At 71.4% G+C, this 56,153-nt stretch carries 54 protein-coding genes, 1 pseudogene and 1 riboswitch (1 of these 56 cut by a window edge); of the genes and pseudogenes, 13 read left to right on the forward strand and 42 right to left on the reverse strand.

The window, feature by feature from the left end; genetic code table 11:
• The 6 genes in view from ACZ44S_RS13940 to ACZ44S_RS13965 are tightly spaced (at most 49 nt apart) and all read right to left on the reverse strand, a layout consistent with a single transcriptional unit that may run on beyond the window.
• Positions 1-488, reverse strand: partial view of an NAD(P)/FAD-dependent oxidoreductase gene (locus tag ACZ44S_RS13940; RefSeq protein ID WP_466928264.1) — the 5' end (the start) only. 931 nt of this gene lie to the left of the window's left edge; only the first 488 of its 1,419 coding nucleotides appear in the window; it begins with the start codon at positions 486-488; the stop codon falls past the left edge of the window.
• Positions 489-524: 36 nt separating this feature from the next.
• Positions 525-1,352: an ABC transporter permease gene (locus ACZ44S_RS13945; protein WP_466928266.1), complete on the reverse strand. Its 828-nt coding sequence runs from the start codon at positions 1,350-1,352 to the stop codon at positions 525-527.
• Positions 1,353-2,285, reverse strand: a complete 933-nt coding sequence (locus ACZ44S_RS13950; protein ID WP_466928268.1) for an ABC transporter permease — start codon at positions 2,283-2,285, stop codon at positions 1,353-1,355.
• The gene (locus ACZ44S_RS13955; protein ID WP_466928270.1) at positions 2,285-3,457 is read right to left on the reverse strand and encodes an ABC transporter ATP-binding protein; all 1,173 of its coding nucleotides are present in this window, start codon (positions 3,455-3,457) and stop codon (positions 2,285-2,287) included. Before ACZ44S_RS13955 ends, ACZ44S_RS13950 begins: the two co-directional genes overlap by 1 nt.
• Before the next feature lie 4 nt (positions 3,458-3,461).
• Complete coding sequence (locus tag ACZ44S_RS13960; protein WP_466928273.1) at positions 3,462-4,709, reverse strand: polyamine ABC transporter substrate-binding protein; 1,248 nt, start codon at positions 4,707-4,709, stop codon at positions 3,462-3,464.
• A 49-nt stretch (positions 4,710-4,758) separates the two neighbouring features.
• Positions 4,759-6,294 (reverse strand): gamma-aminobutyraldehyde dehydrogenase, encoded by a 1,536-nt coding sequence (locus tag ACZ44S_RS13965; RefSeq protein ID WP_466928275.1) that lies wholly within the window; start codon positions 6,292-6,294, stop codon positions 4,759-4,761.
• A 198-nt stretch (positions 6,295-6,492) separates the two neighbouring features.
• Between ACZ44S_RS13965 and ACZ44S_RS13970 the strand changes: the two genes are divergently transcribed.
• A complete protein-coding gene (locus ACZ44S_RS13970) occupies positions 6,493-7,095 on the forward strand; it encodes an NADAR family protein (RefSeq protein ID WP_466928277.1) in 603 nt (200 codons plus the stop codon).
• Here ACZ44S_RS13970 and ACZ44S_RS13975 read toward each other — a convergent pair.
• Positions 7,088-8,020 (reverse strand): DUF4190 domain-containing protein, encoded by a 933-nt coding sequence (locus ACZ44S_RS13975; RefSeq protein WP_466928279.1) that lies wholly within the window; start codon positions 8,018-8,020, stop codon positions 7,088-7,090. The two genes, ACZ44S_RS13970 and ACZ44S_RS13975, sit on opposite strands and share 8 nt — an antisense overlap.
• A 119-nt stretch (positions 8,021-8,139) precedes the next feature.
• Between ACZ44S_RS13975 and ACZ44S_RS13980 the strand changes: the two genes are divergently transcribed.
• Together ACZ44S_RS13980 and ACZ44S_RS13985 are read left to right on the forward strand one after the other, a co-directional pair.
• Positions 8,140-9,207: an adenosine deaminase gene (locus tag ACZ44S_RS13980; protein WP_466928281.1), complete on the forward strand. Its 1,068-nt coding sequence runs from the start codon at positions 8,140-8,142 to the stop codon at positions 9,205-9,207.
• Between the two features lie 20 nt (positions 9,208-9,227).
• On the forward strand, positions 9,228-9,947 hold the full coding sequence (locus ACZ44S_RS13985) for a glycerophosphodiester phosphodiesterase (RefSeq protein ID WP_466928283.1): 720 nt from the start codon (positions 9,228-9,230) through the stop codon (positions 9,945-9,947).
• 96 nt (positions 9,948-10,043) lie between these two features.
• Here the strand turns inward: ACZ44S_RS13985 and ACZ44S_RS13990 are convergent, their stop codons facing one another.
• Positions 10,044-10,934 carry an alpha/beta fold hydrolase gene (locus ACZ44S_RS13990; protein WP_466928286.1) on the reverse strand — a complete coding sequence of 297 codons (891 nt, stop codon included), beginning with the start codon at positions 10,932-10,934 and terminating at the stop codon, positions 10,044-10,046.
• Between the two features lie 136 nt (positions 10,935-11,070).
• Here ACZ44S_RS13990 and ACZ44S_RS13995 point away from each other — a divergent pair, with 136 nt between their 5' ends.
• Positions 11,071-13,059, forward strand: a complete 1,989-nt coding sequence (locus ACZ44S_RS13995; protein ID WP_466928289.1) for an AfsR/SARP family transcriptional regulator — start codon at positions 11,071-11,073, stop codon at positions 13,057-13,059.
• Here the strand turns inward: ACZ44S_RS13995 and ACZ44S_RS14000 are convergent.
• Both ACZ44S_RS14000 and ACZ44S_RS14005 read right to left on the reverse strand, forming a co-directional pair.
• On the reverse strand, positions 13,016-13,546 hold the full coding sequence (locus tag ACZ44S_RS14000; RefSeq protein ID WP_466928291.1) for a hypothetical protein: 531 nt from the start codon (positions 13,544-13,546) through the stop codon (positions 13,016-13,018). The two genes, ACZ44S_RS13995 and ACZ44S_RS14000, sit on opposite strands and share 44 nt — an antisense overlap.
• A 150-nt stretch (positions 13,547-13,696) precedes the next feature.
• Entirely contained in the window at positions 13,697-15,136 is a 1,440-nt protein-coding gene (locus ACZ44S_RS14005; RefSeq protein ID WP_466928293.1) for a gamma-aminobutyraldehyde dehydrogenase, read from the reverse strand.
• Between the two features lie 203 nt (positions 15,137-15,339).
• Here ACZ44S_RS14005 and ACZ44S_RS14010 point away from each other — a divergent pair, with 203 nt between their 5' ends.
• The 7 genes from ACZ44S_RS14010 (at position 15,340) to ACZ44S_RS14040 (ending at position 22,029) form a co-directional block, all read left to right on the forward strand.
• A complete protein-coding gene (locus ACZ44S_RS14010) occupies positions 15,340-15,858 on the forward strand; it encodes an Lrp/AsnC family transcriptional regulator (RefSeq protein ID WP_466928295.1) in 519 nt (172 codons plus the stop codon).
• 2 nt (positions 15,859-15,860) lie between these two features.
• Positions 15,861-17,234 carry an aspartate aminotransferase family protein gene (locus ACZ44S_RS14015; RefSeq protein ID WP_466928297.1) on the forward strand — a complete coding sequence of 458 codons (1,374 nt, stop codon included), beginning with the start codon at positions 15,861-15,863 and terminating at the stop codon, positions 17,232-17,234.
• Positions 17,235-17,460: 226 nt separating this feature from the next.
• Positions 17,461-18,210: an ABC transporter ATP-binding protein gene (locus ACZ44S_RS14020; protein WP_466928299.1), complete on the forward strand. Its 750-nt coding sequence runs from the start codon at positions 17,461-17,463 to the stop codon at positions 18,208-18,210.
• Positions 18,192-19,520 (forward strand): hypothetical protein, encoded by a 1,329-nt coding sequence (locus ACZ44S_RS14025; RefSeq protein ID WP_466928301.1) that lies wholly within the window; start codon positions 18,192-18,194, stop codon positions 19,518-19,520. Before ACZ44S_RS14020 ends, ACZ44S_RS14025 begins: the two co-directional genes overlap by 19 nt.
• 109 nt (positions 19,521-19,629) lie before the next feature.
• On the forward strand, positions 19,630-20,037 hold the full coding sequence (locus ACZ44S_RS14030; protein ID WP_466928303.1) for a VOC family protein: 408 nt from the start codon (positions 19,630-19,632) through the stop codon (positions 20,035-20,037).
• Positions 20,038-20,060: 23 nt separating this feature from the next.
• A complete protein-coding gene (locus tag ACZ44S_RS14035; protein ID WP_466928305.1) occupies positions 20,061-21,182 on the forward strand; it encodes an LOG family protein in 1,122 nt (373 codons plus the stop codon).
• 148 nt (positions 21,183-21,330) lie between these two features.
• Positions 21,331-22,029, forward strand: a complete 699-nt coding sequence (locus tag ACZ44S_RS14040) for an LAETG motif-containing sortase-dependent surface protein (RefSeq protein ID WP_466928308.1) — start codon at positions 21,331-21,333, stop codon at positions 22,027-22,029.
• A 65-nt stretch (positions 22,030-22,094) separates the two neighbouring features.
• Here the strand turns inward: ACZ44S_RS14040 and ACZ44S_RS14045 are convergent, their stop codons facing one another.
• The 10 genes from ACZ44S_RS14045 to rpsB all read right to left on the reverse strand — a co-directional run bounded on the left by ACZ44S_RS14045 (position 22,095) and on the right by rpsB (position 32,799).
• Positions 22,095-22,892, reverse strand: a complete 798-nt coding sequence (locus ACZ44S_RS14045; protein WP_466928311.1) for a maleylpyruvate isomerase family mycothiol-dependent enzyme — start codon at positions 22,890-22,892, stop codon at positions 22,095-22,097.
• Positions 22,893-22,916: 24 nt separating this feature from the next.
• Positions 22,917-23,936 (reverse strand): ABC transporter ATP-binding protein, encoded by a 1,020-nt coding sequence (locus tag ACZ44S_RS14050; RefSeq protein WP_466928313.1) that lies wholly within the window; start codon positions 23,934-23,936, stop codon positions 22,917-22,919.
• On the reverse strand, positions 23,937-25,538 hold the full coding sequence (locus ACZ44S_RS14055; RefSeq protein WP_466928536.1) for an ABC transporter permease: 1,602 nt from the start codon (positions 25,536-25,538) through the stop codon (positions 23,937-23,939).
• A 47-nt stretch (positions 25,539-25,585) separates the two neighbouring features.
• Entirely contained in the window at positions 25,586-26,671 is a 1,086-nt protein-coding gene (locus ACZ44S_RS14060; protein WP_466928315.1) for a thiamine ABC transporter substrate-binding protein, read from the reverse strand.
• 81 nt (positions 26,672-26,752) lie between these two features.
• Positions 26,753-26,858: riboswitch (TPP riboswitch) on the reverse strand.
• Positions 26,859-26,893: 35 nt separating this feature from the next.
• Positions 26,894-28,000, reverse strand: a complete 1,107-nt coding sequence (gene rlmN, locus ACZ44S_RS14065) for a dual-specificity RNA methyltransferase RlmN (RefSeq protein ID WP_466928318.1) — start codon at positions 27,998-28,000, stop codon at positions 26,894-26,896.
• A gap of 171 nt (positions 28,001-28,171) precedes the next feature.
• Positions 28,172-29,296: a phosphatidate cytidylyltransferase gene (locus ACZ44S_RS14070; RefSeq protein ID WP_466928321.1), complete on the reverse strand. Its 1,125-nt coding sequence runs from the start codon at positions 29,294-29,296 to the stop codon at positions 28,172-28,174.
• Complete coding sequence (gene frr, locus ACZ44S_RS14075; protein ID WP_190165539.1) at positions 29,296-29,853, reverse strand: ribosome recycling factor; 558 nt, start codon at positions 29,851-29,853, stop codon at positions 29,296-29,298. The genes ACZ44S_RS14070 and frr overlap by 1 nt, the downstream gene beginning before the upstream one ends.
• A gap of 120 nt (positions 29,854-29,973) precedes the next feature.
• Positions 29,974-30,732, reverse strand: a complete 759-nt coding sequence (gene pyrH, locus ACZ44S_RS14080) for a UMP kinase (protein WP_190165540.1) — start codon at positions 30,730-30,732, stop codon at positions 29,974-29,976.
• Between the two features lie 190 nt (positions 30,733-30,922).
• Positions 30,923-31,759 carry a translation elongation factor Ts gene (tsf, locus tag ACZ44S_RS14085; RefSeq protein WP_466928324.1) on the reverse strand — a complete coding sequence of 279 codons (837 nt, stop codon included), beginning with the start codon at positions 31,757-31,759 and terminating at the stop codon, positions 30,923-30,925.
• A gap of 155 nt (positions 31,760-31,914) precedes the next feature.
• Positions 31,915-32,799: a 30S ribosomal protein S2 gene (gene rpsB / locus ACZ44S_RS14090; RefSeq protein WP_466928327.1), complete on the reverse strand. Its 885-nt coding sequence runs from the start codon at positions 32,797-32,799 to the stop codon at positions 31,915-31,917.
• 290 nt (positions 32,800-33,089) lie between these two features.
• On the opposite strand from rpsB, the gene ACZ44S_RS14095 reads away from it, so the two are divergent.
• Complete coding sequence (locus ACZ44S_RS14095) at positions 33,090-33,683, forward strand: murein hydrolase activator EnvC family protein (protein ID WP_466928539.1); 594 nt, start codon at positions 33,090-33,092, stop codon at positions 33,681-33,683.
• 178 nt (positions 33,684-33,861) lie between these two features.
• Here the strand turns inward: ACZ44S_RS14095 and ACZ44S_RS14100 are convergent, their stop codons facing one another.
• The 17 genes and pseudogenes from ACZ44S_RS14100 to ACZ44S_RS14180 all read right to left on the reverse strand — a co-directional run bounded on the left by ACZ44S_RS14100 (position 33,862) and on the right by ACZ44S_RS14180 (position 46,885).
• The gene (locus tag ACZ44S_RS14100) at positions 33,862-34,419 is read right to left on the reverse strand and encodes a TetR/AcrR family transcriptional regulator (RefSeq protein WP_190165690.1); all 558 of its coding nucleotides are present in this window, start codon (positions 34,417-34,419) and stop codon (positions 33,862-33,864) included.
• A 91-nt stretch (positions 34,420-34,510) separates the two neighbouring features.
• Positions 34,511-35,353: an RNA polymerase sigma factor WhiG gene (gene whiG / locus ACZ44S_RS14105; protein ID WP_190165543.1), complete on the reverse strand. Its 843-nt coding sequence runs from the start codon at positions 35,351-35,353 to the stop codon at positions 34,511-34,513.
• 273 nt (positions 35,354-35,626) lie between these two features.
• Positions 35,627-36,787, reverse strand: a complete 1,161-nt coding sequence (gene dprA, locus ACZ44S_RS14110) for a DNA-processing protein DprA (RefSeq protein ID WP_466928330.1) — start codon at positions 36,785-36,787, stop codon at positions 35,627-35,629.
• Positions 36,784-38,409 (reverse strand): YifB family Mg chelatase-like AAA ATPase, encoded by a 1,626-nt coding sequence (locus ACZ44S_RS14115; RefSeq protein ID WP_466928333.1) that lies wholly within the window; start codon positions 38,407-38,409, stop codon positions 36,784-36,786. Before ACZ44S_RS14115 ends, dprA begins: the two co-directional genes overlap by 4 nt.
• A 1-nt stretch (position 38,410) precedes the next feature.
• Positions 38,411-38,782: a YraN family protein gene (locus ACZ44S_RS14120; RefSeq protein ID WP_466928336.1), complete on the reverse strand. Its 372-nt coding sequence runs from the start codon at positions 38,780-38,782 to the stop codon at positions 38,411-38,413.
• 110 nt (positions 38,783-38,892) lie between these two features.
• Positions 38,893-39,201, reverse strand: coding sequence for a DUF2469 domain-containing protein (locus ACZ44S_RS14125; protein ID WP_003993268.1), 309 nt, complete (start codon positions 39,199-39,201; stop codon positions 38,893-38,895).
• A gap of 53 nt (positions 39,202-39,254) precedes the next feature.
• The gene (locus ACZ44S_RS14130; RefSeq protein ID WP_466928339.1) at positions 39,255-39,782 is read right to left on the reverse strand and encodes an NUDIX hydrolase; all 528 of its coding nucleotides are present in this window, start codon (positions 39,780-39,782) and stop codon (positions 39,255-39,257) included.
• A complete protein-coding gene (lepB, locus tag ACZ44S_RS14135; RefSeq protein WP_466928342.1) occupies positions 39,772-40,548 on the reverse strand; it encodes a signal peptidase I in 777 nt (258 codons plus the stop codon). The genes ACZ44S_RS14130 and lepB (ACZ44S_RS14135) overlap by 11 nt, the downstream gene beginning before the upstream one ends.
• Positions 40,549-40,581: 33 nt before the next feature.
• Positions 40,582-41,571, reverse strand: coding sequence for a signal peptidase I (gene lepB / locus ACZ44S_RS14140; RefSeq protein WP_466928344.1), 990 nt, complete (start codon positions 41,569-41,571; stop codon positions 40,582-40,584).
• Positions 41,462-42,550 (reverse strand): annotated as a pseudogene (gene lepB, locus ACZ44S_RS14145) (signal peptidase I); the annotation flags it as partial. The gene lepB (ACZ44S_RS14140) and the pseudogene lepB (ACZ44S_RS14145), both read right to left, overlap by 110 nt.
• Positions 42,543-43,283: a signal peptidase I gene (gene lepB / locus ACZ44S_RS14150; protein WP_466928346.1), complete on the reverse strand. Its 741-nt coding sequence runs from the start codon at positions 43,281-43,283 to the stop codon at positions 42,543-42,545. The pseudogene lepB (ACZ44S_RS14145) and the gene lepB (ACZ44S_RS14150), both read right to left, overlap by 8 nt.
• Before the next feature lie 45 nt (positions 43,284-43,328).
• The gene (gene rplS / locus ACZ44S_RS14155; RefSeq protein WP_190098062.1) at positions 43,329-43,679 is read right to left on the reverse strand and encodes a 50S ribosomal protein L19; all 351 of its coding nucleotides are present in this window, start codon (positions 43,677-43,679) and stop codon (positions 43,329-43,331) included.
• A gap of 130 nt (positions 43,680-43,809) precedes the next feature.
• Positions 43,810-44,643: a tRNA (guanosine(37)-N1)-methyltransferase TrmD gene (gene trmD / locus ACZ44S_RS14160; RefSeq protein ID WP_466928542.1), complete on the reverse strand. Its 834-nt coding sequence runs from the start codon at positions 44,641-44,643 to the stop codon at positions 43,810-43,812.
• Positions 44,643-45,233 (reverse strand): ribosome maturation factor RimM, encoded by a 591-nt coding sequence (rimM, locus tag ACZ44S_RS14165; protein WP_466928348.1) that lies wholly within the window; start codon positions 45,231-45,233, stop codon positions 44,643-44,645. The genes trmD and rimM overlap by 1 nt, the downstream gene beginning before the upstream one ends.
• Before the next feature lie 109 nt (positions 45,234-45,342).
• Entirely contained in the window at positions 45,343-45,582 is a 240-nt protein-coding gene (locus tag ACZ44S_RS14170) for an RNA-binding protein (protein ID WP_003973401.1), read from the reverse strand.
• Positions 45,583-45,584: 2 nt separating this feature from the next.
• Positions 45,585-46,004 (reverse strand): 30S ribosomal protein S16, encoded by a 420-nt coding sequence (gene rpsP / locus ACZ44S_RS14175; protein ID WP_004982950.1) that lies wholly within the window; start codon positions 46,002-46,004, stop codon positions 45,585-45,587.
• Between the two features lie 284 nt (positions 46,005-46,288).
• On the reverse strand, positions 46,289-46,885 hold the full coding sequence (locus ACZ44S_RS14180) for a hypothetical protein (protein ID WP_037933313.1): 597 nt from the start codon (positions 46,883-46,885) through the stop codon (positions 46,289-46,291).
• A 635-nt stretch (positions 46,886-47,520) separates the two neighbouring features.
• Here ACZ44S_RS14180 and ACZ44S_RS14185 point away from each other — a divergent pair.
• Entirely contained in the window at positions 47,521-48,369 is an 849-nt protein-coding gene (locus ACZ44S_RS14185; protein WP_466928350.1) for a methyltransferase domain-containing protein, read from the forward strand.
• A 69-nt stretch (positions 48,370-48,438) separates the two neighbouring features.
• Here ACZ44S_RS14185 and ffh read toward each other — a convergent pair whose 3' ends face one another.
• From ffh to nsdA, 5 genes are all read right to left on the reverse strand, one after another.
• Positions 48,439-49,989 carry a signal recognition particle protein gene (gene ffh / locus ACZ44S_RS14190; protein ID WP_466928351.1) on the reverse strand — a complete coding sequence of 517 codons (1,551 nt, stop codon included), beginning with the start codon at positions 49,987-49,989 and terminating at the stop codon, positions 48,439-48,441.
• A 135-nt stretch (positions 49,990-50,124) separates the two neighbouring features.
• On the reverse strand, positions 50,125-52,551 hold the full coding sequence (locus ACZ44S_RS14195; RefSeq protein ID WP_466928544.1) for a [protein-PII] uridylyltransferase: 2,427 nt from the start codon (positions 52,549-52,551) through the stop codon (positions 50,125-50,127).
• 44 nt (positions 52,552-52,595) lie between these two features.
• On the reverse strand, positions 52,596-52,934 hold the full coding sequence (locus tag ACZ44S_RS14200) for a P-II family nitrogen regulator (protein ID WP_030231663.1): 339 nt from the start codon (positions 52,932-52,934) through the stop codon (positions 52,596-52,598).
• Positions 52,931-54,271, reverse strand: coding sequence for an ammonium transporter (locus ACZ44S_RS14205; protein ID WP_466928353.1), 1,341 nt, complete (start codon positions 54,269-54,271; stop codon positions 52,931-52,933). Before ACZ44S_RS14205 ends, ACZ44S_RS14200 begins: the two co-directional genes overlap by 4 nt.
• 346 nt (positions 54,272-54,617) lie before the next feature.
• A complete protein-coding gene (gene nsdA / locus ACZ44S_RS14210; protein WP_190165558.1) occupies positions 54,618-56,114 on the reverse strand; it encodes a transcriptional repressor NsdA in 1,497 nt (498 codons plus the stop codon).
• Positions 56,115-56,153: the final 39 nt, after the last annotated feature.

The raw sequence follows: 56,153 nt of genomic DNA on the forward strand, positions 1-56,153 counted from the left end.
CCCTCGGCCCGGATCTCCTCGTACCAGTCCCTGATCTCGCGGGCCTGGTACGGCTCGGTGGCGACGTCGATCTCGCCGGTGCGTTCGAGGTCGCAGTCGATGGAGTGGCGGGCGACCGTCTCCTCGATGGCGTCGAGGTTGCGGGCGCCCAGCCGCTCCAGGGTGCGGATCTCGCCGGGCCAGCGGGTCAGTCCGTTGGCCAGGCCGTGGGTGAGGGAGGCGGCGCAGAATCCGCCGTTGCGGCCGGAGGCGGCCCAGCCCACCTCGCGGCCCTCCACCAGCACGACGTCCCGGGAGGGGTCGCGCTCCTTGGCGATCAGCGCGGTCCACAGTCCGCTGTAGCCGCCGCCGACGACCAGCAGGTCGCAGGTGTCGGTACCGGTGAGGGCGGGCACGGGTCCGGGCCGGCCGGGGTCGTCCAGCCAGTAGGAGACCGGCCGGGCCTCGGAGAGGGATTTCGTCCAACGGCTCATGGCGCTCGGGGCCATGATTTCAACTCCCTACAGGGGACTGCGGTGTGCTTTCTATGCCTTCTGCCGGCTGCGGCGGTTGCCGATGAGCAAGGAGGCCACGACCAGCAGAACGGCGATGACGAACATGGCCGTACCGATGACGTTGACCTGCACGGGTGTTCCGCGCTGGGCGGAGCCCCAGACGAACATCGGGAAGGTGACGGTCGAGCCGGCGTTGAAGTTGGTGATGATGAAATCGTCGAAGGAGAGCGCGAAGGCGAGCAGCGCGCCCGCCGCGATTCCGGGGGCGGCGATCGGCAGGGTGACCCGCAGGAACGTCTGGACCGGGCCGGCGTACAGGTCCTGCGCGGCCTGCTCCAGCCGGGGGTCCATCGACATCACGCGCGCCTTCACGGCGACCACGACGAAGCTGAGGCAGAACATGATGTGGGCGATCAGGATCGTCCAGAAGCCCAGCGTGGCACCCATGTTGAGGAACAGGGTGAGCAGCGAGGCCGCCATGACCACCTCGGGCATCGCCATCGGCAGGAAGATCAGCGAGTTCACGGCGCCGCGGGCGCGGAAGCGGTAGCGGACCAGTGCGAAGGCGATCATCGTGCCGAGCAGGGTGGCGCCGAGCGTCGCCCACAGGGCGATCTGGAGGCTGAGCGACAGGGAGGTGCACAGCCCGGAGACGCCGCAGGGGTCCTTCCATGCCTCGGTGGAGAACTCCTGCCACGTGTAGTTGAACCGCCCCTTCGGATTGTTGAAGGAGAACACGGTGACGACGACGTTCGGCAGGAGGAGATACGCGAGGGTGAACAGTCCCGCGAGGACGACGAGATGGCGCTTGAGCCAGTTGACGCTCGTGCCGAATATGCGACTCCGTCGCGTGTCCATTTAAACCAGATCCTCCGTGCCGGACTTGCGGATGTAGAGCGTGACGATGACGAGGATCGCGGCCATCAGGATGAACGAGAGCGCCGCGGCCGTCGGATAGTCGAGGATCCGCAGGAATTGGGACTGGATGACGTTGCCGACCATGCGGGTGTCGGTGGAGCCGAGCAGATCCGAGTTGATGTAGTCGCCGGACGCCGGGATGAAGGTCAGCAGCGTGCCGGAGACCACGCCCGGCATCGACAGCGGGAAGGTGACCCGCCGGAAGGTGGTCGACGGCTTGGCGTAGAGATCGTTCGCCGCCTCGTGCAGCCGCGGATCGATGCGCTCCAGCGAGGTGTAGAGCGGAAGGATCATGAACGGCAGGAAGTTGTACGTCAGACCGCACACCACCGCGAGCGGGGTGGCGAGCACCCGGTCGCCTGCGGTCCAGCCGAGCCACGCCGTGACGTCCAGGATGTGCAGCGTGTTCAGGGCGTCGACCACCGGTCCGCCGTCCGCGAGGATCGTCTTCCAGGCGAGGGTGCGGATCAGGAAGCTGGTGAAGAACGGCGCGATCACCAGGATCATGATCAGGTTCCGCCAGCGTCCCGCGCGGAAGGCGATCAGATACGCCAGCGGGTAGCCGAGCAGCAGGCACAGCACGGTCGCGGAGGCCGCGTAGAGCACCGAGCGGACGAACTGCGGCCAGTACTCGGACAGCGCGTCCCAGTAGGTGGCGAAGTGCCAGGTGACCTTGTAGCCCTCCTCCAGGGAGCCCGTCTGCACGGACGTGGAGGCCTGGTAGATGACCGGCAGCGCGAAGAACACCACCAGCCACAGCAGACCGGGCAGCAGCAGCCAGTACGACGTCCAGCGGCCCCGCCTGCGCGCCTGTCGCGGGGGTTTCGTCTCCGGGGCGGGCGCCTGGGGTGGCGCCTCGGTGACCGTGGTCATCAGGCGACCTCTTCCTCGACCGTCTCGACGCCCGCGTCGATGTCCTGCGCCGCGTCCAGGCCGAAGGTGTGCGCCGGGTTCCAGTGCAGGACGACCTCGGCACCGGGCAGCAGCCGGGGATCACGGTCGACGTTCTGGACGTAGACCTCGAAGTCGGAGCAGACCGGGCTGTCGACGACGAACTGCGTGGACACACCGATGAAGCCGGCGCCGGCGATCCGGCCGGTGATCCGGTTGCGGCCCTCGGGTATCCCGCCGGCGTCGTCGGCGTGGGTGAGGACGATCTTCTCCGGGCGCACCCCGAGCAGGACCTTGCCGCCGGTGGTCGTGGGCGCGCTGTTGCGGGCCCCGGGCAGGACCAGTTTGCCGCCGCCCGCCTTCAGCACGATCTCGTCGCCGGACGCGGAGTCGACCTCGGCCTCGATGAAGTTGGAGGTGCCCAGGAAGTTGGCGACGAAAGTGGTGCGCGGGTTCTCGTAGAGGTCGGCGGGTGAGCCGAGCTGCTCGACCCGGCCGGCGTTCATCACCGCGACCGTGTCGGCCATGGTCATGGCCTCCTCCTGGTCGTGCGTGACGTGCACGAAGGTGATGCCCACCTCGGTCTGGATGCGCTTGAGCTCCAGCTGCATCTGCCGGCGCAGTTTCAGGTCGAGCGCGCCGAGCGGCTCGTCCAGCAGCAGCACCTTCGGGTGGTTGATCAGCGCGCGGGCGACCGCGACGCGCTGCTGCTGGCCGCCGGAGAGCTGGTGCGGCTTCTTGCGGGCCTGCTCGCCGAGCTGGACCAGCTCCAGCATCTCCTCGACCTGCTTCTTCACGCCCTTGATGCCGCGCCGGCGCAGACCGAAGGCGACGTTCTCGAAGATGTCGAGGTGCGGGAAGAGGGCGTAGGACTGGAAGACCGTGTTCACCGGCCGCTTGTACGGCGGGAGCGCGGTGACGTCCTGGTCGCCGAGGTGGACGGTGCCCGCGGTGGGCTCCTCCAGGCCGGCGATCATGCGCAGGGTGGTGGTCTTGCCGCAGCCGGACGCGCCGAGCAGGGCGAAGAAGGAGCCCTGCGGGACGGTCAGGTCGAGCGGGTGCACGGCGGTGAAGGAGCCGTAGGTCTTGCTGATGCCGGTGAGGCGGACGTCCCCGCCGTTGCCGGCCGCGGTGGTGTCTGTGGTGGTCTTCATCTCGTCACGCCCCAGTGAGCTTCGCGAACTTCTCTTCGAATTCCGTTTCTTCCTTGGAGCTCAGGGAGCGGAAGGCACGGGACTTGGCCTGCATGGCCTTGTCGGGGAGGATCAGCGGGTTGTTCGCCGCGTCCTCGTCGATCTTCGCGAGGTCGTCCTTCACCCCGTCGACCGGACAGACGAAGTTGATGTAGGCGGCGAGCTGGGCGGCCGGCTGCGGCTCGAAGTAGTAGTCGATCAGCCGCTCGGCGTTCGTCTTGTGCCGGGCCTTGTTGGGGATCAGCATGGCGTCGCTGGAGGTCATGTAGCCGCTGTCCGGGATCAGGAAGTCGATGTCCGGATTGTCCGCCTTGAGTTGGACCACGTCACCGGCCCACGCGAGGCAGGCGGCGAAGTCGCCCTTGGCGAGGTCGGCGGTGTAGTCGTTGCCGGTGAAGCGGCGGATCTGGCCCTTGTCGACGGCCTTCTGCAGCCGGGCCGTCGCCGCGTCGTAGTCGTCGGCGGAGAACTCCGCGGGGTCCTTGCCCAGGTCGAGCAGGGTCATGCCGATGGTGTCGCGCATCTCGGTGAGCAGGCCGACGCGCCCCTTGAGCTCGGGGTTGTCCAGCAGGTCGGAGAGGGTCTTCACCTCCACGCCGTCGAGCGCCTTCTTGTTGTAGGCGATGACCGTGGAGATGCCCTGCCAGGGGTAGGAGTAGGCGCGTCCGGGGTCCCAGTCGGGGCTGCGGAACTGGGCCGACAGGTTGGCGAAGGCGTTCGGGAGGTTGGCCGGGTCCAGCTTCTGCACCCAGCCGAGCCGGATCAGCCGGGCGGCGAGCCAGTCGGTGAGGACGATGATGTCGCGGCCGGTGTCCTGGCCGGCGGCGAGCTGCGGCTTGATCTTGCCGAAGAACTCGGTGTTGTCGTTGATGTCCTCGGTGTACTTGACCCTGATGCCGGTGCGTTTGGTGAACGCCTCCAGCGTGGGGTGTTTGCGCCCGCTCTCGTCGACGTCCATGTACTCGGTCCAGTTGGAGAAGTTGACGGTCTTCTCCGTCTTCGAGTGGTCCTCCGCCGAGACGCCGCCCTGGGTGTTCCCGGCGGCGGGGATGCCGCAGCCGCTCAGCGCGCCGAGTCCGCCCACCGCGAGCGCGCCGCCCGCGGAGGCGCGCAGCAGGGAACGGCGGGTCAGGGCCGCCCTGCCGCTGCGGAAACTGCGCCGTATCGCGGCTTCCTGGGCCGGCGAGAGGCGGTCGGGCTCGTACTGCTCCATGCGCGTGGTGCCCTTTCGGGAGGGTGGCCGCGGTCGGGCGGCCTGGCTGCTATCGGTCCCCGAAGATGGTGCGGTGCCAGTCCTTGCGGACCACCGCGGTGTTGTCGAACATGACGTGCTTGACCTGGGTGTACTCCTCGAAGGAGTACGAGGACATGTCCTTGCCGAAGCCGGACGCCTTGTAGCCGCCGTGCGGCATCTCGCTGATGATCGGGATGTGGTCGTTGATCCACACGCACCCCGCCTTGATCTCGCGGCTGGCCCGGCCCGTGCGGTACACGTCCCGGCTCCAGGCGGAGGCGGCGAGTCCGTACGGGGTGTCGTTGGCCAGCGCGATGCCCTCGTCGTCGGTGTCGAAGGGCACGACGACCAGCACCGGACCGAAGATCTCGGACTGCACGACCTCGCTGTCCTGCGCCGCGTCGGCGATGAGCGTGGGGCGATAGTACGCGCCGTTCGCGAGCTCGCCCAGGGGTGCCTCACCGCCGGTCACCACACGCGCGTGGGCGCGCGCCCGGTCGACGAATCCGGCCACCCGGTCGCGCTGGGCGTGCGAGATCAGCGGGCCGAGGTCGGTGCCGGGGGCGAAGGGGTCGCCGAGCCGGACGGTGTCCATCAGGGCGGCCGTGCGCTCGACGAAGGCCCCGTACAGCGGGCGCTGCACGTACGCGCGCGTGGCGGCCGTGCAGTCCTGCCCGGTGTTGATGAGCGCGCCCGCGACCGCGCCGTTGACGGCGGCGTCGAGGTCGGCGTCGTCGAAGACGACGAAGGGGGCCTTGCCGCCGAGCTCGAGGTGGAGGCGCTTGACGGTGGCGGTGGCGATCTCGGCGACCCGCCTGCCGACGGCGGTGGAGCCCGTGAATGAGGTCATGGCCACGTCGGGGTGGCCGACCAGGTGCTCGCCGGCCTCCTTGCCGGTCCCGGTGACGATGTTGATCACACCGTCCGGGATGCCCGCGTCGGTGGCGGCCTGCGCGAAGAGGAGTGAGGTCAGCGGGGTGAGCTCGGCGGGCTTGAGCACGATGGTGTTGCCCGCGGCGATCGCCGGGAGGATCTTCCACGCGGCCATCTGGAGCGGGTAGTTCCAGGGGGCGATGGAGCCGACGACGCCGATGGGCTCGCGGCGCACGTAGGAGGTGTGGTCGCCGGAGTACTCGCCGGCCGACTGACCCTGGAGGTGGCGGGCGGCACCGGCGAAGTAGGCGATGTTGTCGATCGTGCCCGGGACGTCGAACTCGCGGCTCAGCTTCAAGGGCTTGCCGCACTGCAGCGACTCCGCGCGGGCGAAGTCCTCCGCGCGGTCGGCGACCACGGTGGCGAACCGGTGCAGGGCGTCGGACCGCTCGCCCGGGGTGGCACCGGCCCAGTCCGGGTAGGCCTCCCGGGCGGCGGCGACGGCCGCGTCGACGTCGTCGGTGCCGGCGAGCTCGTAGGTGTACACCTCCGCGCCGGTGGCCGGGTCGACGACCGCGTGGGTACGGCCGGAGGTGCCCTTCGCCGGACGGCCCGCGATGAACTGCGCACCGTCCGCGAACCGTTCCTGGGCGGGAAATCGTTCCGGGGTGGTGTTGCCCGGGTTGTGCATGTCGCTCTCCTCCGTGTCCCCGAGGGGGGCGGCGTGGCTCCAGCTCGATTTGAGTGCCGATCCTGACAGAGCAGCGAGACTCCAACAAGTGATTCCGTTGTTGAATTTTGGTTACGCAACGGAATCTGTCGACCAGATGTCGAGCGGCCACGGAAAAGGCAGGACGCTCTGTCAGTGGTCCCTGCCAGACTCGCGTGCATGAAGGGGATCAAGGGGGTGGCCATGAGCGGGACGACGGAGGCGATCGGGTCCAGGGAGGCGCTGATCGAGGCGCTGGCGACCGGGACGCGGGTCAAGTACCTGCATTTCTGGGGGCACCGGCCGTTGGCCGACGGCCGGATCGGGGCCGGCTGTCTGAGCCAGTGGTGGCCGTCGCCGTTCACGGTGGACGGCGTGGAGTACGCGACCGCCGAGCACTGGATGATGGCGGCCAAGGCCCGGCTGTTCGCGGATCCGGAGGGGGAGCGGCGGGTGCTGGCCGCGGAGCACCCCGCGCAGGCGAAGAAGGCCGGGCGGATGGTGCGCGGCTTCGACGAGGCCGTGTGGCGCCGGGAGCGGTTCGGCATCGTCGTCGAGGGCGGCGTGCACAAGTTCGCGGCCCACGGCGACCTGCGGGAGTTCCTGCTGAGCACCGGGGACCGGGTGCTGGTCGAGGCGAGCCCGATGGACCGGGTGTGGGGCATCGGCCTCACGGCGGACGACGAGCGGGCGGAGGACCCCGGGCGGTGGCGGGGGTCGAATCTGCTGGGCTTCGCGCTGATGGAGACGCGGCGGCGGCTCCGGGCGTCGGCGGCTAGCTGAGCAGGACGAGGGCGCCGAAGGCGATGCCCAGGGCGATCCCGACCGCGCCGCAGATGATCCCGGCCAGGGCCTGCCCCGCGTTCGTGGCCTCGCCCCGGTGGGCCTTGCCCCGGCCGATCCCGCCGAAGATCAGGGCCAGCACGCCCAGCAGGATGGCCACCGGCCAGAGACAGAAGACGGCGGCCGAGATGATGCCGAGCACGAGTCCGGTGACGCCCGGCCCGTTGCTCGGCACCGGTGCCGTGCCGGACCATCCGGCGTACCCCGGCGCCGGGGCACCGCCGTACGCGGCGCCCGGATAGCCGTACGGGACCTGACCCGGGCCCTCGGGGCCGATGGGCGGCGGCGGAACGGGCTCGCCCCCGCCCGGGGGTGCGAACGGGTTGGCCGCGGGGGTGTGGGCGGAGGGCGGCACCGGAGCGGACGGGCCCGCCCACGGCTGCGGCTGGGGCTGCGGCTGCGGCTGCGGCTGCGCGGGGGTGCCGCCCATCGCAGGGAAGGACGTCACCGTCTGCTGGTCGTGGACGGAAGGGGGCGTGGCGGAGGACGGCGCGGAGGGTGCGGCAGGGCCCAAGGGCGCGGACCAGGGCAGGGGGTCGCCGGCCACGACGGTCTCGCCCGGGCCGCCCGCTCCCCCGCCCTCGGAGCCCGGGCCGGCGGAACCGGGGCCCGGCGCCTGGGTGCGGTCCGCGGGCGGCGCCCAGGGGTCGGGGGTGCTCGCGGGCGACGTGTCGGTGGTCCGCACGTCCACCAGGGAACCGTCCTGCGCCGCCGCGTCCCGCGCCCCGCCGTCGGCCGGTGCCGGCCACACGGCAGGGGTGTGCGGGTCACCGGGCGGCGTACCGCCCGTGGTCTGTTCCCGCGCCTGAGGCGTCTGCGCGTCGTCGCCCATGCCCTGGGCCCCCTCCGTCGGACGTCCCGTCATGCTACGACCCGCGCCCGCACCGCGCGCGCCCGGCCTACGATGATCCCGAACACCGATCAGCCGATCATCCGCGTCCCGCCGCAGCACACGGCCGGGGACGCCGTTCCCGGGGAGGAACATTGACCGACCACCTCGACGCAGCCACCGCCGGACCGGTCCGCGACCTGCACGCCTTCATCGCCGGACTGCCCAAGGCCGAACTGCACGTCCACCACATCGGCTCCGCCTCCCCGCGCATCGTCTCGGAGCTGGCCGCCCGCCACCCCGACTCCAAGGTCCCCACCGACCCCGAGGCCCTGGCCGACTACTTCACCTTCACGGACTTCGCCCACTTCATCGAGGTGTACCTGTCCGTCGTCGACCTGATCCGCACCCCCGAGGACGTCCGGCTGCTGACGTACGAGGTGGCCCGTGAGCTGGCCCGGCAGCAGGTGCGGTACGCCGAGCTCACGATCACCCCGTTCTCCTCCACCCGCCGCGGGATCGACGAGCGCGCCTTCATGGACGCCATCGAGGACGCGCGCAAGGCGGCCGAGACCGAGTTCGGCACGGTGCTGCGCTGGTGCTTCGACATCCCCGGCGAGGCCGGTCTCGAGTCCGCCGAGGAGACCGCGCGCCTGGCCACCGACGACCGGCTGCGCCCCGAGGGCCTGATCTCCTTCGGGCTCGGCGGACCGGAGATCGGCGTGCCCCGCCCCCAGTTCAAGCCGTACTTCGACCGTGCCATCGCCGCCGGACTGCACTCCGTGCCGCACGCGGGCGAGACCACGGGGCCGGAGACCGTGTGGGACGCGCTCAACGAGCTGGGCGCCGAGCGCATCGGGCACGGCACCAGCTCCGCGCGGGACCCGGAACTGCTCCAGCACCTGGCCGAGCGGCGCATAGCGCTGGAGGTGTGCCCCACCTCCAACATCGCCACCCGCGCGGTGACCACGCTCGACGAGCACCCGGTCAAGGAGTTCACCCGGGCCGGTGTCCTGGTGACGATCAACTCCGACGACCCGCCGATGTTCGGCACCGACCTCAACAACGAGTACGCGGTCGCCGCCCGGCTGCTGGGCCTCGACGAGCGGGGCCTGGCCGGTCTCGCGAAGAACGCGGTCGAGGCGTCGTTCATGGAAGCCGCCGGCAAGAAGCGGCTGGCCGATGAGATCGACACCTACACCGCGTCCTGGCTCGCCTCCTGACCGCCCCGCGAAGGTCCGCCATGCAGAACGTGACCGCCGTGGCCCACCGCGGCGACCCCTACCGCGTCCGCGAGAACACCCTCGCCTCGCTGCGGTCCGCGCTCCGGCGGGGCGCGGACGCGGTGGAGATCGACGTACGTCTCACCCGGGACGGCGTCCCGGTGCTGCTCCACGACGGCACCCTGAAACGGCTGTGGGAGCACGACCGCCCGCTGCTGTCGCTGTCGTGGGAGGAAGTGCGCGGGGTGACGGACGGCGGGGTGCCCACCCTCGCCGACGCGCTGGCCGCGACGGACGGCAGCCGGGTGATGATCGACCTGCCCGGCACGCCGGACGTGCGCGCCGCGCGCCGGGTCGTGGACGCCGTGCGCGAGAGCGGCGCCCAGGACCGCGTCCACTACTGCGCGGGCGCCCCCGCCATGCTGGCCGTACGCGCGGCGGACCCGTCCGCCGAGATCGCACTCACGCGGACCACACTGGCCCCGCCGCGCGCCGGACTCCTGGAGGTGATCCGGCCCCGCTGGCTGAACTACCGCTTCGGCCTGGTGGACCGGGCCCTCGCCGACCGCGTCCACCGCGGCGGCCACCTGCTCTCCGTGTGGACGCCGGACACTCGCCGCTCCATGCGCCGCCTGCTGGCCATGGGCGTCGACTCGATCACCACCAACCGCATCGACGTGCTGTGCGCACTGCGCGACGCCGGGGCGCGCTCCGACGCCGCCACGCCCGCGGCCGGCTGAGACCTTTCGTCCGGACCAGCCTGGCTGTGGCCGACGGTGCGTCCAGGCCGAGCCGAGCGGGGTCCGTGCCGGACCCCGCGTCACCGACCTCTCCGGTCAGCACACCTGGCGCTTCATGAGGTCGCGCAGGGCGGCGGCGATGTCGCCCGGCGCCTCCTCGGCCATGAAGTGGCCGCAGTCCACGGTGGAGTGGCGCAGGTCGGCGGCCCAGGCGCCCCACAGGGCGGCCGCCTCGTAGCCGAGCGCGGCTCCCCAGTCCTGCTGGAGCACCGAGACGGGCATGGTGAGCCGGTTCCCGGCCGCGCGGTCGGCCCCGTCGTGCTCCACGTCGGCCCCGGCGGAGGCACGGTAGTCGGCGACGATCGACGGGACGGCGTTCCGGCAGGCCTCGAGGTAGGCCGCGCGGACCTCCGCGGGGACGGCAGCGGGGTCCTTGGACCAGACGTCCAGGAAGTGGCCGAAGAACGCGTCGGCACTCGACTCGATCATCCGCTCGGGCAGTCCGGGCGGCTGCGCCATCAGATAGAGGTGGAAGCCGACGGCGGCCGAGGTGCCGTGCAGCGCCTCCCACATGTCGAGGGTGGGCAGGACGTCCAGGCAGGCGAGGTGGCTGACCGCGGCCGGGTGGTCGAGCCCGGCCCGGAAGGCGACCAGCGCGCCCCGGTCGTGCCCGGCGAGGGCGAACCGCTCGTGTCCGAGGCGGCGGGCCAGCGTGACGACGTCCCTGGCCATGGTCCGCTTGGAGTAGGTGTCCGGCCCGGCCTCGGCGGGCTTGTCGCTGGCGCCGTAGCCCCGCAGGTCGGGGCAGATGACGGTGTGGTCGGCCGCGAGGTCGGCGGCGACGTGCCGCCACATCAGGTGGGTCTGCGGGAAGCCGTGCAGCAGGACCACCGGGGAGCCGGTGCCGCCGACGGCGACGTGGAGCTCGACCGACTCGTCCACGGGGACGCGCCGGTGGGTGAAACCGGGGATGGTGGGATGGGGCATGGCTGGTCTCTTCTCCTCGGAAGGCGGCGCCCGGCGGGTCACCCGGGCGGTGTTCCCACCCTCCGGGGCGCGGATCAGCAGCCGATGAACAGCAGCGCGGGGCCGGCGGGGCCGGCCGGGAGGGACGGGCGCCGTCGTGCACGTGACGTTCGGGGTGCTGGGCGCGGTGACGGCCTGGGACGAGGCCGGTGAGCCGCTCGCGCTGCGCGGGCCGAAGCACCGTGCGGTCCTGGCCCGGCTCGTGGTCGCGCGGCGGCGGGTGGTGCCGGTGGCCCGGCTGGTGGAGGACCTGTGGGACGACGACCCGCCGGAGCGGGCGGTGGGCACGGTGCGGACGTTCGTGGCCGGGCTGCGCAGGGCGCTGGAGCCGGACCGGCCGCCCCGCACCCCGCCGCGCCTGCTGGTCACCGAGGGGCCCGGGTACGCGCTGCGGGCGGCCACGGAGGACGTCGACGCCTGGCGCTTCGAGCGGGCGGTGTCCCTGCCGGCCGACGCCCACCCCGCGCAGGTGGTGTCGGTGCTGACCGAGGCGCTGGAGTGGTGGCGCGGGCCGGCCTTCGCGGACTTCGGCGAGGAGCGCTGGGCCAGGACGGAGCGCGCCCGGCTGGCGGAGCTGCGGCTCCAGGCCGTCGAGCGGACGGCGCAGGCGCGTGTCGCGCTGGGAGCGGCCGCGCAGGCGGTGCCCGATCTGGACGCGCATGTGGCGGAGCATCCCTGGCGCGAGGACGCCTGGCGGCTGCTCGCGCTGGCCCTGTACCGGTCCGGGCGGCAGGCCGACGCGCTGTCCGTGCTGCGCAGGGCGCGCGGCATGCTGGGCGAGCACCTGGGTGTGGACCCCGGCCCCCGGCTGCGGCGGCTGGAGGAGGACATCCTCCGGCAGGCGGCCCGCCTCGACCCGGTGACGGAGGCGGACTCGGCCGTCGACCGGGTGTGGGCGGACGCGACCGCCGCGTACGAGAGTGCCGTGTCCGCCCGCGCCCGGACCCGGCTGGAGTCCACCGCCGGGCTGATGCGCGATCTGGCCGTGGCGAGCGGCGGCGGCCTGGAGGCGGCACGCCGGCACCGGGCCGCGGCCGTCGCCGCCGCGGAGCAGCTGGGCGAACCGGAGCTCACGGCACGGGTGATCGGCGTGTACGACGTCCCCGCGGTCTGGACCCGCTCCGACGACCCCGAACAGGCCCGCCGACTGGTGGCCGCCGCGGAACGGACCCTGCGCCTGCTGCCCCCGGAGGGTGACGACGCGGCCCGCGCCCGCCTGCTGGCGACGATCGCGGTCGAGTCGCGCGGGACCCTGCCCGGCGACCGGCCGCTCCAGGCGGCGCGCCAGGCCGAGGAGATCGCCCGGCGGCTGGACGACGCCTCGCTCCTGGCGTTCGCCCTGAACGGCGTGTTCATGCAGTCGTTCCACCACACGGGTCTGGCGGCCCGGCGGGACGCGATCGGCGCGGAACTCGTCTCCCTGGCGGCGCGCAACGGTCTTCCCCGCTACGAGGTCCTCGGCCGCCTCGTCCGCATCCAGTCGCGCTGCGCCCTGGCCGACCTCGCGGGCGCCGACCGGCACGCGGCGGCCGCCGACGCTCTAGCCGCCCGCCACGACCTCCCGCTGGTCGCCGTGTTCACGACGTGGAACCGCGCGCTGCGGACGTCCCTGACGGCCCCTGCGGCCGACGCCCTGGCCGCCTACGACCGGGCGGCGGACCTCCTCCCCGGTTCCGGCATGCCCGGTCTGAGCCGCGGCCTGCCGCCGCTGGCCCGGCTGAGCGTGGCCCTGCGCCACGACGAGCCGATCGTCGCCGACGCGCACACGGACTGGGGCCCCTACGAGCCCTGGGTGCGCCCGCTCCTGCTGGCGACAGAGGGGCGGCACGACGAAGCCCGCACGGTCCTGCACACGGTCCCCGACCCGCCGCGCGACCTCATGTGCGAAGCGCTGTGGTGCCTGGTGGCCCGTGCCGCCGTCGCCGTGGACGACCCGGAGACGATGCTCCGCGCCCGCACCGCCCTGCTTCCCGCGGCGGGCGAACAGGCGGCGGGCAGCGGTCTGCTGACCCTGGGCCCGGTCTCCCGCCACCTGGAGCGTCTCACTGCGGCACTGGAACGGGGCGGGCGCCGGCCTGCGGGCTGAGCGCCTCCAGCCGCTTGATCTTCCGGCGTACGACGTACAGCGGGATGACGCCGAACACCCCGAACGCGATGTCGATGACGCTCCACCAGAAGGGGATGCCGCGGATCGGGCCGCAGACGAGGGCGAGCGGGACGATGCCGGCGCAGGCGATCATGCCGAACTCGACGACCCAGATGTTGCGGACCGGGTCGCGGTAGGGGCCGTAGAAGGCGACCGCGATCACGAGATGCGCGAAGGCGAGCCAGTCGGTGCCGTAGAGGAGGAAGGGGTGGTCGGCGTCGGCGGTGTCGAGCCCTTCCCGCACCCGCTCGATCCACTCCATGAGGCCGGGGAGGTGCTCCGGCGCCGACAGCGACCGCAGCAGGTCCTCGGTCCAGCGCAGCTCGTGCACCAGGGGGAACGCCGTGGCGCCGCTGAGCACCAGGCAGACGATGAAGAACACCAGCCAGACACGGATGCCCCGGAGCAGGGCGGCTCTGTCGCTCATGGCAGCAGCGTACGCCCAGAGTTGAACATGTTCAAAAATGGGGCTCCGCTGGAAAAAAGCGTTCCCCGCACCCACCCAGGGGCGCGGGGAACTGCGCGACCGGCCACAACGGGCCCGCAGGGGCCTACGACGGGCCGGCCCAGCGAGGAATCACGCGTCCAGGGACGTCATCACGTGCTTGACGCGGGTGTAGTCGTCGAAGCCGTACGCCGAGAGGTCCTTGCCGTAGCCGGACTGCTTGAAGCCGCCGTGCGGCATCTCGGCGACCAGCGGGATGTGGGTGTTGATCCAGACGCACCCGAAGTCGAGCTTCTTCGACATCCGCATCGCACGCCCGTGGTCCTTGGTCCACACCGAGGACGCCAGCGCGTACTCCACGCCGTTGGCGTACTCGACGGCCTGGTCCTCGTCCGTGAAGGACTGGACGGTGATGACCGGCCCGAAGACCTCCTTCTGGATGATCTCGTCGTCCTGCTGGAGGCCGGAGACCACGGTCGGCGCGTAGAAGTAGCCCTTGTCGCCGACCCGCTTGCCGCCCGCCACCACGCGCGCGTGCGCGGGCAGCCGCTCGATGAAGCCCTCGACCTGCTTGAGCTGGTTGGGGTTGTTGAGCGGGCCGTAGAGGACATCCTCGTCGTCGGGCATACCGGTCTTGGTGTCACCCGCCGCCTTGGCGAGCGCCGCGACGAACTCGTCGTGGATCGCCTCGTGGACGAGGACGCGCGTGGCGGCCGTGCAGTCCTGGCCGGCGTTGAAGAAGCCCGCCACCGAGATGTCCTCGACGGCCTTGGCGATGTCGGTGTCCTCGAAGACGACCACCGGGGCCTTGCCGCCCAGCTCCAGGTGGACCCGCTTGAGGTCCTTGGACGCGGACTCGGCGACCGACATGCCGGCGCGCACCGAGCCGGTGATGGAGGCCATCGCCGGGGTGGGGTGCTCGACCATCAGGCGGCCCGTGTCACGGTCGCCGCAGACGACGTTGAAGACGCCCTTGGGCAGGACCGAGCCGAGGATCTCGGCGAGCAGGACCGTGGAGGCCGGGGTGGTGTCCGAGGGCTTGAGGACGACGGTGTTGCCCGCCGCGATGGCCGGGGCGAACTTCCAGACGGCCATCATCATCGGGTAGTTCCAGGGGGCGACCTGCGCGCAGACGCCGACCGGCTCGCGGCGCACGAAGGAGGTCAGGCCCTCCATGTACTCACCCGCGCCCTTGCCCTCGAGCATCCGCGCCGCGCCCGCGAAGAAGCGGATCTGGTCCACCATGGGCGGGATCTCCTCGGTGCGGGTCAGCCCGATGGGCTTGCCCGTGTTCTCCACCTCGGCCGCGATGAGTTCCTCGGCACGCTCCTCGAAGGCGTCCGCGATCTTCAGCAGGGCCTTCTGCCGCTCCGCCGGGGTGGTGTCGCGCCAGCCGGGAAACGCCTCGGCGGCGGCCGCCATCGCGGCGTCCACATCCGCCTGCCCGGACAGCGGAGCGGTCGCGTAGGCCTCGCCGGTCGCGGGGTTGACCACCTCGGTGGTCCGTCCGTCGGCGGCGTCCCGGAACTCCCCGCCGATGTAGTTGCGCAGACGACGCAGCTCGGTGCTCACTGCAGGCCCTCCTGGTGTTCCTTGTGGGTGTCCGAGGTGTCGGCTCGAAGGTGTCGAGCTGTCCAAGCTCTGAGACACCCACCCTAAACCGACGGCTGACGTTTTCAACACCCCCGCCCGCCCCGCATCTGCGAAATCCGCAAGACAGACCCCCGAGGACAACGAATTTCATCGATCGAGCCTTGCGAAACTGTCGATACGTCGTGCAGAGTGGCCCCGTGGCCAGTCGAAGCGCAGACCCGAAGGACTCCCGCGAGTCCAAGAACGGCGGCGGTCCCCAGTTGGACGCCGTCTCCCTCGCCATCATCGAGCAGCTCCAGGAGGACGGCCGCCGGCCGTACGCCGCCATCGGCAAGGCGGTGGGCCTGTCGGAGGCGGCCGTGCGCCAGCGCGTCCAGAAGCTGCTCGACCAGGGCGTGATGCAGATCGTCGCCGTCACGGATCCGCTCACCGTGGGCTTCCGCCGGCAGGCGATGGTCGGGGTCAACGTCGAGGGCGACGTGGAGTCCGTGGCCGACGCGCTGGCCGCCATGGACGAATGCGAGTACGTGGTGATGACCGCGGGCTCCTTCGACCTGATGGTCGAGATCGTCTGCGAGGACGACGACCACCTTCTGGAGGTCATCAACAAACGCATCCGGGCCGTTCCCGGAGTGCGCTCCACCGAGAGCTTCGTCTACCTCAAGCTCAAGAAGCAGACCTACATGTGGGGAACCCGATAATCGTGAGCACCGACAGCCCCAAGGACCTCAGCAAGTCCGCGTACGACCACCTGTGGATGCACTTCACCCGCATGTCCTCGTACGAGAACGCCCCCGTCCCCACCATCGTCCGGGGCGAGGGCACCCACATCTACGACGACAAGGGCAAGCGCTACCTCGACGGCCTCGCGGGCCTGTTCGTGGTGCAGGCGGGCCACGGCCGTCAGGAGCTCGCGGAGACGGCCTCCAAGCAGGCCCAGGAGCTGGCCTTCTTCCCGGTGTGGTCCTACGCCCACCCCAAGGCCGTGGAGCTCGCGGAGCGGCTCGCGAACGAGGCGCCGGGCGACCTGAACAAGGTCTTCTTCACCACCGGCGGCGGTGAGGCGGTGGAGACCGCCTGGAAGCTCGCCAAGCAGTACTTCAAGCTCACCGGCAAGCCGACCAAGTACAAGGTGATCTCCCGCGCGGTGGCCTACCACGGCACCCCGCAGGGCGCCCTGTCCATCACCGGGCTGCCGGGTCTGAAGGCCCCGTTCGAGCCGCTGGTGCCGGGCGCCCACAAGGTGCCGAACACCAACATCTACCGTGCGCCGATCTTCGGTGACGACCCGGAGGCGTTCGGCCGCTGGGCCGCCGACCAGATCGAGCAGCAGATCCTCTTCGAGGGCCCGGACACGGTCGCGGCCGTCTTCCTGGAGCCGGTGCAGAACGCCGGCGGCTGCTTCCCGCCCCCGCCCGGCTACTTCCAGCGGGTGCGCGAGATCTGCGACCAGTACGACGTGCTGCTCGTCTCCGACGAGGTCATCTGCGCCTTCGGCCGCCTCGGCACCACGTTCGCCTGCGACAAGTTCGGCTACGTCCCGGACATGATCACCTGCGCCAAGGGCATGACCTCGGGCTACTCCCCGATCGGCGCCTGCATCGTCTCCGACCGTCTCGCCGAGCCGTTCTACAAGGGCGAGAACACCTTCCTGCACGGCTACACCTTCGGCGGCCACCCGGTCTCCGCCGCGGTCGGCATCGCCAACCTCGACCTCTTCGAGCGCGAGGGCCTGAACCAGCACGTGCTGGACAACGAGGGCGCCTTCCGCGCCACCCTGGAGAAGCTGCACGACCTGCCGATCGTCGGCGACGTCCGCGGCAACGGCTTCTTCTACGGCATCGAGCTGGTCAAGGACAAGAACACCAAGGAGTCCTTCGACGCCGACGAGACCGAGCGCGTCCTCTACGGCTTCCTGTCGAAGAAGCTCTTCGAGAACGGCCTGTACTGCCGTGCCGACGACCGCGGCGACCCGGTCGTCCAGCTCGCCCCGCCGCTGATCTCCGACCAGGAGACCTTCGACGAGATCGAGCAGATCCTGCGCGCGACCCTCTCCGAGGCGTGGACCAAGCTGTAGTCCGTTACGCCGTCCGAGGTTCCGATCTTCCTTCTGGATGATCAACGACGGCCCCGGAGCCGCCCGTTCGAGTGAGAAACGGCGGTCCGGGGCCGCGTGCTGTCCGGCCCGCCGCCGTGGCCTGCCTAGCGTGCCCAGTGACCGATCGGCCGCGCCTTCGTTCCCCCGGACGGGGGACTTACCCGAATCGCGCACGGCATTTCCGATCCGAACCGAGGTGTACGCCATGGTGGCCCCACCGGACAACGACGTGCTCTGGGCGCGCGCCCTGCACTTCCGGCACGACGACGGCTCGCCCGGGCTGAGCGGGGTCTCGCTCGGCGTGCGGGAGAGCGAGATCCTCGCCGTCGGAGGCCCCCGTGGCAGCGGCAAGACGACCCTGCTGCGCTGTCTGTCCGGACTGCTGCCCGCACGCAGCGGCGAGATCTGGTTCAACAGCGTGCCCGTGCACACCATGACCCCGGCGGCCCGCGAACGGCTGCTCCGGGACCGCTTCGGCTGGATCGACCCCGCCCCGCTGCTCGTGCCCGAGCTGAACGTCTGGGAGAACGCCGCCCTGCCGCTGATGCTGCGCGGCACCGGCCGGCGCCGTGCCAAGACGGTGGCCCTGGAATGGCTGGAGCGCCTCGACATCGGTGACAAGGCGCGCAAGCACCCCGGGGAGCTGACGCACGCGGAGCGGCAGCGGGTGTGCATCGCCCGCGCCCTCGTACCGGCGCCCACGGTGCTGTTCGCCGACGAGCCGACCGCGCCCCTGCACCGCGTCGACCGTGCCCACGTCCTGCGCACGCTCACCACCGCGGCCCGCTCGCACGGCATCACCGTCGTCCTCGCGACCCACGACGCCCAGACCGCCGCGCTCGCCGACCGCACCGTGTCGCTGCTCGACGGGCGGCGCGTGCACACCGTCCACCTGCCGCCGGTCTCCGGGACGGCCGAGACGGAAGGCCGGGCGGCGTGCTCGCTCTCCGTCTGAGCCTCGGCGCCCATCCGGCCGTCCAGCTGCGCCGGCTGCTGGTCGCGGCCGCGTCGGCGGGCACCGGCTTCCTGCTGCTGAGCGCCCTCGGCCATGCCCTGGGCAACCCGGACCCCTCCGTCTCGGCGCTCCGGCTGGCCTGGTGCGCTGCCCCGCTGGCCGCCACGGTCTACTTCGCGGTCGCGGTCGCCCGCACCGATCCGGCGACCCGGCCCCGGCCCGGTCTGTCGGCGATCGGTCTGGGTCCCGTCCGTCTGATGGTGATCTCCGCGACCACCACGGCCCTGTCCTGTCTGCTGGGTTCGGCGCTGGCCCTGCTGGTCTTCCTCCACTTGCGCGGCGACCTCACCGGCATGCCCTTCGACGGCGCCGCGACGGACTTCCTCGCCGCCGGGCGGCCGCTTCCGCTGCCGGCCGCCCTGACACTGCTGGCCCTGGTGCCGCTGAGCGCGTCGGGGGCGGTGGCGGTGGCACTGCGGCCGGCCGAGCCGGTGTCGGGCGCGCCCCGCGCGGCACGGACGTACGGCAGGTTCGGCGCGTACCGGCGCACGGCGGCACGTGAGTCGTTCGGGGCGTACGGACGCTTCGGCAAGCAGCTGGGCGCTCCGGCACGCGGCCGGCGTACGGCTGGTGAGGCGCCGGAACAGGGGGGCGCGGCGGACACCGCCGTGAGCGTCGCCGAGCCGGACGCCGAGGCCGCCGAGGTGCCGCCCGCCGTTCCGCACACGCCGCCGTCGGGACTGCCCTGGGGCATCGCGGTGCTGGCGGTGGGGCTGGCCGTGGAGGCCTTCGCGAGCCGTACGGGCGCGGGGGGCGAACCGGGCGACCGGCCGGCCGCGCTGCTCGGGCTGGCCCTGGCCTGCGTCGGTCTCGCGCTCGTCGGCCCGGGGCTCACGCACCTGTGCGGCCGGCTGCTCCAGACGGTCCGCCCGGGCGCGCTGCGGCTGCTCGCCGGGCGGGTGCTCATGACGGAGGCCACGCGCATCGGCCGGCCGCTGGGCGTGGTCTGCGCGGTCATGTCGGCCGCGTACGCCATGGCCTCACTGCACGACGGCGAGGACGCGTCATCCGGCCCGCTCGTCGCGCTCGGGGTGCTGCTGGTGGCGGGCTGCACGGTGGCGACCCTGCTGACGGCCGCCGTCGAGGCGAAGCAGGCCCGCTCCGACACCACCGCCGAACTCCGGCGCATCGGCGCGCCCGTGGCGACGCTGCGCCGGGCGGCCGCGCTCCGCGCGGGCGTGCTGCTCGCCCTGTTCGGCCCGTTGTCGCTGGTCGTCGCCGAGCTGTCGGCGTGGCCGCTGGCCGGCTGAGGGCCTGCGGGAAACTGATCGGAAAAGATCTCCGCGGGCCGATGAGTTTCGCCCGGGCGGCCTGTCTACCCTCACGAACGCTACGGAACCGATTGGGAGAGACCCCGCCATGTACCAGCAGATGATCTTCGTGAACCTGCCCGTCAACGACCTCGACGCCTCGAAGACGTTCTTCACGGAGCTGGGCTACTCGATCAACGCGCAGTTCAGCGACGAGACCGCCGCCTCGGTCGTGATCAGCGACACCATCGTGGCGATGCTGCTGACCCGCCAGAAGTACGCGGAGTTCACGAAGAAGGAGATCGCGGACGCGACGAAGAGCAGCGAGGTGCTGATCGCACTGAGCGCCGAGAGCCGCGAGAAGGTCGACGAGCTGGTGGACAAGGCCCTGGCGGCGGGCGGGACGGTCGCCGGCGAGACCCAGGACCACGGCTTCATGTACGGCCGCTCCTTCGACGACCTCGACGGCCACACCTGGGAGGTCGTGTGGATGGACCCGGCGGCCGTCGAGGGCTGAGCCACAGGACCTAGCATGGGCGGGTGCAGACCAGTCCCGCCCATGCCGTCCATCACGGGGACCGCGAGATCGAGACGCTCGAGGAGTTCGACGCGATCGTCTCGTCGCGCGGCACGCTCTCCGGGTTCCGTGTCCAGGCCGTCGATCTGACCGACCGGACCCGGGAGTTGCTCACCACCGACACCGCCGAGGCGGTGTTCCTCGGCTGCCGGATGCGTCCGGACGCGGCGGAGAAGCTCCGTGCCGACGGCGCCCTGGTGCTGCCTCCGGTCCCGGGCCTGCCCTTCGACCCCTACCGGGGGCATCTCTACACACCCGGTGACCTGTTCGCCTCGCTCGACAAGGGCTATGAGGCGACTTCGGACGCGCTGGCCTACGCCTGGTTCCAGCGGACCAAGGCGGACGGCGACATCCTCGCCTCCATGCTCCGCGCGGTGCACGACGACTCCATGTCCGACGCCCTCGACGAACTCCTGCGCGGAGCACGGGTCGTGGGGGTGATGGGCGGTCACGCGATGGCCCGCGGCACCGAGCAGTTCCTGGGTGCCGCCCGGCTCGGACGGGCGCTGACCCACGCCGGTTTCACGGTGGCCACGGGCGGCGGCCCGGGCGCGATGGAGGCGGCGAACCTCGGCGCCTACGCGGCCCCCTACGACGAGTCGGTGCTGGACGAGGCCTGCCGACTGCTCGCGGCCGCGCCCTCGTTCACGCCGTCGGTCACCGACTGGGCGCGCGCCGCCTTCGAGGTGCGCACCCGCTGGCCGAAGGGCAACCACTCGGTCGGGATCCCCACCTGGTTCTACGGTCACGAGCCGCCCAACGCCTTCGCGTCCCACATCGCGAAGTACTTCGCCAACGCCACGCGTGAGGACGGGCTGCTGGCCCGCTGCAACGCGGGCGTGGTCTTCCTGCCGGGCGCCGCCGGCACCGTGCAGGAGATCTTCGACAACGCGACACCGAACTACTACGAGTCGCGCGGTGAACCCACGCCCATGGTGCTGGTGAACCGGGCGCACTGGACGGAGAAGCTGCCGGCCTGGCCGCTGCTGCAATCCCTCGCCCGGGAGCGTTCGATGGACGCGCGGATCGCCCTGGTGGACCGGATCGAAGACGCTCCGGAGGCGTTGAAACATCTGGGCGGTTAACGAAAGGGCAAAGCCCGGGCCTGCTGTCGGCATATGCGTTGACACTACTTATGCGGCGCTTATAGACCTGGGAGCCACATGGAAGTGCTGATGCTCCGTCAACACTCCCTCAACCCCCCGCATTTGCGCATCCCCGTAAAGGACAAACGTGGCAGTTCTGTCCGTATCCCGCCATACCGTCGCGCGCTCCGTGCGCGCCCTCGGTGTCGCCTCCGCGTCCGCCGCGCTCGCGCTCGGCGTTGCCGGCAGCGCGGCGGCCTGCAACATCAACGAGTTCTCGGCCGAGGCCGAGTGTGTCGGCGACAACGGTGTCATCACCGTCACCGACGTCGACCCGACCGGCGTCCCCGCCACCGTCACCGTGTTCCTGCAGAACAACGGCGCCGACATCAAGAAGGTCGGCGAGCAGGTGGTCAAGGGCACCCGTGAGGGCACCACCATCACCTTCGAGGAGGACTGGAAGCCGAACGCCGAGTACCGCATCCACGTCAAGGCGACGCCCTACGTCGACGAGGACATCAAGCCGAACCTGACCACCCCGGCGACGTCCTGCAAGAAGACGGAGGAGGAGCCCCCGGCTCCGGCGCCCTCGACCCCTTCGGAGAACCCCTCGGCCCCGGCCGAGGAGCCCGGCTCCCCGACCCCGTCGGCGTCTCGGAGCGAGAGCACCCCTCCGGCGGACACCTCGAGCAACGCGCCGTCCCCGGCCGGTGAGTCCAACCTCGCCGAGACGGGCGCCGACTCCAACACCGGCCTGATCGCCGGCATCGCGGCCGCCCTGGTCGCGATCGGCGGTGGCGCGGTCTTCTTCGGCATGCGCCGCCGAGGGGCGAACAGCGACCGCTGACCCCGCACCGGCACAGGAGTGGCCCGTACCCCGCCGGGGACGGGCCGCTTCGTCGTTTTGGACGCTCAGCCGAACGTCGCCCGCTCCAGCCAGAACTCCAGCAGCTCCCGGTCGCCGAGCACCTGCAGGTCCGGCGCGTCGAGCGGCACCCGGCGGTAGAAGGCCAGAAGCACCGCGGTGAGCGGTCCGCGCAGGGCGACCGTGGCCTTCTCATGGCCCCGGTGCCAGGAGACGCCCTCCTCGGTGAGTTCGATCAGCCACTCCGCGCCGGTGTCCGCCCCGGTGTCCGTGGCGTGCAGATGGATGGTGCGCCGGGGCCCGCGCAGCTCGTGCACCGAGTCCTCGGGATCCGTCCGCTGCGCCCACTCGACGATCTCCAGCCACTCGTCGATCGCGTCGGCGGCGGCCTCGGGCGCGACCTCGAAGGGCAGTCCCGCGGCGAGGGCCGCGTCCGCGCGATGGACGATCAGCTCGTGCGTCATACGGCGGGCCCAGAACCCGGCGTTGCGGATGTCCGCCCAGCTCCACACCTTCGCGTCGGGCCCGGCCGTCCGCAGGTCGCCGACGATCAGCTCGCCGGACTCCGCCAGCCACGCGTCCAGCGCGCCGCGGTCGCCCCACTCCCCCGGCCCGTCGTATCCGGGCACCCGCTCCTCGGGTATCTCGTCCTCGGCCCCGGTGCGCACCATCAGCGCCGCCCAGCGCAGCGAGCCGCCGACGTGCCGTACGAGCTCCTCCAGGGACCACTCGGGGGTGGTCGGCACCGGTGCCGACAGATCGGCGCCGGACGTCACCACGGTCCGCAGCAGCGCCACTTGACCGGCGATCTCGCGGCAGTAACGGTCGTACGCGAGTTGAGTCATGACGCACACCCTAGGCAGCCGCGGTCACCCCAGCACGGCGATTTCCGCCTCGTCGAACTCCACTCCGACCTCGTCCCCGACCTCCGGCGCGGCCCTCAGCGCACAGGCCGCCTCCAGCCGGGGCGCGTCCTCGGGCTGGAGGTGCACGGCGACATGGGTGCCCCGGAAGGTACGCGCCGCCACGGTGCAGCGCAGCCCCTCCTCGACGGGCACCAGGCGGACACCGGCGGGCCGGACCAGCAGCGTCCGCGTGCCCTGCGGGGCACCGTCCGGCACAGGGACCTTGCCCCAGGGGGTCACGGCGGCCCCGTCCCCGACGGCTGCCTCGACGACGTTCTCGAAACCGAGGAAACGCGCCACGAAGGCGTCGGCCGGCCGCTGCCACACCTCGAGCGGCGTGCCGGACTGGGCGATCCGCCCGTCCCGCATCACCACCACCCGGTCGGCCAGCGCGAACGCCTCGCCCTGATCGTGGGTCACGGCGAGCACGGTCGTGCCCAGCCTGCCGAACAGCTCGCGCAGTTCGACGACGAGCCGTTCCCTGAGCGACCGGTCGAGCTGTCCGAGCGGCTCGTCCAGCATCAGCAGCCGGGGACTGGGAGCCAGGGCACGGGCCAGCGCGACGCGCTGCTGCTCGCCCCCGGACAGCGCGGCGACGGCCCGCCCTGCCGCCCCGGGCAGACCCACCAGGTCCAGCAGCTCCGCCACGCGCTCCGCCTGCCGGGCGCGTGACGCGCCGTGCATCCGCAGCCCGAACGCGACGTTGCCGCCCACGTCCCGCTGCGGGAAGAGCTGGTGGTCCTGGAACATCAGCCCCACCCCGCGCCGGTGCGCGGGCACGCCCGACTGGTCGTGTCCGTCGAGCAGGATCCGCCCGGCGTCGAGGGGCTGCAGACCCGCGACCGCCCGCAGCAGCGTCGACTTGCCGCTGCCGCTGGGCCCGAGCACACACACGATCTCCTGCTCGGCGACCTCCAGGTCGACGGCGTCCAGCACCGCCCGCCCGCCGAAGCGGACGGTCGCGGCCCGAAGGCTCAGCAGCATCTAGAACTCCCCGGTCCGGTCGGTCCGCAGCCGCTCCAGCACCAGCAGCGCCACCGCGCACACGATCATCAGAATCGTCGACAGGGCCATCGCCTGGCCGTAGTTGAGGTCTCCGGGCCGCCCGAGCAGCCGCGCCACGGCCACCGGCAGCGTGGGGTTCTCCGGCCGCGCGATGAACACCGTCGCCCCGAACTCCCCCAGCGACACCGCGAAGGCGAAGCCGGCCGCGATCAGCAGCGCCCGCCGCACCATCGGCAGGTCCACCTCGCGCCAGGCCCGCCACGGCGACGCCCCGAGCACCGCCGCCGCCTCCCGCAGCCGCACGTCCACGGCCCGCAGCACCGGCAGCATGGTCCGTACGACGAACGGCACCCCCACGAGCGCCTGCGCGAGCGGGACCAGGATCCAGGAGGCCCTGAGGTCCAGCGGCGGCTCGTCGAGGGCGATCAGGAAGCCGAAGCCGACCGTCACCGCCGACACCCCGAGCGGCAGCATCAGCAGGGCGTCGAACCCGCGCACCAGCCGTCCCGCGTCCCGCCGGGTCAGCGCGACGGCCGCGAGGCCGCCGATCACCACGGCGATGGCGGTGGCGGCGAGGGCGTATTGCAGCGAGTTGCCGACCGCCTCGATCGGCGCGACCAGGAACACGCCTCCGTCGTCCTCGGTCAGCGTCCGGTAGTAGCCGAGACCGCCGGCACCGAAAGAACGTTCCACCAGCACCGCGAGCGGCAACAGAAGCAGTACGGCGACGGTGGCGACGACTGCGCCCAGCAGGGCCCACTGCCCGGCGCCGCGCGGCCGGCGGGCGGTCACCGTGGCGTCCACGAGCCGCAGCGCGGTCTCCCGCCGCCGGACGGTCCAGGCGTGCAGGGCGAGGATGGAGCCCACGGCGACGAACTGGATCATCGTCAGGACGGCGGCCGTGGACAGGTCGAAGATCTCGGAGGTCTGCCGGTAGATCTCCACCTCGAGCGTGGAGAAGGTCGGCCCGCCCAGGATCTGCACCACTCCGAAGGAGGTGAAGGTGAACAGGAAGACCATCAGCGCGGCGGCCGCCACGGCGGGCGCGAGCGCGGGCAGGGTGACGGTCCGCCAGGCCGCGAACCGCGAGGCGCCGAGCATCCGTGCGGCCTCCTCCTGCCGCGGGTCGAGCTGGGCCCAGAGACCACCGACCGTGCGCACCACGACGGCGTAGTTGAAGAAGACATGCGCCAGCAGGATCGCCCACACGGTGGTGTCCAGGCGCACGCCCCACAGTGCGTCGAGGAGTCCACCGCGTCCGACCAGCGCCATGAACGCCGTGCCGACGACGACCGTGGGCAGCACGAACGGCACCGTGACCACGGCTCGCAGCACCTGCTTGCCGGGGAAGTCGAAGCGGGCGAACACATAGGCGCCGGGCAGGGCGATCAGCAGGGTGAGCGCGGTGGAGACGAGGGCCTGCCAGGTGGTGAACCACAGGACCTGCCGGACGTCGGACTGGGCCAGCACGTCCCCGATCCGCCCGAGCTGCCAGGTCCCGTCCGTCTTCAGACCGCGCGCGACGATCGCGGCGACGGGATAGGCGAAGAAGACGGCGAAGAACGCGACGGGCACGGCCATCAGACCGAGCCGCGCCGCGTTCCCGCGCCGCCTGGCCGCGGCTCGCGTCACTTCAGTACGAGCGAGGTCCACGACTTGACCCACTGGTCACGGTTCTCGGCGATCTTCGCCGGGTCCATGGTCTCCGGATCCTTCGCCTGCGGCCCGAACTCACTGAACTCCGCGGGCACCGCCGCGTCCTCCAGCACCGGGTACACGAACATGTTGAGCGGCATGTCCTCCTGGAACTGCTTGCCGACCAGGAAGTCGAGCAGCGCCTTGCCGCCCTCGGGGTTCTTCGCGTTGCTCAGCAGTCCGGCGTACTCGACCTGGCGGAAGCAGGTGCCCTCGGCCACGCCGGTGGGCGCGGTCTTCGGCTTGGGGTCGGCGTAGATGACCTCGGCGGGCGGCGAGGAGGCGTACGACACGACGAGCGGGCGATCGGCCTTGGCCTTCTTGCCGCCGGCCGAGCCGGAGAACTCCTCGTTGTAGGCCTGCTCCCAGCCGTCGACGACCTTGACGCCGTTGTTCCGGAGCTTCTTCCAGTAGTCCTGCCAGCCCTCGTCGCCGTACTTCGCGGCCGTGCCGAGCAGGAAGCCCAGGCCGGGTGAGGAGGTGGAGGCGTTCTCGACGACCAGGAGGTCCTTGTACTCGGGCTTGATCAGGTCGTCGAAGGTCTTCGGCGGATTCACGTCGTTCTCGCTGAACCACGCCTTGTCGTAGTTGACGCAGATGTCGCCGGTGTCGACGGGGGTGACCCGGTGCTCGTCCTCGTCGGCCCGGTACTCGGGCAGGACCTTCTCCGCGCCCCGGGCCTCGTACGGCTGGAACAGCCCGTTGTCGAGGGCGCGGGAGAGCAGGGTGTTGTCGACGCCGAAGAAGACGTCGCCCTGGGGATTGTCCTTGGTCAGGACGGCCTTGTTCACGGCCTGTCCCGCGTCGCCGTCCTCGAGGACCTTGAGCTCGTAGCCGGACTGCTTCTCGAAGGCGGCGACGACGTCCTCGGACACGGCCCACGAGTTGTGGCTGACGAGGGTCACGGTCCTGGACCCGCCGCCGTCGCCGCTGCCGCCGTCGTCGGACGACCCGCACGCGGACAGCGTGACCAGCCCCAGCCCGACGGCCAGGACCGTGACCTTCTTGGTGATGCCCACTTGATTCCTCCTGGGGGTGACCAGGAAGAGACGCGGCCCTGCCCGGGACCCCTGGGCGGAGTCCCGGGCAGGGCGCAACAGCTCGAGTGATGACCGATCTCCCTACCCAGAATGACCTGGGCCAGGTTCGGAGGGTCTGCGGCCGGTGCCGCACTCTCAGCGCTGTGGCGCTCCCCTGTCGGAATATGAGGTTGTACTTACCTAGGACTTACTCGGGTCACCTTACCGCTCGCTCGCGGCGAGCTGACCGCACGCCCCGTCGATCTCCTGTCCACGGGTGTCCCGGATCGTCACCGGCACACCATGGGCGGCGATCGCCTCGACGAACGCCTTCTCGTCCTCGGGGCGGGAGGCGGTCCACTTGGAGCCGGGCGTGGGGTTGAGCGGGATGAGGTTGACGTGCACGGGCCGCCCCTTGAGCAGCCGCCCCAGCCGGTCACCGCGCCAGGCCTGGTCGTTGATGTCCCGGATGAGCGCGTACTCGATGGACAGCCGCCGCCCGGACTTGGCCGCGTACTCGAACCCGGCGTCCAGTACCTCGCGCACCTTCCACCGCGTGTTCACCGGGACGAGGGTGTCGCGCAGCTCGTCGTCGGGAGCGTGCAGCGAGATGGCGAGCCGGCACTTGAAGCCCTCGTCGGAGAAGCGGTGGATGGCCGGTACGAGGCCCACGGTGGACACGGTGATCCCCCGCTGCGACAGCCCGAGCCCGTCCGGCTCGGGGTCGGTGAGCCGCCGGACGGCACCCACGACCCGCTTGTAGTTGGCGAGCGGCTCCCCCATGCCCATGAACACGATGTTGCTCAGCCGCGCCGGGCCGCCGGGCACCTCGCCGTCCCGCAGCGCGCGCATCCCGTCCACGATCTGGTGCACGATCTCGGCCGTCGAGAGGTTCCGGTCCAGTCCCGCCTGCCCCGTGGCGCAGAACGGGCAGTTCATACCGCAGCCGGCCTGCGAGCTGATGCACATGGTCACCCGGTCCGGGTAACGCATCAGCACGGACTCGACGAGCGTCCCGTCGAACAGCTTCCACAGCGTCTTGCGGGTCGTCCCCTGGTCGGTCGACAGATGCCGCACGACCGTCATCAGCTCCGGAAGCAGCGCCTCCTGCAGCTTGCCGCGCGCGCCGGCCGGGATGTCGGTCCACTGCTCCGGATCGTGCGCGTACCGCGCGAAGTAGTGCTGCGAGAGCTGCTTGGCACGAAACGCCTTCTCACCGACCGCAACGACCGCCTCCTTGCGCTCGGCGGGCGTGAGATCGGCAAGATGCCGCGGCGGCTTCTTGGCTCCACGGGGGGCGACGAAAGTAAGTTCTCCGGGCTTAGGCATGGCTGTACCAGTGTCGCAGATCGACTCGGGTGGCCCGGCCGGGCTCGGAACGGGCCGGCGGCCCGGACGTTCCCGGGTCTCGCCCGCCCCGTGGAGGGACACCGTCCGCTGCAACGGGATCGGGCCCGCGTCCTGGGAGGACGGGGGCCCGAGCGGTGTGGAGGGGGTGGGTCAGCCGGAGCCCACGAAGAGGACCAGCAGCAGCCACACCACCGGTGCCGTCGGCAGCAGGGAGTCCAGGCGGTCCATGATGCCGCCGTGGCCGGGCAGCAGGGTGCCCATGTCCTTGATGCCCAGGTCGCGTTTGATCATGGACTCGCCGAGGTCGCCCAGGGTGGCGCTGGCCGCGACCGCGAGGCCCAGCAACAGGCCCTGCCACCAGCTGCCGTCGTCGATCAGGAACTGCATGCACAGGGCGCCCGCGACCATCGCGAACGCGATGGCGCCGAGCAGGCCCTCGCGGGTCTTGCCGGGGCTGATCCGCGGGGCGAGCTTGTTCTTGCCGAAGCGCCAGCCGACGGCGTACGCGCCCGTGTCACTGACCACGGTCAGCAGGAGGAAGGTGAGGACGCGCCAGGGACCGTCGTCGGCGGTGAGCATCATCGCGACGAAGGTCGCCAGGAACGGGACGTAGAACGCCGCGAAGACGCCCGCCGTGACGTCCTTGAGGTAGCCCTCGGGCGGCGCCGTCATACGCCAGACGAGCACCGCCAGCGTGGTGAGCGCCATGGTGACCCACGCGCCCTCGGCCCCGCGGGCGTACCCGGCGACGACCATGGCCGCACCGCCGAGCGCGAGCGGGACGAGGGGTGCCTTGACGCCCTTGCGCTCCTCGAGCCGCGTGGTCAGCTCCCACAGGCCGACCACGACGGCGACGGCGACCACCCCGACGAATACGGCCTTGACGACGAACAGCGACGCGACGATCACCGCGCCGAGTCCGACGCCGACGCCTATCGCGGCGCCGAGGTCGCGTCCCGCGCTCTTCTTCTGCGGGGCGGGCGCCGGCTGCGGGGCGTCGGGCATGGGCTCCGGATTCTGCTGCACCTCCCCGGGATGGGGCCGTGCCTGCGGCATCTCGTCTCGGAACAGGGGGCCGCTCAGCCGAGCGGCCCCCCGGTCCGCATCCTGGTCTCCGCCGTGTTCGGGCACGTCGGGCACGATGGGCATGGGGCGAGTCTGCTGCGCGTAGTGCGCATCGTACGCGGGACCCGCCGGGGCAGCCCCCTGGCCGGGCCCGTGGTCGGACGGCCCCCAGTACCCGGTCTGCGGCGGCCCCCAGGAAGAGTCGTTCATCAGACCTCGAGCAGTTCCGCTTCCTTGTGCTTCAGGAGCTCGTCCACCTGGGCGACGTACTTCGCGGTGGTGTCGTCGAGCTCCTTCTCCGCACGGCGGCCCTCGTCCTCGCCGACCTCACCGTCCTTGATCATCTTGTCGATGGCGTCCTTGGCCTTGCGGCGCACGGAACGGATGGAGACCTTGGCGTCCTCACCCTTGCCCTTGGCGACCTTGATGTACTCGCGACGGCGCTCCTCGGTCAGCTCGGGGAACACCACCCGGATGATGTTGCCGTCGTTGCTCGGGTTGACGCCCAGGTCGGAGTCGCGGATCGCCTGCTCGATGTTGCGCAGCGCGCTCTTGTCGAACGGCGTCACCACGGCCATGCGCGGCTCGGGCACGGAGAACGAGGCCAGCTGGTTGATCGGCGTCGGCGCGCCGTAGTAGTCGGCCACGATCTTGTTGAACATCGCCGGGTGCGCACGGCCGGTGCGGATCGCGGCGAAGTCCTCCTTGGCGACCACGACGGCCTTCTCCATCTTCTCCTCGGCCTCGAGGAGGGTCTCTTCGATCACCACTTGCTCCTGCGTGTCTTGAGTAGGCCCGGCTGCGGTTCCTTGTCGGGGCGGCGGCCGGCTGCGTCGCGTCTTCTTCCTGCACGGTTCCCGACCGGCAGGACATTGTCCATCCCCCGGTCAGTTGCGACCGGCGTGGTCACCCACAAGCGTGCCGATCTTCTCACCCTTGACCGCGCGGGCGATATTGCCCTCCTTCAGAAGCTCGAAGACGACGATCGGCAGGCTGTTGTCACGACAGAGCGTGACGGCCGTCGCGTCGGCGACCTTCAGGTCCCGGGTGATGACCTCGCCGTAGCCGAGCGCGTCGAACTTGACGGCGTCGGGGTTGGTCTTGGGGTCGGAGTCGTAGACCCCGTCCACGCCGTTCTTGCCCATGAGCAGCGCCTCGGCGTCGATCTCCAGGGCGCGCTGGGCGGCGGTGGTGTCGGTGGAGAAGTACGGCATGCCCATACCGGCGCCGAAGATGACGACACGGCCCTTCTCCAGGTGGCGTACGGCACGCAGCGGGATGTAGGGCTCGGCGACCTGCCCCATGGTGATGGCGGTCTGCACGCGGCAGTCCACACCTTCCTTCTCCAGGAAGTCCTGGAGGGCGAGGCAGTTCATCACGGTGCCGAGCATGCCCATGTAGTCGGAGCGGGCGCGGTCCATGCCGCGCACCTGGAGCTCGGCGCCGCGGAAGAAGTTGCCGCCGCCGATGACGATCGCGATCTGCGCCCCGTCCCGTACGACGGCCGCGATCTCACGTGCGATGGCGTGCACCACGTCGGGGTCGACACCCAGCCCCCCGCCACCGGAGAAGGCCTCTCCGGACAGCTTCAGCAGAAACCGGCCGCGTACTTTGCCGTCGTCGCTCTTCTCAGCCTTGGTGGTCATCGGGGATCCCGCCTCTTTCGCGTGTTGCACATACGAAGAAGGCCATTGCCGGTGGGGCGTGGTTCGCATCCCATGCGGCAATGGCCTCCTCGTCAGATCTGCTGTCGTCCGGCACGCGCGCGTGCGCGGACGCGTGTCCGAACGACTGCTGTCGACCCTATCGGGGTCGCGCGCCCGTCGCGGTACGGACTCAGATGCCGACCTTGATGCGCGTGAAGCGCTTCAGGGTGACACCGGCCTCCTCCAGGACCTTCTGGACGGACTTCTTGTTGTCGAGCGCGTAGGGCTGGCCGAGCAGCGTGGCGTCCTTGAAGAAGCCGTTGAGGCGACCCTCGACGATCTTCGGCAGGGCGGCCTCGGGCTTGCCCTCGGCGCGGGTGGTCTCCTCGGCGACGCGGCGCTCGGACTCGACGACCTCGGCCGGGACGTCGTCCTTGGAGAGGTACTTCGGCGCGAAGGCGGCGATGTGCTGGGCGACGCCCTTGGCGATCTCGGCGTTGGGCTTGTCCAGCTCGACGAGCACACCGATCTGCGGGGGCAGGTCGGGCATCGTGCGGTGCATGTACGCCGTCACGTAGCCGTCGGCGAACTGCGCGAAGCGGTCCAGGACGATCTTCTCGCCCAGGTTGGCGTTGGCCTCGTCCACGAACGCCTGGACGGTCTTGCCGGCCTCGATCTCGGAGGCGAGCAGGGCCTCGAGGTCGGCCGGGGAGGTCTTGGCGACGTGCTCGGCGATGGCGGTGGCCACGGCCTGGAACTTCTCGCCCTTGGCGACGAAGTCCGTCTCGCACTTCAGCTCGACGAGGACACCGGAGGAGTTGTCGTCGGCGATGATCGAGACCACGGCGCCGTTCTCGGCGGAGCGGCCCTCGCGCTTGGCGACGCCCTTCTGGCCCTTGATGCGGAGCGCCTCGACGGCCTTGTCGACGTTGCCGTCGGCCTCGTCCAGCGCCTTCTTGCAGTCCATCATGCCGGCGCCGGTGAGCTCCCGGAGCTTCTTGACGTCGGCGGCGGTGTAGTTCGCCATGAGTCTGTGAATCTTTCTCGAAGTCTGGAGGTTCGGAGATCTGCGGGTCAGGACCTACCTGAGGGCAGGTCTCCGACTCGCCGCTGACCTACGGGTGAACGGCGGGAGCGGATGAGATGTCACCGCTCCCGCCGTCAACGGCTCTGACGGGGCGGTCAGGCCTGCTCGGCCTCGGCGGCCGGAGCGGCCTCGGCGGCGGGGGCCTCGGCGGGGGCCTCGGCCGGCTTCTCGGCCTCGGCGGCGGCCGGAGCGGCCTCCTCGCCCTTCTTCTCGCCCTCGAGCAGGTCGCGCTCCCACTCGGCCAGCGGCTCGCCGGCGGCCTTCTCGCCCTTGCCCTCGGTGGCGACGCCGCTGCGGGCGATGAGGCCCTCGGCGACGGCGTCGGCGATCACGCGGGTGAGCAGGGTGACGGAGCGGATCGCGTCGTCGTTGCCCGGGATCTTGTAGTCGACCTCGTCGGGGTCGCAGTTGGTGTCGAGGATGGCGACGACCGGGATGTTGAGCTTCCGGGCCTCGCCGACCGCGATGTGCTCCTTCTTGGTGTCCACGATCCAGACGGCGCTGGGCACCTTCTGCATCTCGCGGATACCGCCGAGGGTCTTCTCCAGCTTGGCCTTCTCGCGGGAGAGGACCAGCAGCTCCTTCTTGGTGAGGCCGGAGGCGGCCACGTCCTCGAAGTCGATCTGCTCGAGCTCCTTGAGGCGCTGCAGACGCTTGTAGACGGTCGAGAAGTTGGTGAGCATGCCGCCCAGCCAGCGCTGGTTCACGTAGGGCATGCCGACGCGGGTGGCCTGCTCGGCGATGGCCTCCTGCGCCTGCTTCTTCGTGCCGACGAACATGACCGTGCCGCCGTGGGCCACGGTCTCCTTGACGAACTCGTAGGCGCGGTCGATGTACGACAGCGACTGGAGCAGGTCGATGATGTAGATGCCGTTGCGCTCCGTGAAGATGAAGCGCTTCATCTTCGGGTTCCAACGACGGGTCTGGTGACCGAAGTGGACGCCGCTCTCCAGCAGCTCCCGCATCGTGACGACGGCCATGGCCGTATCTCCTTGAATTTCTCGGTTGTGCCGCGGATGCCGGACGGCTTCCGCGCCTGACGCCCACGACGCGCCGTTGCCGCAAGGACCGAGGGGCGCTGACATCGGGGTGCCGGCCGTGACCGGTCCTGATGTCGGGGCGTGCGAAGTCGACCCGGTGGCCCGGGTCGCCACCAGAAGTGTACGGGACCCGCGAGGCCGCGGGTGACGCCGTTGTCCACAACCCGGCCGGCGGTCCACAGGTCCGGGCGCTGATCACAGGCTCCCGGCACGCTGCGGGCATGCGAACGATGCGATGGATGCGTTGGGCGAGGACGGCCGCACGGCTGGTCCTGCTGATGATCATGACCCTGGCGGCGCTGCTGGTCCCGCCGCCTCCGTCCTGGCCGGCGGCGGCACCGGCGGCCGAGGTCGACGGCACGGCGCCGGCTGTCGGACGGGCGTGGCCGGTGGGGATACGGCCCCGGGTGCTGCGGGGCTGGGAGCCGCCGGCGACGGCGTACGGGCGCGGGCACCGTGGCGTGGACCTGGCGGCGGCGCCGGGGACGCCGGTACGGACGGTGGCGGCGGGCCGGGTCTCCTTCGCGGGCCGGGTGGCCGGGCGGGGCGTCGTCGCGGTGGAACTGGCGGGCACGGGCGATCCCCCGTTGCGCACGACCTTCGAACCGGTCCGCGCGTCGGTGGCCGAGGGCGACGAGGTGACGGCGGGTGAGGCGATCGGCACGGTGGAACCCGGGGGCTCCCACTGCACGGCACCCTGTGTGCACTGGGGACTGCTGCGGGCCGACGTCTATCTGGATCCGCTCACCCTGCTGCCCCCGTGGCTGCTGCACAGGGGCCCGTCGCGACTGCTGCCGGTGCTGGGGATCGCGGTACCCGGATGATCACCGGCGGACGCGTCCGTCGCCCCGCCCACGGGCAGCCGACGCGGGCGGCTGCGCCGGCCTTCACGCGCCGTGGTGGCGTCCTGGGCGGCCCGCTCCGTCCCGGAGAGGCGAGAGGCATGCGTGCGCGCGGCGCAGGGCGCCGCGGAAACGCTGCGTGTCCGGGGTGGGGCGGTCGTCAGCCCCGTACACCTCTGAGGACCATCGTGACCGCTGCCTCGGTGATCGCGTCGGGGTGTTCCGCCGCGCCCAGTTCGATGCGGCGCACGGCGGCGTCGACCACGCCCTGGAGGAGCATGGCCGCGAGGCGGGGCTCGGTGTGGCCCAGGCCTGCCAGGGCGTCGCCGATCATGGCCACGAGACCGCCGTGCGCGGCGCGGATCTTCTCGCGCGCGCCCGCGTCGAGTTCGCTCGCGGAGATCGCGACCACGGCGCGGTGCCGCCGGTCCCCGACCAGTTCCAGCTGCTTGCGGACGTAGGCCTCGATCGTGGCCTCGGCCCCGTCGGCGGCCGCCATCGCCGCCTCGACCTCCGCCGCCCAGACCGGGAAGTCGACCTCGCACAGCTCCTCGACGACAGCGGCCCGCGAGCGGAAGTACTCGTACACGGACGAACGCGCGAGGCCGGTGCGCTCGGCGAGGGCCGGGAAGGTCAGCGCCTCCGTACCGCCCTCGGACAGCAGGGAGCGTGCCGCGTCCAGCAGGGCGGCTCGCTGCATCGACCGGTGCTCGGCCACGGAGGCCGCTCGAATCCTTGGCACGTCAACCACTTTACGGAGGCACGGCCCGCGGCGGCCAGAGGATCGGCCGGCTCTCCGCCGGACGGGCTCAGCGGCCGAAGCTCGCCAGCTTCGCGCGCAGCTGGAGCACGGACTTGGTGTGGATCTGGCTGACCCGGCTCTCGGTCACGCCCAGGACGTTGCCGATCTCGGCGAGGGTGAGGCCCTCGTAGTAGTACAGCGTGACCACGGTCTTCTCCCGGTCCGGGAGCGTGTTGATGGCCCGGGCGAGGAACCTCCGCAGCTCCCGGTCCTCGGCCACTTCCACCGGATTGTCGGCGGCGGTGTCCTCCAGGGTGTCCATGAAGCTCAGCTGGTCGCCGCCGTCACCCCCGGCGTGCAGCAGCTCCTCCAGGGCGACGACGTTCGCCAGCGACAGCTGGCTGAAAACCGCGTGCAGCTCGGCCACCGAGATGCCCATCTCATCGGCGACCTCACCCTCCGACGGCGTGCGCCGCAGCCGTGCCTCCAGCGTGGCGTAGGCGCGCTCCACGTTGCGCGCCTTCTGCCGCACCGAGCGCGGGATCCAGTCCAGTGCCCGCAGCTCGTCGATCATCGCGCCCCGGATGCGGGTGATCGCGTAGGTCTCGAACTTGATCTCCCGGTCGACGTCGAACTTCTCGATCGCATCGATCAGCCCGAAGACCCCGGAGGAGACGAAGTCCGCCTGCTCGACATTGGGGGGCAGCCCCACACTGACCCGGCCGGCGACGTACTTCACCAGCGGCGAGTAGTGCAGGATCAGCTGCTCCCGCAGTCGTTCGTCCCCCGTCGCCTTGTACGACCGCCACAGCTCGTCGAGTGTCGAGGGAGCGGGCGGCCGCACGCTGCCACCGTCGCGGGCGGCTGGGGGGATCGCCGCCCGGTCGGACCCGGAGGTGTGCTGGGGCATTCGTCGCCTAGTGCCGTTCTGCCGTGGGCTGGTGCGGGCTGGGTGCGTGGTCTGTCCGATGTCGAGTTGCCTGTCCGTGTCGGGATCCCTCGTGAGCGTAGCGTGACTGCGGCGTCGCGGTGTGCGAAGAATCGAGGTGGGACCGTGCGCAGATTCGTTCCGGAGGCCGCCCCACCGGGGCACGCCCGTCGCTCTGAGTGATCACTGGGATACCCCAACTGGCGCAATTACCAAGGGGTGTCGGGGTTCCCCCGGACGGCCGAACACGCTCCGTCAACGGGTGTCGGGGCCGCCGCGTACCGACACCACCGCCTGGCGCGTCAACTTCCAGCCGTCGCCGTGTCGTTCGACGTAACCAAGTGCTCGTAGTTCGTACAGTCTCGCGATCGCGTCGTCCGGCGTGGTCTGCGCGGCCCGTGCGATCTCGTCCGGCCGGGCCGCTCCGCGGGCCGGGAGCGCGGCGAGGACCTGGCGGCCGGCCGGGTCGAGGAGGTCCCGGGGCAGCACCGGTCCCCTTCGCTCGGGCGCGAGCTCGCCCATGTCCCCGACCAGCTCGACGACCTCGTCGGCGTCGGTGACCAGGACGGCGTCCTGGCGCAGCAGCTCGTGCACCCCGGCGGAGAGCCCGCTGGTGGCCGGTCCCGGGACCCCTATCGTGTGCCGTCCCAGTCTCCGGGCCGCTCGGGCGGTCACCAGTGAGCCGCTGCGGTGGGCGGCCTCGACGACGACCGTGCCCCTGGTGAGCGCGGCGATCACCCTGTTCCGGAGGATGAATCTGCTCGGTGTCGGATGCTCGCCGGGCGGCAGTTCGCCGACGACGAGACCCTGCTCGGCGATCCTGCCGATCAGCCCGGCGTGTCCACGCGGATAGGGCCGGTCGAGGCCGCAGGCGAGGACGGCGACGGTGGCGCCGCCCGAGCCCAGCGCGCCACGGTGAGCGGCGCCGTCGACCCCGTAGGCACCGCCGGAGACCACGATCCAGCCGCGTTCGGCGAGGCCTGACGCGAGGGTGGCGGCCATGTGCGCGCCGTACTCGGTGCAGGCACGGGCGCCGACCACGGCGACCGAGCGCAACGCCCACATGCGCAGGTCCGCACCGCCGCGCACCCACAGCCCGAGCGGCCGGGCGTCCCCCAGGTCGTCGAGCTGCGCGGGCCACTCGGCGGTGCCCGGAGGGACGAACCGCACCCCGGCGTCCCGGGCGACGGCGAGGTCCCTGCCCGGCTCGGCCCGCTCGGCCCGCGCGACCAGGCCGGCCCATCGTCTGCCGCTCACCCCGGGCAGCGGCTCGGTCCCTTTCCGCAGCCTCCGCACCACCGCGTCCACGCCGAGTTCCCTGACCCAGCGCCCGCCGGTCTCGTCACCGGGTTCGACGACCCGGGTGAGGAAGACCCGGCCGAGCAGCTCCCGCTCGGGCTCGGCCGCGGCGCTCATACCGCCGCTCCGACGGTCATGGGCACCCCGCGCGGGACACCGGTGCGCAGTTGCAGGGCGAGGGCCACGTCCGTGGCGTCGGGCCGGTCGTGTCCGCAGAGGTCGGCGACGGTCCAGGCGACCCGCAGCACCCGGTCGAGACCCCGGGCGGTGAGCACACCGCGCTCCAGGCTCCGTTCGGCGTCGTCCATGGCACCGGGCGCGGCCTGCCAGCGGCTGCGCAGCTCCCGTCCGGGGACTTCGCTGTTGGTCCCCCACGGCGTGCCGGTGAGCCGCGCGGCCGCGCGTTCCCGGGCGTCCCTCACCCGTTCGGCGACCGTGGCGGTGGTCTCGCCCCGGGCGCCGCCCGCCGTCAGTTCGGTGCGGGTGACGCGGTCGACCTCGACGCGCAGGTCCACCCGGTCGAGCAGTGGCCCGGACAGTCTGGCCTGGTAGCGGCGGATCGCCGAGGGCGGGCATTCGCACTGGTCGTTGGTCTGCGAGAAACGTCCGCAAGGGCACGGGTTGGCGGCGAGCACCATCAGGAACCGCGCCGGGAAGCGCACCACCCCCGCACTGCGCGCGATGACCACGTGTCCGGCCTCCAGCGGCTGGCGCAGGGCGTCCAGGGCCCGGCTGCTGAACTCCGGCGTCTCGTCCAGGAACAGCACGCCCCGGTGCGAGAGGGAGACCGCTCCCGGCCGGGCCGTACCGGGGCCGCCGCCGACGAGTGCCTGCATCGTGGCCGAGTGGTGCGGTGCGCAGTAGGGGGCCGTGTCGATCAGGGGCTTGCCCGGTGGCAGCAGGCCCGCCACCGAGTGCACGGCCGTCACCTCGAGGGACGCCTGCCGGTCCAGCGGCGGCAGGATCGACGGCAGCCGCTCCGCGAGCATGGTCTTGCCCGCGCCGGGCGGGCCCTCGAGGAAGAGGTGGTGTCCGCCGGCCGCGGCGACCTCCACCGCCGTCCGTGCCGAGAGCTGGCCCACGACATCCGCGAGGTCGTGGCCCTGGTCGTGCTGGGCCGCGCCGACGCTGTGCACGCCGGTGGCCGCCCCGGTGCCGGGGACGCGCAGACCGGCGAGCAGCGGATCGGGGCGCGTCGGTTCCTCGGCCTCCTCCTCGGGCACGGGCTCGTCGGTGAGGACCGCGATCAGCTGGCGCAGGCTGCGGATGCCCAGGACGGACACGCCCGGTACCAGCGAGGCCTCGGCCGCGGCGCACTCCGGCACCACGACCTGCTCGTATCCCGCGTCGGCCGCGGCCAGCACGGCGGGCAGGATGCCGCGCACCGGCCGCACCCGGCCGTCCAGCCCGAGTTCGCCGATCATCACGATGTCGGCGAGCACGCGTGGGTCGATCCGCTCGGCTGCGCCGAGCACGGCGCAGGCGACGGCGAGGTCGAACCCGCTGCCGGCCTTCGGGACCGAGGCCGGGCTGAGTCCCACGGTGAGCTTCTTCTGCGGCCACTCCCCGCCGGAGTTGACCACGGCGGCCCTGACCCGGTCCCGGCTCTCCGTCAGGCTCTTGTCCGGCAGCCCCACCAGCGTGAACGCCGCGACCCCCGGTTCGAGATCGGCCTGGACCTCCACGACCACGCCCTCGACGCCCACCAGCGCCACCGAGCACGTACGGGCGAACCCCATGTCAGGCCACCCCCCGGACGTGCTCGACGACGGGTGCGCCGCGGGCCGGCAGCAGCACGCCGACCAGGTCGATGCGGACCCCGCCGGGCGGTGCTCCCCCGTGTTCCTGCAGCCAGCGTTCGGCGAGGCCCCGCAGTCGGCTCGCCTTGGCCGGCGTGACGGCTTCCATGGGGTGCTGGAAGGGCCCTGCCCTGCGGGTCTTCACCTCGCAGACGACCAGGGCGTCACCGTCCCTGGCCACGATGTCGATCTCACCGGTCCTGCCGCAGCGCCAGTTGCGCTCCAGGACGGTCATCCCCGCCTGTGTCAGCCGTCGTGCGGCCAGTGTCTCGCCATACCTGCCGAGTGCGCTGCGTGCCCGTTGTGCCGTCATGTCGATCACCACCTCCGGGGCCAACGGTCACGCAGGCCGGCCCCCGGAGTGGATCTTGGTGCGGAACTCGGCGGCTGTGGACAACTCCGTCACCCGTACGAGGAAGCGGCTCACCCGCTCGGGAGCTCCAGATCGCTCTTGTTGAGCTCCTCGATGTTCACGTCCTTGAAGGTCAGAACACGCACCTGTTTCACGAAGCGGGCCGGCCGGTACATGTCCCAGACCCAGGCGTCCGCCATGGACACCTCGAAGAACACCTCACCCTGGACCGAGTGCACCTGCATCTCGTAGTCGTTGGTCAGGTAGAAGCGCCGCTCGGTCTCGATCACGTATTTGAACAGACCGACGACATCGCGGTACTCCCGGTAGAGCTTCAGCTCCATCTCGGTCTCGTACTTCTCGAGGTCCTCGGCGCTCATGGCATGTTCCCCTTCAGCCGTGCGATCCCACCATTGTGCGCCAGTCCCGGGGGTCACCGGACGATTTCGGTGTCCAGGGTCACGGGCCCGGCGGGGGGACCTTCGTCGAGCAGTGTCCGCAGCAGCTCGGCGAGTCTGGTCGGATACACCGTCTCATGGGCACGGGCGAGTTCCGGGCACGTCCACCAACGTGCTCCGGCGACACTGCGCCGCTCCAGCTCGGTCAGGGCCGTGGCCGCGGTGACCGTCTGCGTGGTGCGGGCGAGGTAGTACCACTCGTCCTGGTCCCAGCGGCGCCCCGCGAACGGGAAGGAGCACCTCCGCCGCCAGAGCACGGGCCCCAGCTCGACGTCCGTGATGCCGGTCTCCTCGGCGAGCTCCCGCAGCGCGGCCTGCTCCCGCGTTTCGTCGCCCTCCACACCGCCGCCGGGGGTGAACCACCAGTCGTCGGCCGGGTCGTCCGGTTCATGGCCGTGCAGCAGGAGGATGCGGTCCTGCGGGTCGAGCAGCACGACCCGGGCGACCCTGCGCAGCCCGCCCGTGTAGGAATCCTCGCCCGCCGGGACGGGTTCAGCGGACACCGGCGGCCCCCGCGTTCGCCCGGGCCCTGGACGCGCCCGCCCGCTTGGCGACGGGGCCGTACGCGGCGCCGCCGAGCACGAGCACGGCACCGCCGACCACCAGCGCCACGACGGTCCTGAGCGGGCCGGGTGAGGAGAGCGCACCGAGCTGCTCGAAGCCGGTGGGAGCCTCCAGCATGCCGTCCATCGGCCAGGCCACGGCGTCGACCCGGGCCCGGACCGCATCGCGGGAGACGGTGCCGCCGGCGGCGTCGGTCAGATGGGCCGTGGAGTCGACCGACCCGGAACGTTCGTCACCGAGCAGGAACAGGCGCCCCTTCGGAACGGTCACCTCGGGGAAGTTGGCGAACCCGGTCACCGTGTCCTCGGGGAGATACGGTTCGTCGATCTCCTTGCCGTTCACCTTGAGCTTGCCGTCCTGGCAGCAGGAGACCTTGTCACCGCCCACGGCGACCACCCGCTTCACCATGGGGGCGTTCGACCAGGTGGCGTCCTCGAAGACGACGACGTCGCCGCGGCGGACGTCACCGCCGTCGATGCGCTGGGCCAGTACCCGGTCGCCGGCCGCGATCGTCGGTGCCATCGACGTGGTGGGCACGGTGTACGGCCGGTACACGACCGCACCCCAGACGAAGCCGCCGAGGAACAGCACCATGCCCAGGGCCACGGCCAGGTTGGACAGGCGCTGCCCGGTCCTGCTGCCCGCCCGGGCGCTGCCCGGGCCGCTGCTGCCGGGGACCGTGCGCGTCGTGCTCTGACCACTCATGGGCCGCACCCTACCCGGCAGTACCGGACGCGGTCAGCCCTCCTGGCGGCCCGCTCCGCCGCCGTGCCGCCGGCGCCGCAGGAGCACCAGCGGCACCGCTCCCGCGAGCGCGAGTCCCTGCGGCGCGGCCGACAGGGCCGCGGCGGACGGCGACGAGGCGTCCAGGCCGGGCTGGTCGAAGGTGTCCGGGACCGGCAGGTTGGTCCAGCGGTTGATCGGCCAGGCGATGACGATGGCGCGGCCGACGACCTTGTCCACAGGGACGAAGCCGTCGTTCTTGTCGGCCTGGTTGTAGCGCGAGTCCCGGGAGTTCTGGCGGTGGTCGCCCATGACCCAGATGTGGTCCTCGGGGACCTTCACCTTGAACTGGCCGCCCTGGTCGTCCTGGCTGCACGGGGTGTTGCCCGGGTACACGTACGGCTCGTTGAGCGCCTTGCCGTTGACCTTGAGCGGGCCGGTGCCCTTGCACTCGATGGTGTCACCGCCGACGCCGACGACCCGCTTGATCAGGTCCTTCTCCTCCGCGGAGGGCATCAGACCGATCCAGCTGAGGACCTTCTGCAGGGGGTTGGGGTCGGGGGTGGGCTCGCCCGCCAGCCAGTTGTCGGGGTCGTGGAAGACGACCACCTCACCGCGCTCGGGCTCGGAGCCGAACCACGGGGTGAGCTTGTCGACCAGGACCCGGTCACCCTGCTGGAGGGTGTTCTGCATCGAGTCGGACGGGATGGAGAACGCCTGCACCAGGAAGGTCTTGATCAGCAGCGCCAGCACCAGCGCGATGCCGATCAGGATGGGCAGCTCCTTCCAGAAGGAGCGGGGCTGCTTCGGCCGGGGGGAGCCGTCGCCCGACCCTCCCTGCTCCGTGGGGGGCTGCTCGTCCCCGGGGCCGTCGCCGCCACCCGCTGAGGAGGGTTTCCCGAGGAACACGGTGTCGTCCGCCGCCGGACGGCTCGCTTCCGCGGGACGTCCGCGGTGCTCCTCGCCCTCGCGTCCGGACCGTGCGCCAACCGCCGCATCCCCCACGCCAACTCCTCACTCTCTGCCGCCGCCCGCGCCATGCCCGGCGCAGGCCCACCACTCCCATAACGAGCGGGAGTTCCGCAGGGGTCGGGAGCCGGACGATTCCGTTGGGATCGTCCGGGGCAACCCTATGCGACAGCGGGGCGGCAGCGGTCGAACCGGGCGTGGAGTCCGACACGGATGCGTAGGTGGTGGGTTCTTCCAGCGTGCTCCAGTGGGCGAGCGGCCAGGCGATGACCATGGCCCGGCCCACCACCTCGTCCTCGGAGACGGTGCCCCCGTAGTCGGTGTCCTGGTGGAAGCGGGAGTCGGCCGAGTTGGCCCGGTGGTCGCCCATCACCCACAGCCGCCCCTCGGGCACCGTGACGTCGAAGGGCGTCTTGGAGGGGACGTTGCCGGGGTAGAGGTAGTCCTCGTTCAGCGGTACGCCGTTGACGGTGACCCGGCCCTGCTTGTCGCAGCACTGGACCCGGTCGCCGCCGACGCCGACGACCCGCTTGATGAGGTCCTTCTCGTTCTCGGACGGCAGCAGTCCGATGAAGGTGAGCCCTTCCTTGATCTGCTTGATCCCGACGGGGTCCTCGTTCTTGGGGACGGTCCGTTCGTCCTTGAGCCAGCCGCCGGGGTCCTTGAACACGACGACGTCGCCGCGCTGCGGCTTGGAGCCGAACCACGGGGTGAGCTTGTCGACCAGCACCCGGTCGCCGATCTGGATCGTCTGCTCCATGGAACCGGACGGGATGACGAAGGCCTGGACGAGGAACGTCTTGAGCACCAGCGCGATCAGGACGGCCACACCGATGAGGAGGGGTATCTCCTTGACCGCGCTGCGCCTGCGGCGCCGCTTGACCTTGCGCTGGAGTTTGCGCCGCTCGGCCCGGGTACGCCCCGAGCCGGGGACGGCGGTGCGCCGGGAACCGGTGGGCAGCAGGTTCTCCGTGGGGCTCTCCGGGAGGCCGCGGGGCTTGCCGCGATTACCCATGGCCGCCCCCTGCCGGGCGGGCCGCGTCCGCCTCCCTGTCGGGCACGCGCGCGTAGGCGTCGGGCCGCTGCAGCCGGGTGGCGCGATCGAACGGCCATACGATCCCGTCGGCGCGGCCGATCACCTCGTCCACCGGGACCATGCCGCCGCCGGGCGAGCCGAGGCGGTCCCGGGAGTCGCTGGAGTTGCTGCGGTGGTCACCGAGGACGAACAGCCTCCCGTCGGGCACGACGACGTCGAACGGCACCGTGGAGGGGCTGTCTCCGGGGAACAGGAAGCCCGACTCGTCGACCGAACGGCCGTTCACCCGGATCCTCCCCTCACCGTCACAGCAGACCACGTGATCCCCGCCCACCCCGACGACCCGTTTGATGTAGTCGGCGTCACCGAAATACCCGGTGCCGTCGAACACAATCACGTCGCCGCGGTCCGGCCCGTCGCCGAAGCGGTACGCCAACTTACTTACGAGAACCCGGTCCCCGGCCCTCAATCCGCTTTCCATCGATCCACTGGGAATCTCGAACGGCCGCGCCACGAGGGTGTTGACGGCCAGCAGGAACAGCAGACAGAGCAGCAGGGCCAGGGTAATGCGCCCGCCGGGCAGCGAACGCGTGATACGCGGCACCAACGCGGAGCGCGACCGCCCTTCCGGCCCCGCCGTCCCCGAGGTGTCCTCGGGTCCGGCCGGGGGGAAGGCGCGGTCGCGCTCCGTCGGCTGTGCTTCGGTGTCCATCGGGGCCAGATGCTATCCGGCCGCGATGTGACGCCGGTAAAGCGCTCAGTTCTCGCGCTTCTCCTTGATCTTCGCCGCCTTGCCGCGCAGCTCGCGCAGGTAGTACAGCTTGGCGCGGCGGACGTCACCCTTGGTGACGAGCTCGATCTTCTCCACGATCGGGGTGTGCACCGGGAAGGTGCGCTCGACGCCGACGGAGAAGGAGACCTTGCGGACCGTGAAGGTCTCGCGGACGCCGGCACCCTGGCGGCGGATCACCACGCCCTTGAACTGCTGCACACGGGAGCGGTTGCCCTCGATGACGCGCACGTGGACGTTGACGGTGTCGCCGGGGCGGAACGCCGGGACGTCGCTGCGCAGCGACGCGGAGTCGACGGAGTCGAGCAGGTGAGACATTTCGTCTGCTTTCTTCGCTGATGCCGCAGGTCATCAACGGCAACTAGAGTTTCGGACCAGAGGTGCGATGCGGGCGGGCGTCGTGTCCCCCTGCGGCAGGGGCGCACGCCTGACGGCGCACAACAGCGGCCTATTCTTCCACGCCGTCGGTCCTGCGCCAAAATCGGCCGTACCGCTCGCCGTCGGGGTCCGGCTCCCAGCCCAGGATGGACAGCATCTCGCGGTCCTTCTTGTCGAAGGCCTTGGGATCGCAGCGCTCGATGAGGTCGGGCCGGTGGGCCGTGGTCCGGCGCAGCGCCTCGTCGCGCCGCCAGCGGGCGATCTTCCCGTGGTGGCCGCTGAGCAGCACGTCCGGCACGCCCCGGCCGCGCCACAGCGGGGGCTTGGTGTGCACGGGGCCCTCCAGCAGATTGGCCATGGCGCCGGGCGCGAAGGAGTCGTCGCGGTGCGATTCGGCGTTGCCGAGAACGCCGGGGAGCAGACGTGCCACGGCCTCGGTGACGACGAGGACGGCCGCTTCACCGCCGGCCAGGACGTAGTCGCCGATGGAGACCTCGTACACGGGCATCCGGGTGGCGTACTCGTCGACGACACGGCGGTCGATGCCCTCGTAGCGTGCCGGGGTGAAGATCAGCCAGGGGCGCTCGCTGAGGTGGACCGCCAGTTCCTGGGTGAAGGGGCGGCCGCTGGGGGTGGGGACGATCAGGGCCGGTTCGCGGGAGCCGGCCTCGTAGCCGTCCGCCAGGACCGAGTCGAGCGCGTCTCCCCACGGCTCGGTCTTCATGACCATGCCGGGACCGCCCCCGTACGGGGTGTCGTCGACGGTGTTGTGCCGGTCGTAGGTCCAGGCGCGCAGGTCGTGGACGTGGACGTCGAGCTGTCCGCGCGCGCGTGCCTTGCCCACGAGGGAGACGTTCAGCGGTTCCAGGTACTCGGGGAAGATCGTGACGACGTCGAGCCGCATCACGCCTCTTCCTCGCCGGCGTCCCGGGCGGAGGCACTGTGTCCATCAGCGACATCGTCGCGGGCGGAGGCGATCTCGGCACGGTCGTCGATCAGTCCGGGCGGCGGGTCGATGACCGCGCGCTGCTCCTCCAGGTCGATCTCGGTGACGATCTCCTCGACGAACGGCACGTACACCTCGGTGCCGTCGGGGCGCTCGACCACGAAGAGGTCCTGGGTGGGCAGGTGCGAGATCTCGGAGATCCGGCCGACCGCCGTGCCGTCGACGGTCACCACGTCGAGGTCGATCAGCTGGTGGTCGTAGTACTCGTCCTCGTCCTCGGGCCGCTCGTCCGGGTCGACGTCGGCGATGAGGAGGGTGTTGCGCAACGCCTCGGCGGCGTTGCGGTCGCGCACGCCCTCGAAGCGCAGCAGGAGGCGGCCGCTGTGCACACGGCCGGTCTCGATGGTGAGCGGACCGACGGATGCGGGGTCGGTGGTCAGGACGGCACCGGGCCCGAGCCTGAGCTCCGGTTCGTCGGTGCGGACCTCGACGGTGACCTCGCCCTTGATGCCGTGGGCGCGGCCGATGCGAGCGACTACCAGCTGCACTGTGCTTGATCTCCTGTCGGACTGCGGCGAGCCGCTGCCGGCTCCTACGACTGCGGGCCGGGGACGGCCAAGAGGCCCTCCCCGGCCCGAGCCGGTGCTGCGTTTGGCGTCAGCGGACGTGGTCCACGTCGACGAGGTCGACACGGACACCGCGGCCGCCGATGGCGCCCACGACGGTGCGCAGAGCGCGTGCGGTGCGGCCGTTGCGGCCGATCACCTTGCCGAGGTCGTCCGGGTGGACCCGGACCTCGAGCACACGCCCGCGCCGCAGGTTGCGCGAGGCGACCTGCACATCGTCGGGATTGTCGACGATGCCCTTCACGAGGTGCTCGAGAGCCTCCTCGAGCATGCTCAGGCCTCGGTCGACGCGGACTCGGCGGCGGCCTCGTCCTTCTTCTCAGCCTTCTTCTTCTGGGTGATGGCCTCACCCTTGCCCTCGTCGTCGCCGCCGAGCGCCTCGAACGACGGACGGGCGGACTTCTCGGCCTGCTGCAGCAGCGGGGCGGGAGCGGGCTCGCCCTTGAACTTCTGCCAGTCGCCGGTCTTCTTCAGGATGGCGAGCACGGGCTCGGTCGGCTGGGCGCCGACACCGAGCCAGTACGCCACGCGCTCGGCGTCGACCTCGATCACCGACGGGTTGTACGTCGGGTGGTATTTGCCGATCTCCTCGATGGCCCGGCCGTCACGGCGGGTACGGGAGTCGGCGACGACGATGCGGTAGTGAGGCGAACGGATCTTGCCCAGACGCTTCAGCTTGATCTTGACTGCCACGGGAGTGGGTTCTCCTGGATTTGACGTGGTTGGGCACGGCGAGACGCCGCGTGGGGTTGCGGTACCCGAGTGCCCGATGGACGCGTCAGCCGGAGGAGAGAGGGGTCCTGTGCGGCTGTCGAGTACAGCTGACCATTCTGCCACACCCCACGGGGCGCGGATGCCGCGGGGCGTCCGGAAGCGGGCACGGCTGAACGGCACCCGGCGTTGCGGTGGAACCACGGCGGGTGCACGGCCCGGACGCGGCGGCCGAGCCGACCCGGCACCCACGAGGTGCCGGGTCGTCAGCTCGCTGCCGCCACTTCCGGGATCCGGAAGGGCTTGCCGCAGCCGCCGCAGACGATGGGGGCCTGGGCCAGGACCGAGGGGACGACGCGGACGTTGCGGCCGCAGTCGCAGACGGCCTTGACGCGCACCCCGCCCCCGGAGGAGCCGTGCCGGGCGGCCGGCCCGCGGAAGCTGCGGGCGGTGTCGCCCGCGGTCGCCGCGGTGTGGGCCTTCAGGGCGCGATGGAGGCGTTCCGTCGTCGGACGGTAACGCCGCTTCGCCTCGGGAGTGAGTGTGACCAGCGAGAAACCGCTGCTGGGGTGCGGCTCCTCGGGGTGGTCCAGGCCCAGCTCCTCGGCGATCGCGAGGAATCTGCGGTTGTGGTAGCGGCCGGCGCGGGATGTGTCGCGTACGCCGCGTGCTGCGGCGACGCCGTGGACTGCCTCGTGCAGCAGTCGTTCGAAGGAGAGCTCGTGACCGCACGCGGACGAGGACTCCCCGATCAGGGACTCGGGCGCGGCAAGATCGGGCAGTTCGGGGTGGTACCGCTGAATGTCGGCCCACGCCTGTGCCAGCTCTGCGGCGAGAACAGGTGGTGTCTGTGTCGTGCTCACGTAATGACAACGAGCCGGGATGCCTCTGTGTTCCGATTCCGGGGCATCCCAAATAATTTGCACGTACCCGTCAGTTTGCCGCTGATGCGTCCTGACGAGGGCGGGTGCGCTGATCTGCGGAGAAGCCTCGCAGCTCGCCTCAAGGTGGTGCGTAGGCTGACGTACGCCCACCCGTCTCCCACCGCCACCCTCATAGGAGGCCCTCACGGGCCGCCCCCGTTTCCGCGTGTAAGCGGTCTCTGTGCGCCGGTGCACGTGAGCTCCCCAGGTACGCAAGAGGCGTTTCGGCCGCTCTCGCGTGACACGGCCCGACCGGCTCACCGCGGGCGCCACGACCTGACGTTACCGCGTCCCCCACGCGCCGCTCGCACCACCCCACCCCCACGGCTGGGGCCCTCGCGCCCTGGCCGGAACCGGTCCCCGGACGCCTTCACCATGGCCGACCGCACGGCCCCGGATTACCGGAACGTGAATTCTTGCCACTGGCACGAGCAACTACCAAGCCGCGGCCGCATTCCACTGGACGGCGCGTCGAGGGCGGAGTTTCCTGGCATACGGGGGGTGTGCGGGCGCACTGCACGGGGGCCAGGGAATCGGGCACTGCGGCAACTCTCGGCTGATTGGGGCGCTTACCTATGACACCTACGCTCGTGCGGCAGCACCTGCCTCACACGGGGGCCGCCCCCCGGGTGGACCTGCGTGCACGCGCGCGTGACTGGTCCGAGATCCAGGAGCGGATGCTCGTACCGCTCTACGAGGCGGTCTACGAGCGACTGGACGTCGGTCCCGCCACACGGCTGCTCGGCCTCGGCTGCGGCTCCGGACTGGCCCTGCTGATGGCGGCCTCGCGCGGTGCCACGATCACCGGTGTCGACACCTCCGCCGACCGGCTGGCCCTCGCGCGGGAACGGCTGCTGCCCGAGGAGCGGGAACCGTACGCGCGCACCGGTACCAGGATCGTGCAGGGCTCACCGGCGGACACGGCCCGCGCGGACGCGTACACCGTGGTGACCGCGTTCGAACCGATCGGCTGTCTCGCGGGCGACGCGGAGGGACTGGGCGAGCTGCTCGCCGAGGCGGTGCCGCTCGCGGGGCGCGGAGCGGCCGTGGTGCTGGCCGGCTGGGGCCCGCCGGAACGGTGCGCCACCGCGTCGGTGCTGCGGGTGGCCGCCAAACTCGCGGAGCCGCTGCGCGGCGCGGCCACCTGGCGCCCGGCCGACCGCGACGACCTGGAACAGGTCGCCGAGCGGGCGGGACTGCGGCCGGACGGATCCGGGCGGGTGGCCTGCCCGTTCGGCTACGCCGACGCCGACAGCGCGGTGCGGGGCCTGAGGTCGACCGGGCTGTTCGACCCGGCGATCAGGGCAACGGACCAGGTGCAGGTCGACAAGGAGCTGACGGAAGCCGTGCATCCCTACCAGCGGCCGGACGGAACCGTGTGGATGCCCAACGTGTTCCGGTACCTCGTCGCACGCACCCCCTGAGACACGCCACCGGGGCGCCCCTCCGTGGAGGGACGCCCCGGTGTCACGCCGGCGAGGGCCTCAGCCCTCTCAGCTCATGAACTTCTTGAACTCGTCGGGCAGCTCGAAGTCCTTGCCGCCCTGCTGCGGCAGGCCGAAGGCGCTGCCGCCCTCCGCGGCGGCGGCGCGGCGCGCGGCCTCCTCCTGCTCCTGCTGCTTGCGCTTCATCGGGTTGCCGGAGCGCTGCTTGCCCTTGGCCTGCTTCTGCTTCTTCTTCTGCCGGCCCGGACCGCCGCCCATGCCCGGCATCCCGGGCATCCCCGGCATGCCGCCGCCCTGAGCCATGCGGGACATCATCTTCCGCGCCTCGAAGAACCGCTCGACCAGGTTCTTCACCGCACTGACCTCGACGCCGGAGCCCTTGGCGATACGGGCACGGCGCGAGCCGTTGATGATCGTCGGCTCCTGGCGCTCGGCCGGGGTCATCGACTTGATGATCGCGGCGGTGCGGTCGACGTCCCGCTCGTCGAGGTTGTTGATCTGGTCCTTGATCTGCCCCATGCCGGGCAGCATCCCGAGCAGCTTGCTGATGCTGCCCATCTTCCGGACCTGCTCCATCTGGGCGAGGAAGTCGTCCAGGGTGAAGTCCTGGCCCTTCTTCGACGCCAGCTTGGAGGCCATCTTCTCGGCCTCTTCCTGGCTGAACGTCTTCTCCGCCTGCTCGATCAGGGTGAGCAGGTCACCCATGTCGAGGATGCGGGAGGCCATCCGGTCCGGGTGGAAGGCGTCGAAGTCGTCGAGCTTCTCGCCGTTGGAGGCGAACATGATCGGCTTGCCGGTGATCTGCCGGATCGACAGGGCCGCACCGCCGCGCGCGTCACCGTCGAGCTTGGAGAGCACCACGCCGTCGAAGCCGACGCCGTCGCGGAAGGCCTCGGCGGTGTTGACCGCGTCCTGACCGATCATCGCGTCGACGACGAAGAGGATCTCGTCGGGCGAGACCGCGTCCCGGATGTCCGCGGCCTGCTGCATCATCTCCTGGTCGATGCCCAGGCGGCCGGCGGTGTCGACGATCACGATGTCGTGCACCTTGGTCCGCGCGAACTCGATGGAGTCCTTGGCGACCTTCACCGGGTCGCCCACGCCGTTGCCCGGCTCAGGAGCGTAGACGGCCACGCCCGCGCGCTCGGCGACGACGCTCAGCTGGTTGACGGCGTTGGGGCGCTGGAGGTCGGCGGCGACCAGCACCGGCGAGTGCCCCTGCTCCTTCAGCCAGCGGCCGAGCTTGCCCGCGAGGGTGGTCTTACCGGCACCCTGCAGACCGGCCAGCATGATCACGGTGGGGGGCTGCTTGGCGAAGCGCAGCCGGCGGGTCTCGCCGCCCAGGATCGTGACGAGCTCGTCGTTCACGATCTTGAGGACCTGCTGGGCGGGGTTCAGCGCCTTGGAGACCTCGGCGCCGAGGGCGCGCTCCTTGACGTTCTTGATGAACGTGCGGACGACCGGCAGGGCCACGTCCGCTTCCAGCAGGGCGATGCGGATCTCACGCGCCGTGGCGTCGATGTCCGCTTCGGACAGCCTGCCCTTGCCCCGGAGGGATTTGAAAGTGGCTGACAAGCGGTCGGAGAGAGTATCGAACACGGCGGCGTAGGTCCTCGCGTCGGCAGTGGTGTGGGTCGCCCTCCAGGGTATCCGGACGCGCAAGCAAATCGTCCCTGCCCGCTGCGGAGAGCGGACAGGGAGCGCATCCGGGTAACGCGGATTCCGATGCCGAGGTCACGCCCTGAGCATCTCCTCGAGCTTCCGGGCCACCGCCACGGCCTCCTCGGAGGGCAGCGGGGCGCCCTCGGCGCCGGTGACGTAGAAGGCGTCGACGGCGTTGGCGCCCAGGGTGCTCGCGTGGGCGCTGCGCACCCGTACGGCCGCGTCCTCCAGTGCGCGGCCGATGCGGAACAGCAGCCCGGGGGCGTCCTGGGCACGGACCTCGATCACCGTGGCGTGCCGGGAGGCGGCCGGGGCGACCGTCACGCGGGGCGGGGGTGCCACCACGCCCCGCCGCCTCGGATACGCGGCGTCGCGTTCGCTGAGGCGGCTCGCGATGTCGAGGCTGCCGTCGAGGGCGCGTACGAGGTCGGCGCGGAGCCGGGCGGCCTGGGGCAGGGAGCCGTACTCGGCGGCGACCCGCCAGTCCAGCAGCAGCACGGAGCCGTCGACGCCGTCGGGGAGCTCCAGGGCCCGCAGCTCGGCGGTCCGCACGGTCAGCCGGTGCACGGCGAGCACGCCGGCCACCGCGGGCAGCACGCCCGCCTGGTCCGGTACGGCGATGAGCAGCTCCACGCCCAGCGGTTCGGGGTCGCCGGAGGGCTCGGCGGGCGGTGCGGTCTGGGCCCGCAGGGACAGTACGGGCGCGCCCGTGGCGACGGCCTCGAGCGCGAGCCGCTCGTGTTCCGCGGTGGGCGCGGCCTCGGCGGGGTCGGCCGGGACCTCCCCGGACAGCACGGCGGAGACCCGTCTGACCAGGTCGGCGACGAGCGAGGCGCGCCAGGACGACCAGGCGGCGGGACCGGTGGCGAGGGCGTCCGCCTCGGTGAGGGCGTGCAGGAGTTCGAGCGTGCCCTGGGTTCCGACGGCCTCCGCCACCGCGCGCACCGTGGCGGGGTCCTCCAGGTCACGCCGGGTGGCGGTCTCGACGAGCAGGAGGTGATGGCGTACGAGGGCGGCGATCACGGTGACGTCCTGGTGATCGAAGCCGATGCGAGCGGCCACGTCCTTGGCGATGACCTCTCCGGCCACCGAGTGGTCGCCGGGCCAGCCCTTGCCGATGTCGTGCAGCAGCGCGGCGACCAGCAGCAGGTCGGGCCGGTGCACGCGCCGGGTGAACTCGGAGGCGCGCACGGCGGTCTCGATGAGGTGCCGGTCCACGGTCCACAGGTGGACGGCGTTGCGCTGGGGGCGGCAGCGGACCCGTTCCCAGTCCGGCAGCAGGCTGTTGACCAGGCCTTCCGCCTCCAGCGCCTCCCAGACCTGCACCGTGGGCCGGCCCGATCCCAGCAGGGTCACGAGCTGTTCCCGTGCCTCGGCGGGCCAGGGCGTGGGCAGTGGGCGCGCGCTGGTGGCCATGCGCCGTACGGCGTGCAGGGAGAGCGGGAGCCCGGCCTGTGCGGCGGCGGCCGCGGCGCGCAGGGGGAGCACGGGGTCGCGTTCGGGGCGTGCGGCGCGGGCGAGTACCACCTCGCCGTCGTGTTCCACGACCCCTTCGGCCAGCGGGGAGCGCTCGGACGCCGGCTTTCCGCCGCCCAGCATGGCGCGCAACCGGGGCCGCACCGCGCGGGAGCGCAGGACGCGTCCCACCTCGCGCCAGGTCACGTCACCGGCGTAGGCGATGACCCGCGCGGCCTCGTAGACCTGCCGCAGCAGCGCGTCCGCGTCGAGCAGGCCGAGCTCGGCCGCGACCTGGTCCTGCTCCTGGAGGGCCAGACGGTCGGTGGCGCGACCGGTCGCCAGGTGCAGGGCGTCCCGTACGTCGAGGAGCCGGCGGCGGGCGTCGGTGAGGCCCTCGCGCGGGGCGTCGGCGAGCCAGGACGCGGCCACCGCGCGCAGGGCGGTGACGTCGCGCAGTCCGCCGCGGGCCTCCTTGAGGTCGGGTTCCAGGAGGTACTGCAGCTCGCCGTGCCGTTCGGCGCGTTCCTCGCTCAGCTCCCGCAGCGCGGGGAGGCGTTTGGGCGCCTGGTTGCGCCAGTCGGCGAGCACCGCCGTGCGCAGGGCGGTGGTGAGGCCGAGGTCGCCGGCGATGTGCCGGGCGTCCAGCAGTCCGAGCTGGACCTTGAGGTCCTCCCCCGCCGTCCTGCGGGCCTCGGCCGGGGTGCGGACGGAGTGGTCGAGGGCGAGGCCCAGGTCCCAGACGGGGTACCAGAGGCGGTCCGCGAGTGCGGCGACCGCCTCGGGGTCCCCGCCGTCGTGCAGCAGGAGCAGGTCGAGGTCGCTGCGCGGGGAGAGTTCCGCGCGCCCGTAGCCGCCCACGGCGACCAGGGACACTCCGCGCGCCCCCTGGCTGCCGGCGGCGAAGAGCCCGCTGAGCCACTGGTCCGTGAGCTCCGCCAGGGCGGCACGGCGCGGCGGCCCGGACCGCGCCTTCTCGTTGAGAAGGTGCAGCCGGGCCGCCGCGTAGCCGCTGGGTCCCGAGTCCTCTGCCTCGTTGTGCATGTCCGTCCCCGTCACCCGGCGGCTCCTGTTCCGTCCGTCTGCTGTCAGAGCGCGTCCGGGCCGCGCTCGCCGGTCCGCACCCGTACGGCCGTCTCGACCGGGATCGACCAGACCTTGCCGTCACCGATCTTGCCGGTGCGGGCCGCCTTGACCACGACGTCGATCAGCTGCTCGGCGTCGTCGTCCTCGACCAGCACCTCGATGCGGATCTTGGGCACCAGGTCGACGGTGTACTCGGCACCGCGGTAGACCTCGGTGTGGCCGCGCTGGCGGCCGTAGCCGCTGGCCTCGGTGACCGTCAGACCGTGCACTCCGAAGGCCTGCAGGGCCTCCTTGATCTCGTCGAGCCGGTGCGGCTTCACGACGGCGGTGATGAGCTTCATGCGTCCACCTTCTTGCTCTCGGCCGGGGCGACGGGGGCGGTGACTGCGGTGCGGGCCGCGCCGCCGCCGGCGCCGCTGAAGTCGTATGCGGTCTCGGCGTGCTCGGCCTGGTCGATGCCGGCCACCTCGTCGTCCTCGGAGACTCGCATACCGATGGTCTTGTCGAGGAGGAAGGCGAGGATCGCGGAGACGACCAGGGAGTAGGCGAGGACACCGAAGACGCCGGCGCACTGCTTCCAGAACTGGTCCAGGCCGCCGCCGTAGAAGAGGCCCTCGACGTCGGACTGGCCCTTGCCGGTGGCGAAGAAGCCGATGAGCAGGGAGCCGATGATGCCGCCGACGAGGTGGACGCCGACGACGTCGAGGGAGTCGTCGTAGCCGAGCTTGTACTTCAGGCCGACGGCCATGGCGCACAGCACACCGGCGATGAGGCCGACCGCGATGGCGCCGAGCGGGGAGACCGCGCCGCCGGCCGGGGTGATGGCGACCAGGCCGGAGACGGCACCGGAGGCGGCACCCAGGGTGGTGAAGGCACCGTGGCGGATCTTCTCGTAGGCGAGCCAGCCGAGGACCGCTGCGCCGGTGGCGACCTGGGTGTTGACGAACATGAGCGCGCCCACGCCGTCGTCGTTGCCGAGCCACGAGCCGGCGTTGAAACCGAACCAGCCGAACCACAGCAGCCCCGCGCCGAGCATGACCAGGGGGAGGCTGTGCGGGCGCATCGGGTCCTTCTTGAAGCCGATGCGCTTGCCGATCACCAGGATCACGCCGAGCGCGGCGGCACCGGCGTTGATGTGGACGGCCGTGCCGCCGGCGAAGTCGATGACGCCGAGCTCGAAGGCCCAGCCGCCGGATCCCCAGACCCAGTGGGCGACCGGGAAGTAGACGACGGTGACCCACAGGGCGACGAACAGCGCCCATGCGGTGAACTTCACGCGGTCCGCGAGGGCACCGCTGATCAGCGCGGGGGTGAGGACGGCGAACATCAGCTGGAAGACCAGGAAGACGAACACGGGGATGGTGTAGCCGTCCCACAGTTCGGTGAGGCCGATGTTGCTGAGGCCGACCCAGTCGGAGTTCCAGCCGATGAGGCTGCCGGAGTCGGTGCCGAACGCCATGGAGAAGCCGTACAGCACCCACAGGACGGTGACGATGCCGAGGCTGATGAAGCTCATCATCAGCATGTTCAGGGTGCTCTTGACGCGGACCATGCCTCCGTAGAAGAAGGCCAGGCCCGGGGTCATGAGCATCACCAGGGCGGAACAGATGAGCATGAACCCTGTGTTGGCGGCGGACAGCGTGGGCGCGTCTGCGGCCAGGGTGATGGCTGATGCCATCGGCGTCTCCTCGTCGTTGGTACGGCCCCGTGCGGGCGAAGCCTTGAGCGGATTGAGGGGTGGGCCGGTTATGCGCCATGAGATTGGCGCAGCGCCGTTTCGGTGGAAGCCCCTCGTTGTTTCGCCGCCGTGACGAAGACACCCGGCGTGTTACGGGTCGATGAACTGCCGGATCCGGGGCGCGCCGATCGTTATCGTGGCGCAACCTTCGGTGTTCGGCCGGGAGCCGTGGCCGGGGAGAGGAAAAGCCGGCCGCGACCGGCCTTCCGAATGACTGGCATGGGGGAGCCGAGTCGGGCAGTTCGGGAGGGCCGGCCGCGGCCGGGGCACGGTGGTTCCTCGGGGGTCAGACCGCCTCGGCCGTCTCGGGGAGCTCGATCGCGAGCCGCTCGGTGAGTTCGACGACTTCGGCGAGGTCCCCGAAGTCGCGCACGGCGGTGTCGACCGTCTTTCGGATACGAGTGTTGACGCGCTCGGAACGGACCTTCTTGGCCGCCTTGATGGCCTCGGTGGCGAGAACCGTGCTCTGCTCGGGCTCGCGCTGGAGGAGATGGACGGTGGCCATGCCGATCAGGTTGAGGGCGTAGGAACGCTGGTGCTCGCCGCCCTCCTGGGCGAACAGTTCCACGGCCCGCTTCATCAGCGGCTCGGCGAGCGAGGCGTAGGTGGGGCTGCGGCCTGCGACGTAGGCGAGGTCGCGGAAGGAGTGGGAGTTCTCGGCATAGAGCTCGGCCTCGGAGAAGAAGCGGATCCAGTCGGCGTCGGGCTCGTCCCACTCGTCGGCCTCGGCGAAGGTGTCCTCGGCCATCCGCACGGCCCGCTTGCACCGGCCGGGCTGGCCCATGTTGGCGTAGGCGCGGGCCTCCATCGCATACAGCATCGACTGGGTGCGCGGGCTCGCGCAGTCGCGGCTGCCGTACTGCGCGAGGTGGATCAGCTCCAGGGCGTCCTCGGGCCGGCCGAGGTGGATCATCTGGCGGCTCATGCTGGACAGCACGTAGGAGCCGAGCGGCCGGTCGCCGGCCTCCTTGGCGGCGTGCAGCGCGAGCACGAAGTACTTCTGGGCGGTGGGCTGGAGCCCGACGTCGTACGACATCCAGCCGGCCAGTTCGGCGAGTTCGGCGGCGACCTTGAACAGCCGTCGGGTGGTGGCCTCGGGCTGGGGTTCCTGGAGCAGGTCGGTCACCTCGTGCAGCTGGCCGACGACCGCCTTGCGGCGCAGTCCGCCGCCGCACTGGGCGTCCCACTGCCGGAACATGACGGTGGTGGTCTCCAGCAGGTCCAGCTCGGGCCTGGACAGCCGGCCGCGGGCGCGGGCGGAGGAGGGAACGGGATCGGGTTCGGTCCGGGGCAGCGGGGCGGGCGGTGTGGGGACGAGCCAGCGCTGCATGGGCTCGATGAGGGACGGGCCCGCGGAGAGGGCGAGCGAGCTCCCGAGGAAGCCGCGCCGCGCCAGCATCAGGTCGCTGCGCGAGAACTCGCTGATCAGGGCCACGGTCTGCGGGCCCGTCCAGGGCAGGTCGACGCCGGTCGCGGAGGGTGCCGGGCGAGTGGTGCGCAGGCCCAGGTCCTCGACGGAGACGACGACGCCGAAGCGTTCGGAGAACAGCTCGGAGAGGATTCTGGGGATCGGCTCGCGCGGGTTCTCCCCGTCGAGCCAGCGGCGCACGCGTGAGGTGTCGGTGGAGATGTGGTTGGCGCCCAACTGGCGGGCTCTGCGGTTGACCTGTCGGGCGAGCTCGCCCTTGGACCAGCCGCTGCGGACGAACCACGAGGCGAGAAGCTCGTTCGGACGCTTCTCCGGACTCGCCGTGTTCGCCCCGCCATCGCCGTTGCCGCTCACTGGAACGCCCCCATCCCTGAAGACCACTTGTCGCTGAGT

Source organism: Streptomyces malachitofuscus, assembly GCF_055571035.1.

Bases quoted from the DNA above. Each gene is read 5' to 3' on its own strand.
- ACZ44S_RS13945 (WP_466928266.1), bottom strand. From the start codon at position 1,352: ATGGACACGCGACGGAGTCGCATATTCGGCACGAGCGTCAACTGGCTC.
- ACZ44S_RS13950 (WP_466928268.1), bottom strand. From the start codon at position 2,285: ATGACCACGGTCACCGAGGCGCCACCCCAGGCGCCCGCCCCGGAGACG.
- ACZ44S_RS13955 (WP_466928270.1), bottom strand. From the start codon at position 3,457: ATGAAGACCACCACAGACACCACCGCGGCCGGCAACGGCGGGGACGTC.
- ACZ44S_RS13960 (WP_466928273.1), bottom strand. From the start codon at position 4,709: ATGGAGCAGTACGAGCCCGACCGCCTCTCGCCGGCCCAGGAAGCCGCG.
- ACZ44S_RS13965 (WP_466928275.1), bottom strand. From the start codon at position 6,294: ATGCACAACCCGGGCAACACCACCCCGGAACGATTTCCCGCCCAGGAA.
- ACZ44S_RS13970 (WP_466928277.1), top strand. From the start codon at position 6,493: ATGAAGGGGATCAAGGGGGTGGCCATGAGCGGGACGACGGAGGCGATC.
- ACZ44S_RS13975 (WP_466928279.1), bottom strand. From the start codon at position 8,020: ATGACGGGACGTCCGACGGAGGGGGCCCAGGGCATGGGCGACGACGCG.
- ACZ44S_RS13985 (WP_466928283.1), top strand. From the start codon at position 9,228: ATGCAGAACGTGACCGCCGTGGCCCACCGCGGCGACCCCTACCGCGTC.
- ACZ44S_RS13990 (WP_466928286.1), bottom strand. From the start codon at position 10,934: ATGCCCCATCCCACCATCCCCGGTTTCACCCACCGGCGCGTCCCCGTG.
- ACZ44S_RS14000 (WP_466928291.1), bottom strand. From the start codon at position 13,546: ATGAGCGACAGAGCCGCCCTGCTCCGGGGCATCCGTGTCTGGCTGGTG.
- ACZ44S_RS14020 (WP_466928299.1), top strand. From the start codon at position 17,461: ATGGTGGCCCCACCGGACAACGACGTGCTCTGGGCGCGCGCCCTGCAC.
- ACZ44S_RS14030 (WP_466928303.1), top strand. From the start codon at position 19,630: ATGTACCAGCAGATGATCTTCGTGAACCTGCCCGTCAACGACCTCGAC.
- ACZ44S_RS14045 (WP_466928311.1), bottom strand. From the start codon at position 22,892: ATGACTCAACTCGCGTACGACCGTTACTGCCGCGAGATCGCCGGTCAA.
- ACZ44S_RS14050 (WP_466928313.1), bottom strand. From the start codon at position 23,936: ATGCTGCTGAGCCTTCGGGCCGCGACCGTCCGCTTCGGCGGGCGGGCG.
- ACZ44S_RS14055 (WP_466928536.1), bottom strand. From the start codon at position 25,538: ATGGCCGTGCCCGTCGCGTTCTTCGCCGTCTTCTTCGCCTATCCCGTC.
- rlmN (WP_466928318.1), bottom strand. From the start codon at position 28,000: ATGCCTAAGCCCGGAGAACTTACTTTCGTCGCCCCCCGTGGAGCCAAG.
- ACZ44S_RS14070 (WP_466928321.1), bottom strand. From the start codon at position 29,296: ATGAACGACTCTTCCTGGGGGCCGCCGCAGACCGGGTACTGGGGGCCG.
- pyrH (WP_190165540.1), bottom strand. From the start codon at position 30,732: ATGACCACCAAGGCTGAGAAGAGCGACGACGGCAAAGTACGCGGCCGG.
- tsf (WP_466928324.1), bottom strand. From the start codon at position 31,759: ATGGCGAACTACACCGCCGCCGACGTCAAGAAGCTCCGGGAGCTCACC.
- rpsB (WP_466928327.1), bottom strand. From the start codon at position 32,799: ATGGCCGTCGTCACGATGCGGGAGCTGCTGGAGAGCGGCGTCCACTTC.
- ACZ44S_RS14095 (WP_466928539.1), top strand. From the start codon at position 33,090: ATGCGATGGATGCGTTGGGCGAGGACGGCCGCACGGCTGGTCCTGCTG.
- whiG (WP_190165543.1), bottom strand. From the start codon at position 35,353: ATGCCCCAGCACACCTCCGGGTCCGACCGGGCGGCGATCCCCCCAGCC.
- dprA (WP_466928330.1), bottom strand. From the start codon at position 36,787: ATGAGCGCCGCGGCCGAGCCCGAGCGGGAGCTGCTCGGCCGGGTCTTC.
- ACZ44S_RS14115 (WP_466928333.1), bottom strand. From the start codon at position 38,409: ATGGGGTTCGCCCGTACGTGCTCGGTGGCGCTGGTGGGCGTCGAGGGC.
- ACZ44S_RS14120 (WP_466928336.1), bottom strand. From the start codon at position 38,782: ATGACGGCACAACGGGCACGCAGCGCACTCGGCAGGTATGGCGAGACA.
- ACZ44S_RS14125 (WP_003993268.1), bottom strand. From the start codon at position 39,201: ATGAGCGCCGAGGACCTCGAGAAGTACGAGACCGAGATGGAGCTGAAG.
- lepB (WP_466928342.1), bottom strand. From the start codon at position 40,548: ATGAGTGGTCAGAGCACGACGCGCACGGTCCCCGGCAGCAGCGGCCCG.
- lepB (WP_466928346.1), bottom strand. From the start codon at position 43,283: ATGGACACCGAAGCACAGCCGACGGAGCGCGACCGCGCCTTCCCCCCG.
- rplS (WP_190098062.1), bottom strand. From the start codon at position 43,679: ATGTCTCACCTGCTCGACTCCGTCGACTCCGCGTCGCTGCGCAGCGAC.
- trmD (WP_466928542.1), bottom strand. From the start codon at position 44,643: ATGCGGCTCGACGTCGTCACGATCTTCCCCGAGTACCTGGAACCGCTG.
- ACZ44S_RS14170 (WP_003973401.1), bottom strand. From the start codon at position 45,582: ATGCTCGAGGAGGCTCTCGAGCACCTCGTGAAGGGCATCGTCGACAAT.
- ACZ44S_RS14185 (WP_466928350.1), top strand. From the start codon at position 47,521: ATGACACCTACGCTCGTGCGGCAGCACCTGCCTCACACGGGGGCCGCC.
- ACZ44S_RS14195 (WP_466928544.1), bottom strand. From the start codon at position 52,551: ATGCACAACGAGGCAGAGGACTCGGGACCCAGCGGCTACGCGGCGGCC.
- ACZ44S_RS14200 (WP_030231663.1), bottom strand. From the start codon at position 52,934: ATGAAGCTCATCACCGCCGTCGTGAAGCCGCACCGGCTCGACGAGATC.
- ACZ44S_RS14205 (WP_466928353.1), bottom strand. From the start codon at position 54,271: ATGGCATCAGCCATCACCCTGGCCGCAGACGCGCCCACGCTGTCCGCC.